The organism is Proteus sp. MB838, assembly GCF_054767435.1.
In genome coordinates this window covers 1-57,671 of the sequence record NZ_BAABMO010000023.1, presented here as the reverse complement: position 1 = coordinate 57,671, position 57,671 = coordinate 1, and the positions used below count along the sequence as shown (strand labels likewise).

At 38.1% G+C, this 57,671-nt stretch carries 55 protein-coding genes and 2 tRNA genes; 29 read left to right on the top strand and 28 right to left on the bottom strand.

Annotated features, from left to right (window positions below; translation table 11 throughout):
• Window positions 1-25 precede the first annotated feature (25 nt).
• Window positions 26-682: a riboflavin synthase gene (locus tag ACYUCW_RS11425; protein ID WP_004243145.1), complete on the bottom strand. Its 657-nt coding sequence runs from the start codon at window positions 680-682 to the stop codon at window positions 26-28.
• Window positions 683-985: 303 nt separating this feature from the next.
• On the opposite strand from ACYUCW_RS11425, the gene ACYUCW_RS11420 reads away from it, so the two are divergent.
• From ACYUCW_RS11420 to pykF, 4 genes are all read left to right on the top strand, one after another.
• The gene (locus ACYUCW_RS11420) at window positions 986-2,359 is read left to right on the top strand and encodes an MATE family efflux transporter (protein ID WP_460408625.1); all 1,374 of its coding nucleotides are present in this window, start codon (window positions 986-988) and stop codon (window positions 2,357-2,359) included.
• A 158-nt stretch (window positions 2,360-2,517) separates the two neighbouring features.
• Window positions 2,518-2,594, top strand: a tRNA-Val gene (locus ACYUCW_RS11415).
• Between the two features lie 28 nt (window positions 2,595-2,622).
• Window positions 2,623-2,699, top strand: a tRNA-Val gene (locus ACYUCW_RS11410).
• Window positions 2,700-3,164: 465 nt separating this feature from the next.
• Window positions 3,165-4,577, top strand: a complete 1,413-nt coding sequence (pykF, locus tag ACYUCW_RS11405) for a pyruvate kinase PykF (protein ID WP_004248168.1) — start codon at window positions 3,165-3,167, stop codon at window positions 4,575-4,577.
• Window positions 4,578-4,691: 114 nt separating this feature from the next.
• On the opposite strand, the gene gadC is transcribed toward pykF, so the two are convergent.
• Complete coding sequence (gene gadC / locus ACYUCW_RS11400) at window positions 4,692-6,245, bottom strand: glutamate:gamma-aminobutyrate antiporter (protein WP_460408623.1); 1,554 nt, start codon at window positions 6,243-6,245, stop codon at window positions 4,692-4,694.
• A gap of 104 nt (window positions 6,246-6,349) precedes the next feature.
• Window positions 6,350-7,741 (bottom strand): glutamate decarboxylase, encoded by a 1,392-nt coding sequence (locus tag ACYUCW_RS11395; RefSeq protein ID WP_049257228.1) that lies wholly within the window; start codon window positions 7,739-7,741, stop codon window positions 6,350-6,352.
• 403 nt (window positions 7,742-8,144) lie between these two features.
• Here ACYUCW_RS11395 and ACYUCW_RS11390 point away from each other — a divergent pair, with 403 nt between their 5' ends.
• Together ACYUCW_RS11390 and ACYUCW_RS11385 are read left to right on the top strand one after the other, a co-directional pair.
• Window positions 8,145-9,197, top strand: a complete 1,053-nt coding sequence (locus ACYUCW_RS11390) for a linear amide C-N hydrolase (protein WP_460408621.1) — start codon at window positions 8,145-8,147, stop codon at window positions 9,195-9,197.
• 275 nt (window positions 9,198-9,472) lie between these two features.
• On the top strand, window positions 9,473-9,712 hold the full coding sequence (locus tag ACYUCW_RS11385; RefSeq protein ID WP_004248171.1) for an Lpp/OprI family alanine-zipper lipoprotein: 240 nt from the start codon (window positions 9,473-9,475) through the stop codon (window positions 9,710-9,712).
• Between the two features lie 104 nt (window positions 9,713-9,816).
• Here the strand turns inward: ACYUCW_RS11385 and ACYUCW_RS11380 are convergent, their stop codons facing one another.
• From ACYUCW_RS11380 to ydiJ, 10 genes are all read right to left on the bottom strand, one after another.
• Complete coding sequence (locus tag ACYUCW_RS11380) at window positions 9,817-10,734, bottom strand: L,D-transpeptidase family protein (RefSeq protein ID WP_004243156.1); 918 nt, start codon at window positions 10,732-10,734, stop codon at window positions 9,817-9,819.
• Between the two features lie 117 nt (window positions 10,735-10,851).
• Window positions 10,852-11,280, bottom strand: a complete 429-nt coding sequence (sufE, locus tag ACYUCW_RS11375; protein WP_004243158.1) for a cysteine desulfuration protein SufE — start codon at window positions 11,278-11,280, stop codon at window positions 10,852-10,854.
• 21 nt (window positions 11,281-11,301) lie between these two features.
• Complete coding sequence (sufS, locus tag ACYUCW_RS11370; RefSeq protein WP_004248175.1) at window positions 11,302-12,543, bottom strand: cysteine desulfurase SufS; 1,242 nt, start codon at window positions 12,541-12,543, stop codon at window positions 11,302-11,304.
• A 6-nt stretch (window positions 12,544-12,549) separates the two neighbouring features.
• Window positions 12,550-13,857: a Fe-S cluster assembly protein SufD gene (sufD, locus tag ACYUCW_RS11365; RefSeq protein ID WP_004243162.1), complete on the bottom strand. Its 1,308-nt coding sequence runs from the start codon at window positions 13,855-13,857 to the stop codon at window positions 12,550-12,552.
• Window positions 13,832-14,578, bottom strand: coding sequence for a Fe-S cluster assembly ATPase SufC (gene sufC, locus ACYUCW_RS11360; RefSeq protein ID WP_460408619.1), 747 nt, complete (start codon window positions 14,576-14,578; stop codon window positions 13,832-13,834). Before sufC ends, sufD begins: the two co-directional genes overlap by 26 nt.
• A gap of 44 nt (window positions 14,579-14,622) precedes the next feature.
• Window positions 14,623-16,119: a Fe-S cluster assembly protein SufB gene (gene sufB / locus ACYUCW_RS11355; RefSeq protein WP_460408617.1), complete on the bottom strand. Its 1,497-nt coding sequence runs from the start codon at window positions 16,117-16,119 to the stop codon at window positions 14,623-14,625.
• A 17-nt stretch (window positions 16,120-16,136) separates the two neighbouring features.
• Window positions 16,137-16,505, bottom strand: coding sequence for a Fe-S cluster assembly scaffold SufA (sufA, locus tag ACYUCW_RS11350; RefSeq protein WP_004248176.1), 369 nt, complete (start codon window positions 16,503-16,505; stop codon window positions 16,137-16,139).
• Window positions 16,506-16,912: 407 nt separating this feature from the next.
• Entirely contained in the window at window positions 16,913-17,524 is a 612-nt protein-coding gene (locus ACYUCW_RS11345) for a hypothetical protein (RefSeq protein WP_004243168.1), read from the bottom strand.
• Between the two features lie 150 nt (window positions 17,525-17,674).
• Window positions 17,675-18,088 (bottom strand): hotdog fold thioesterase, encoded by a 414-nt coding sequence (locus ACYUCW_RS11340; RefSeq protein ID WP_004243169.1) that lies wholly within the window; start codon window positions 18,086-18,088, stop codon window positions 17,675-17,677.
• On the bottom strand, window positions 18,085-21,141 hold the full coding sequence (gene ydiJ, locus ACYUCW_RS11335) for a D-2-hydroxyglutarate dehydrogenase YdiJ (RefSeq protein WP_087726519.1): 3,057 nt from the start codon (window positions 21,139-21,141) through the stop codon (window positions 18,085-18,087). The genes ACYUCW_RS11340 and ydiJ overlap by 4 nt, the downstream gene beginning before the upstream one ends.
• 217 nt (window positions 21,142-21,358) lie before the next feature.
• Between ydiJ and ydiK the strand changes: the two genes are divergently transcribed.
• Window positions 21,359-22,471: an AI-2E family transporter YdiK gene (gene ydiK / locus ACYUCW_RS11330; protein ID WP_004243171.1), complete on the top strand. Its 1,113-nt coding sequence runs from the start codon at window positions 21,359-21,361 to the stop codon at window positions 22,469-22,471.
• 453 nt (window positions 22,472-22,924) lie between these two features.
• Here the strand turns inward: ydiK and ppsA are convergent, their stop codons facing one another.
• The gene (gene ppsA / locus ACYUCW_RS11325) at window positions 22,925-25,300 is read right to left on the bottom strand and encodes a phosphoenolpyruvate synthase (RefSeq protein WP_004243172.1); all 2,376 of its coding nucleotides are present in this window, start codon (window positions 25,298-25,300) and stop codon (window positions 22,925-22,927) included.
• Between the two features lie 218 nt (window positions 25,301-25,518).
• On the opposite strand from ppsA, the gene ppsR reads away from it, so the two are divergent.
• From ppsR to ACYUCW_RS11280, 9 genes are all read left to right on the top strand, one after another.
• Window positions 25,519-26,385 carry a posphoenolpyruvate synthetase regulatory kinase/phosphorylase PpsR gene (ppsR, locus tag ACYUCW_RS11320; RefSeq protein WP_460408614.1) on the top strand — a complete coding sequence of 289 codons (867 nt, stop codon included), beginning with the start codon at window positions 25,519-25,521 and terminating at the stop codon, window positions 26,383-26,385.
• A gap of 120 nt (window positions 26,386-26,505) precedes the next feature.
• The gene (locus ACYUCW_RS11315; RefSeq protein ID WP_004248179.1) at window positions 26,506-27,555 is read left to right on the top strand and encodes a 3-deoxy-7-phosphoheptulonate synthase; all 1,050 of its coding nucleotides are present in this window, start codon (window positions 26,506-26,508) and stop codon (window positions 27,553-27,555) included.
• 214 nt (window positions 27,556-27,769) lie between these two features.
• A complete protein-coding gene (gene hemP, locus ACYUCW_RS11310; RefSeq protein WP_004243175.1) occupies window positions 27,770-27,994 on the top strand; it encodes a hemin uptake protein HemP in 225 nt (74 codons plus the stop codon).
• Window positions 27,995-28,068: 74 nt separating this feature from the next.
• Complete coding sequence (locus tag ACYUCW_RS11305) at window positions 28,069-30,303, top strand: TonB-dependent receptor domain-containing protein (protein ID WP_163748463.1); 2,235 nt, start codon at window positions 28,069-28,071, stop codon at window positions 30,301-30,303.
• Between the two features lie 79 nt (window positions 30,304-30,382).
• Window positions 30,383-32,425 carry a TonB-dependent hemoglobin/transferrin/lactoferrin family receptor gene (locus ACYUCW_RS11300; RefSeq protein ID WP_163748461.1) on the top strand — a complete coding sequence of 681 codons (2,043 nt, stop codon included), beginning with the start codon at window positions 30,383-30,385 and terminating at the stop codon, window positions 32,423-32,425.
• A gap of 35 nt (window positions 32,426-32,460) precedes the next feature.
• A complete protein-coding gene (locus tag ACYUCW_RS11295; RefSeq protein ID WP_196549330.1) occupies window positions 32,461-33,510 on the top strand; it encodes a hemin-degrading factor in 1,050 nt (349 codons plus the stop codon).
• A 15-nt stretch (window positions 33,511-33,525) separates the two neighbouring features.
• On the top strand, window positions 33,526-34,341 hold the full coding sequence (locus tag ACYUCW_RS11290; RefSeq protein WP_004243179.1) for a heme/hemin ABC transporter substrate-binding protein: 816 nt from the start codon (window positions 33,526-33,528) through the stop codon (window positions 34,339-34,341).
• Window positions 34,341-35,345 carry a FecCD family ABC transporter permease gene (locus ACYUCW_RS11285; RefSeq protein WP_004248185.1) on the top strand — a complete coding sequence of 335 codons (1,005 nt, stop codon included), beginning with the start codon at window positions 34,341-34,343 and terminating at the stop codon, window positions 35,343-35,345. Before ACYUCW_RS11290 ends, ACYUCW_RS11285 begins: the two co-directional genes overlap by 1 nt.
• Entirely contained in the window at window positions 35,342-36,136 is a 795-nt protein-coding gene (locus ACYUCW_RS11280) for a heme ABC transporter ATP-binding protein (RefSeq protein ID WP_004243181.1), read from the top strand. Before ACYUCW_RS11285 ends, ACYUCW_RS11280 begins: the two co-directional genes overlap by 4 nt.
• Before the next feature lie 109 nt (window positions 36,137-36,245).
• On the opposite strand, the gene ACYUCW_RS11275 is transcribed toward ACYUCW_RS11280, so the two are convergent.
• Entirely contained in the window at window positions 36,246-36,713 is a 468-nt protein-coding gene (locus ACYUCW_RS11275; protein WP_004243182.1) for an Lrp/AsnC family transcriptional regulator, read from the bottom strand.
• A 160-nt stretch (window positions 36,714-36,873) separates the two neighbouring features.
• Here ACYUCW_RS11275 and ACYUCW_RS11270 point away from each other — a divergent pair, with 160 nt between their 5' ends.
• Window positions 36,874-37,485: a LysE family translocator gene (locus ACYUCW_RS11270; RefSeq protein ID WP_110144347.1), complete on the top strand. Its 612-nt coding sequence runs from the start codon at window positions 36,874-36,876 to the stop codon at window positions 37,483-37,485.
• Window positions 37,486-37,567: 82 nt separating this feature from the next.
• Here ACYUCW_RS11270 and ACYUCW_RS11265 read toward each other — a convergent pair whose 3' ends face one another.
• Complete coding sequence (locus ACYUCW_RS11265) at window positions 37,568-38,983, bottom strand: aminotransferase-like domain-containing protein (protein ID WP_460408610.1); 1,416 nt, start codon at window positions 38,981-38,983, stop codon at window positions 37,568-37,570.
• Between the two features lie 148 nt (window positions 38,984-39,131).
• Here ACYUCW_RS11265 and ACYUCW_RS11260 point away from each other — a divergent pair, with 148 nt between their 5' ends.
• From ACYUCW_RS11260 to ACYUCW_RS11240, 5 genes are all read left to right on the top strand, one after another.
• Window positions 39,132-40,466, top strand: a complete 1,335-nt coding sequence (locus tag ACYUCW_RS11260) for a cytochrome ubiquinol oxidase subunit I (RefSeq protein ID WP_049207938.1) — start codon at window positions 39,132-39,134, stop codon at window positions 40,464-40,466.
• Window positions 40,456-41,463 carry a cytochrome d ubiquinol oxidase subunit II gene (cydB, locus tag ACYUCW_RS11255; protein WP_012367993.1) on the top strand — a complete coding sequence of 336 codons (1,008 nt, stop codon included), beginning with the start codon at window positions 40,456-40,458 and terminating at the stop codon, window positions 41,461-41,463. The genes ACYUCW_RS11260 and cydB overlap by 11 nt, the downstream gene beginning before the upstream one ends.
• Window positions 41,444-41,605, top strand: coding sequence for a DUF2474 domain-containing protein (locus ACYUCW_RS11250; RefSeq protein ID WP_004243187.1), 162 nt, complete (start codon window positions 41,444-41,446; stop codon window positions 41,603-41,605). Before cydB ends, ACYUCW_RS11250 begins: the two co-directional genes overlap by 20 nt.
• A 287-nt stretch (window positions 41,606-41,892) precedes the next feature.
• Window positions 41,893-42,753 (top strand): siderophore-interacting protein, encoded by an 861-nt coding sequence (locus ACYUCW_RS11245; RefSeq protein WP_036973426.1) that lies wholly within the window; start codon window positions 41,893-41,895, stop codon window positions 42,751-42,753.
• A gap of 520 nt (window positions 42,754-43,273) precedes the next feature.
• The gene (locus ACYUCW_RS11240; protein ID WP_348854791.1) at window positions 43,274-43,657 is read left to right on the top strand and encodes a DUF805 domain-containing protein; all 384 of its coding nucleotides are present in this window, start codon (window positions 43,274-43,276) and stop codon (window positions 43,655-43,657) included.
• A gap of 271 nt (window positions 43,658-43,928) precedes the next feature.
• On the opposite strand, the gene phoH is transcribed toward ACYUCW_RS11240, so the two are convergent.
• A complete protein-coding gene (gene phoH / locus ACYUCW_RS11235) occupies window positions 43,929-44,714 on the bottom strand; it encodes a phosphate starvation-inducible protein PhoH (RefSeq protein ID WP_020945737.1) in 786 nt (261 codons plus the stop codon).
• A 346-nt stretch (window positions 44,715-45,060) separates the two neighbouring features.
• Here phoH and ACYUCW_RS11230 point away from each other — a divergent pair, with 346 nt between their 5' ends.
• Window positions 45,061-45,504: a methyltransferase family protein gene (locus tag ACYUCW_RS11230; protein WP_163748457.1), complete on the top strand. Its 444-nt coding sequence runs from the start codon at window positions 45,061-45,063 to the stop codon at window positions 45,502-45,504.
• A 10-nt stretch (window positions 45,505-45,514) separates the two neighbouring features.
• On the opposite strand, the gene ACYUCW_RS11225 is transcribed toward ACYUCW_RS11230, so the two are convergent.
• Window positions 45,515-46,492: an endonuclease gene (locus ACYUCW_RS11225; protein ID WP_004248194.1), complete on the bottom strand. Its 978-nt coding sequence runs from the start codon at window positions 46,490-46,492 to the stop codon at window positions 45,515-45,517.
• Between the two features lie 254 nt (window positions 46,493-46,746).
• On the opposite strand from ACYUCW_RS11225, the gene ACYUCW_RS11220 reads away from it, so the two are divergent.
• The gene (locus ACYUCW_RS11220; RefSeq protein ID WP_004248195.1) at window positions 46,747-46,929 is read left to right on the top strand and encodes a hypothetical protein; all 183 of its coding nucleotides are present in this window, start codon (window positions 46,747-46,749) and stop codon (window positions 46,927-46,929) included.
• Window positions 46,930-46,934: 5 nt separating this feature from the next.
• On the opposite strand, the gene ACYUCW_RS11215 is transcribed toward ACYUCW_RS11220, so the two are convergent.
• The 5 genes from ACYUCW_RS11215 to ACYUCW_RS11195 all read right to left on the bottom strand — a co-directional run bounded on the left by ACYUCW_RS11215 (window position 46,935) and on the right by ACYUCW_RS11195 (window position 50,901).
• Window positions 46,935-47,408, bottom strand: coding sequence for a threonine/serine exporter (locus ACYUCW_RS11215; RefSeq protein ID WP_049200898.1), 474 nt, complete (start codon window positions 47,406-47,408; stop codon window positions 46,935-46,937).
• Entirely contained in the window at window positions 47,399-48,202 is an 804-nt protein-coding gene (locus ACYUCW_RS11210) for a threonine/serine exporter family protein (protein ID WP_004243198.1), read from the bottom strand. The genes ACYUCW_RS11215 and ACYUCW_RS11210 overlap by 10 nt, the downstream gene beginning before the upstream one ends.
• 334 nt (window positions 48,203-48,536) lie before the next feature.
• Entirely contained in the window at window positions 48,537-49,220 is a 684-nt protein-coding gene (locus ACYUCW_RS11205; RefSeq protein ID WP_460408606.1) for a DUF4435 domain-containing protein, read from the bottom strand.
• Window positions 49,207-50,301: an AAA family ATPase gene (locus tag ACYUCW_RS11200; RefSeq protein WP_017826953.1), complete on the bottom strand. Its 1,095-nt coding sequence runs from the start codon at window positions 50,299-50,301 to the stop codon at window positions 49,207-49,209. The genes ACYUCW_RS11205 and ACYUCW_RS11200 overlap by 14 nt, the downstream gene beginning before the upstream one ends.
• Window positions 50,302-50,490: 189 nt before the next feature.
• Window positions 50,491-50,901, bottom strand: coding sequence for a hypothetical protein (locus ACYUCW_RS11195; RefSeq protein ID WP_460408605.1), 411 nt, complete (start codon window positions 50,899-50,901; stop codon window positions 50,491-50,493).
• Window positions 50,902-51,219: 318 nt separating this feature from the next.
• On the opposite strand from ACYUCW_RS11195, the gene ACYUCW_RS11190 reads away from it, so the two are divergent.
• A complete protein-coding gene (locus ACYUCW_RS11190; protein WP_017628069.1) occupies window positions 51,220-51,891 on the top strand; it encodes a YidX family protein in 672 nt (223 codons plus the stop codon).
• A gap of 127 nt (window positions 51,892-52,018) precedes the next feature.
• Here the strand turns inward: ACYUCW_RS11190 and ACYUCW_RS11185 are convergent, their stop codons facing one another.
• From ACYUCW_RS11185 to ACYUCW_RS11170, 4 genes are all read right to left on the bottom strand, one after another.
• On the bottom strand, window positions 52,019-52,456 hold the full coding sequence (locus ACYUCW_RS11185) for a universal stress protein (RefSeq protein WP_004243203.1): 438 nt from the start codon (window positions 52,454-52,456) through the stop codon (window positions 52,019-52,021).
• Between the two features lie 66 nt (window positions 52,457-52,522).
• Window positions 52,523-52,861, bottom strand: coding sequence for a hypothetical protein (locus tag ACYUCW_RS11180; protein WP_004243204.1), 339 nt, complete (start codon window positions 52,859-52,861; stop codon window positions 52,523-52,525).
• A gap of 115 nt (window positions 52,862-52,976) precedes the next feature.
• Window positions 52,977-53,405, bottom strand: a complete 429-nt coding sequence (locus ACYUCW_RS11175; RefSeq protein WP_004243205.1) for a universal stress protein — start codon at window positions 53,403-53,405, stop codon at window positions 52,977-52,979.
• Between the two features lie 146 nt (window positions 53,406-53,551).
• A complete protein-coding gene (locus ACYUCW_RS11170) occupies window positions 53,552-54,442 on the bottom strand; it encodes an NAD(P)H-hydrate dehydratase (RefSeq protein WP_004243206.1) in 891 nt (296 codons plus the stop codon).
• A 290-nt stretch (window positions 54,443-54,732) separates the two neighbouring features.
• Here ACYUCW_RS11170 and ACYUCW_RS11165 point away from each other — a divergent pair, with 290 nt between their 5' ends.
• From ACYUCW_RS11165 to ACYUCW_RS11150, 4 genes are all read left to right on the top strand, one after another.
• On the top strand, window positions 54,733-54,954 hold the full coding sequence (locus ACYUCW_RS11165; protein ID WP_012367999.1) for a DUF2594 family protein: 222 nt from the start codon (window positions 54,733-54,735) through the stop codon (window positions 54,952-54,954).
• Window positions 54,955-55,232: 278 nt separating this feature from the next.
• Window positions 55,233-55,595, top strand: a complete 363-nt coding sequence (locus tag ACYUCW_RS11160; RefSeq protein ID WP_004248202.1) for a hypothetical protein — start codon at window positions 55,233-55,235, stop codon at window positions 55,593-55,595.
• A 217-nt stretch (window positions 55,596-55,812) separates the two neighbouring features.
• Window positions 55,813-56,790 carry a porphobilinogen synthase gene (hemB, locus tag ACYUCW_RS11155; protein WP_004243210.1) on the top strand — a complete coding sequence of 326 codons (978 nt, stop codon included), beginning with the start codon at window positions 55,813-55,815 and terminating at the stop codon, window positions 56,788-56,790.
• A 154-nt stretch (window positions 56,791-56,944) separates the two neighbouring features.
• Window positions 56,945-57,409, top strand: a complete 465-nt coding sequence (locus ACYUCW_RS11150; RefSeq protein WP_036970736.1) for an HIT family protein — start codon at window positions 56,945-56,947, stop codon at window positions 57,407-57,409.
• A 146-nt stretch (window positions 57,410-57,555) separates the two neighbouring features.
• Here ACYUCW_RS11150 and ACYUCW_RS11145 read toward each other — a convergent pair.
• Window positions 57,556-57,671 (bottom strand): transposase (locus tag ACYUCW_RS11145; protein WP_185168463.1); only part of this gene is annotated, 116 nt, incomplete at its 5' end.

Below are 57,671 nucleotides of genomic sequence, written 5' to 3'. Positions count from 1 at the left end.
TCTAGTCGTCTGATAACAGACTATATTATTTTTCGTTTTCTTCTTCGTGTGTTGCTTGAAGCTTAACCGTTAATGCTTGTTGCGCCATAACACGCTCTACGGTATCAACAATCGCCTGAGTTTGTGGATCTAACTCAATATTAACTTTATCCCCCAAACGCTTACGACCTAACGTCGTTCTATCGCGAGTCTCAGGGATCAGATGGACACAGAAACGATTATTAACCACATCACCAATAGTTAAACTAATACCATCAATGCCAATAAAACCTTTATGCAAAATATACTTCATCAATGTCTGATCAAAAATACGAAACCAGATCTGTAAGTTATTTTCTGAAGTAATAATTTTCGCAATTTCAGCCGTAGTGACAATATGACCAGACATCACATGACCACCAATTTCATCGCCATATTTGGCCGCTCGTTCAATATTAACTTCTGAACCAACCGTTAACTCGCCCAAATTAGTTAAGCGCAGCGTCTCTTTCACTAAATCGAAACTAATTTTATTGCCATCGATTTTTGTGACGGTTAGGCAACAACCATTGTTAGCGATCGAAGCTCCTGTTTCTAAGTTATTGACTAACTCGGAAGGTAATTCAATGATATGGGTACGGAAATCACCTTTATCTTCAATGGCAATAACACGTCCTTTTCCCTGAACAATACCTGTAAACATCTCACATCTCCTTGGACTGATAAGCGAGTTTATCTTAATTAATTTAGTGTAATCAGGATAACATAAGTGATATTACACAAAGGGATCATTATTGCCTTCTCCCCTTATGATGTTTGCCATCAAATATAACGTAAAACCACTTATTTACTTATCAAAATTCTGTGGTTGAAAAACGTCATATCTTTCATTGATAATTAAACATTTATCATTAGAATATGTTTGCTTAAGGATTATTTTACGCCATATTAACATGTGACGTTCTTTCCTCCCTTCCGTCTTATTATAATGAATAAAGGTGTATGCGTGCAGAAGTATATAAAAGAAGCGCGTAGCTTACTTGCTCTTGGTATCCCTGTTATCATCGCTCAATTCTCCCAAACTGCTATGGGAGTAGTTGATACCGTGATGGCAGGTGCTGTCAATGCCACAGAAATGTCTGCGGTTGCTGTAGGTACGTCGATTTGGTTGCCAACGATTTTATTAGGTCAAGGTATATTAATGGCATTGACCCCCATCGTTGCACAATTAAATGGTTCAGGACAACGAAAGCATATTGCTAATCGTACACAGCAAGGTTTTTGGCTTGCCACTTTTTTATCCATCATGGTCATTGCCATTCTTTATAACAGCCATTTTATTATTGAAGCGCAACATGATATCGAGCCTGAGCTTGCAGAAAAAGCCATTGGATTTATTCATGCCATTATGTGGGGGGCTCCTGGTTGTCTCTATTATCAAGTGCTGAGAAGCCAATGTGAGGGATTATCAAAAACAAAACCAGGCATGATCATCGGCTTTATTGGATTATTAATTAACATTCCTGTCAACTACGCCTTTATTTACGGTAAATTTGGTGCCCCACAATTAGGTGGGATTGGTTGTGGTGTGGCAACCGCCTCTGTTTTTTGGGCGATGTTCTTAATGATGCGCTACTATGTGCGTCGAGCACCAACACAACGGGATGTTATGCCCAAAAAACGCCTAGTGTTACCTGAATTCCACACAATAAAGCGTATTACATTGTTAGGGTTACCTGTAGGGCTAGCACTATTTTTTGAAGTAACACTGTTTGCTGTTGTGGCATTATTAGTTTCACCATTAGGTGTAACGGCTGTTGCAAGTCACCAGATAGCCCTTAATTTTAGCTCATTAATGTTTATGCTCCCTCTTTCCTTGGGAATAGCTGCAACAATTCGTGTGGGTTATAACCTTGGGCAACGTTCTACAGAGCAAGCTCGTACTTCAGCCATTACAGCCCTTGCTGTCGGATTAATGCTGGCAAGTTGTACCGCTATTTTCTCTATTATTTTTAGAGAAAAAATTGCTTTAATGTATAACGATAATATTGAAGTGGTGACATTAGCCTCTCATCTTATGTTATTCGCCGCACTTTATCAGTTGTCAGATTCCGTACAGGTTATTGGTTCAGGGGTATTACGGGGTTATAAAGATACTCGCTCTATCTTTTTTATTACCTTTATCGCTTATTGGGTAATTGGTTTGCCTTCCGGATATCTCTTGGGACGAACGGATTATATTGTTGAAGCAATGGGGCCTGCGGGGTTCTGGATTGGTTTTATTTTAGGTTTAACCGCTTCTGCAATTATGATGGGAACACGTATTTGGTGGATCCAGCGTCAATCTGATGATGTTGTCTTATTACGCTCGGAGCGTTAATACTTCCATTAAAGCGTTATTTTTTGGCAAAGGAATGACACAAATATCAACAAATAGCTTTAAATACGAGCAGTTGAATACAAATTTGTGTTTTTCCTCTTGCCAGAAGCAAATCATCTCGCTAATATTCGTCTCCGTTGTCACCCAGAATAAAGAATGCGTCCATAGCTCAGTTGGTTAGAGCACCACCTTGACATGGTGGGGGTCGGTGGTTCGAGTCCACTTGGACGCACCATTTACTCTGAACAACATTTCAATACAGTGCGTCCATAGCTCAGTTGGTTAGAGCACCACCTTGACATGGTGGGGGTCGGTGGTTCGAGTCCACTTGGACGCACCATTTCTCTTTCTTAATTCTTGTTATATTTCGTGTTACCTCCCCTACACCACAACAAAATGATTACGCAAAATTTAATTGCGCAACAAAACGCTTAAAAAACAAGCAATCAGAGCCCTATTTTGATCACATCACTTAAATTTACCTTTTTTCGATTTTCTTCATGGAAATTAACCTCTATAATACAAAACATAATTTTGTTGAAAGGTTTCAGCGTATTGATTTACAGGCATCTTTAGAAAACAGAACAAATGAATCATGATAGACTATAATGTAAGATGTCTAGCAATCTTTTATACAAAATAGTGACAAAATTTTTATCATGTTGTTGGAGCCACTCACATGTTGCGCAACTTATTAGCTAGAAATGAATGCACTTATCGTGTTTCGCACTGTTAAGATGATTGATATAACCCAACAACATTAATCCTTATTCATCCATTACAATAGAATCATTAATAGACTGCCATGAAAAAGACAAAAATTGTTTGCACCATCGGGCCAAAAACCGAATCTGAAGAAAAACTGACTCAATTACTGGACGCAGGCATGAACGTAATGCGTCTAAACTTCTCTCACGGTGACTATGAAGAGCATGGCAACCGTATCAAAAACCTGCGTAATGTCTGCGCAAAAACAGGCAAAAAAGCAGCCATTTTATTAGATACTAAAGGACCTGAGATCCGCACCATTAAATTAGAAGGTGGTAACGATGTCTCTTTAGTTGCAGGTCAGACTTTTACCTTTACAACAGATACTTCTGTTGTTGGTAATAAAGATCGCGTTGCGGTCACTTATGACGGTTTCGCAAGAGACTTAACTGTCGGCAATACCGTATTAGTCGATGACGGCCTTATCGGTATGAAAGTCATTAAAGTCACTGATACTGAAGTGGTATGTGAAGTACTCAACAACGGTGATTTAGGCGAAAATAAAGGCGTTAACTTACCAGGTGTTTCTATCGGCTTACCGGCATTAGCAGAAAAAGATAAACAAGATCTTATCTTTGGTTGCGAACAAGGCGTTGACTTTGTTGCCGCTTCTTTTATTCGTAAACGTTCAGATGTTGAAGAGATGCGTGCTCACTTAAAAGCACACGGTGGCGAAAACATCATGATCATCTCTAAAATTGAAAACCAAGAAGGTTTAAATAACTTTGACGAAATTTTAGAAGCTTCTGACGGTATCATGGTTGCACGTGGTGACTTAGGTGTTGAGATCCCTGTTGAAGAAGTTATCTTTGCACAAAAAATGATGATCGAAAAATGTAACGCTGCGCGTAAAGTGGTTATCACTGCAACACAGATGTTAGATTCCATGATCAAAAATCCACGCCCTACTCGTGCAGAAGCAGGTGACGTTGCCAATGCTATTTTAGATGGTACTGATGCTGTTATGCTATCCGGTGAAAGTGCGAAAGGTAAATATCCAGTAGAAGCTGTGACTATTATGGCGACTATCTGTGATCGTACTGATCGCATCATGAAATCACGTTTAGAGTCTTACCAATTAGGTGCTAAATTACGTGTAACAGAAGCTGTTTGTCGTGGTGCTGTAGAAATGGCGGAGAAATTAGATGCTCCTCTTATCGTTGTAGCAACTTATGGCGGTAAATCAGCGCGCTCTATCCGTAAATATTTCCCAACAGCGCCTATCTTAGCATTAACAAATAATGAAGAGACCGCACGCCAATTACTGTTAGTAAAAGGTGTGACAACACAATTAGTTAATAAAATTGCTTCTACTGATGACTTCTACCGTATCGGTAAAGATGCAGCATTATCAAGTGGCTTAGCCCATGCAGGTGATCGTGTTGTTATGGTTACAGGTGCACTGGTTGATAGTGGAACGACAAATACTTCATCAGTACACGTTCTGTAATACTCGATTATAGCTAATTTGTAATTAAAAAATTTAAGCCATCCGTTTTAACGGATGGCTTTTTTATCGCTACTTTTTTATAAAAAACATCTCATTGAACTACTGCCAAAGAGATTATTTCTGTTGCTGACTATCATGATCTGTTTTATCTATTGGCACTAAATAATGCGTTGAACGAGCACGAGGATGGATAAAAAAGTGTCCTTTCGGTGCATTATGACTCTTAATGTGGATCATCGATACATTGGCTTTATTGCCTTTGCGAGAGCACGCATAAATAATAAAAGGTAAAGCAAAAATAATAACAAAACTTACCACTAGCAATGAAACATACGTTGTATCACTGCTGCCACCGGGTAAAGAGCTAGGTGGGAAGAATGAAACAACAAAAGCTAAAATAGACACAATCAGACCGACAACGGCCACTAATAATTTAACACCTTTACCACCGGGAATATTAAATGCACGTTTTTTATCAGCTTGCTTGCAAACCAAATGCATATAGCCAATAAACAGCATAAAGTAGCTACATAGATAAATCACCACCGTCAGCGCTAAAGCAATAAGAAATGACATATTGCCCCCACCACCGGTGTTAGTCAGCACCACTATAGCAATAGTAGTAATAATTAGCTGAGTGATCACTAAAGCTACCGGTACACCATTTTTATTTACTTTAGTCAGTGTTGGCGGAAGAATACCTTGTTGTGCAGCCACAAACATTCCCCGTGAAGGCCCAACGATCCACGACGCAATTTCAGCCAAGACGCCAAGCAATAATAGTGCAGCAATAATTTTAACCGCCCAAACTAATCCGCTACTAAAATAGCTGACTAAAACACTAAAGGTTTCAACCACCCCCGCAGATAAGTTGATTTCGTTATGAGGGATCACTGCAGCAACAGATAAACCACCAATAGAGCTTAAGCATATTGCCACAATCATTAATAAAAACATGGCAAGTGGATAATCACGGCCCGGATTTTTCATTTCGTTGACGTGAGTGGCTGAGGCTTCAACGCCCATATAGCTTAAAATAAAGGCCACAAAAACCACTAAAGTACCAATCTGAGTAAAATCAGGGAAAAAGGTTTTGCTGCTGATTTCTATTGCTAAAGGCGCACCACTGACCAGATAACTAATAGCTAAAAGCACTAAAATAATTGCTGGTAATAATATCCCCGCGAAGAAACCTAATTTAGCAATAGTAGCCGTGTATTTAGTTCCGCCAAATTGAGTTAAAGCTAATCCCCATAAAATCACTAATGCGGCAATCGTTTTGGTGAGCGGATCGGTATTTAACTCAGGCCAATCAAGAATATAAGATAATGCTCCTAATACGAAATAAAGCATTGGAATAAAACCAATCGCTATTTGTAAATAACCAAAAGAGATCGCCGCAAATCCCCAGCGCTCCCCTAGCGTATTAGATACCCAAGCAAATACGCCCCCTTCTTGCCATCCTTCAACGGTTGCCATTTCAGCTGCACATAATGCAACAGGAATAAACCACAACAAACCGCCTAGTAATAAGAAAAAGACTAGACTAAAGCCGGAAGTTGCAAAAGTTGGATACTCATAGACCGCCATCACCATGGATGCAGTTATGGCAAAAAAACCTAATAACGTGAGCTGTTTTGAGGCAGAACTTGTTGCAGATGTCGCCATGCTCATTCTCCTACGTGTATACAATGAAATAATGGTGTGCAGATAATCAAGGCTGGAGAAAAAGAGTCTAATTCTCCAACCTATTACCAAATAAAAGAGCCTGTTTAGCTGTGGTTAAAGCCACCGCCGTCTTCTTCAGATAAAGGTGTGCTCACAGGATGTTTTTCGAAATAATCGAGAGTACGTTTCATATCTTCTATCAGTAATGTCGCCAAATCTAAACTCACACCATGACGAACAAGAATACGTTGAATAACTAAATCTTGGCGATCAGCAGGCATAGAATAAGCGGGTACTTGCCAGCCACGGCTACGCAATTTATCAGCGATGTCATATAAGGAGTAGCTTACCTTAGCCTCTTTTTTCAGTTTCCACGCTAATGCAGGTATTCCTTTTTGACTATCACCACTGAAGATCATTTCAAAAGGCCCTAGCTTTTCAATTTCTCGAGCAAGGTATTGCGCGGTGTGATAACAGGCATTGTGGATCTTCGCATACCCTTCTCTGCCAAGACGCAAGAAATTATAGTATTGAGCAATAATTTGCCCACCGGGACGTGAGAAATTAAGCGCAAAGGTTGGCATATTACCGCCAAGGTAGTTCACATTAAAAATAAGCTCTTCCGGTAAGTCTTTGGCTTCACGCCATACTACCCAACCAGAGCCCAATGGCGCTAAACCAAACTTATGGCCTGATGAGTTAATGGATTTAACACGCGGTAAACGGAAATCCCATTCTAAATCAGGTGCACAGAAAGGCGCTAAAAAGCCACCACTCGCACCATCGACATGAATAGGAATATCAAGTCCGGTCTCTTTTTGTAGTTGGTCGAGTGCATCATGTACCGCTTTTACTGGCTCATAAGTACAGGTGAAGGTCACCCCTAATGTTGGCACTACACCGATAGTATTTTCATCAACACGTTTAATGACCTCTTCAGGACTCATCATCAAGCGATCACCTTCAAGCGGGATCTCTCTGAGTTCAACGTCAAAATAACGGGCAAATTTATGCCAACAGACTTGAACTGGCCCACAAATAAGATTAGGTTTATCTGTCGCTTTTCCAGCAGCAAGACGTTTTTTACGCCATTGCCATTTTAATGCAAGTCCCCCCAGCATTGCCGCTTCAGAGGAGCCAATGGTTGAACAACCTAGGGTATTGAGTGGATCGGGTGAGTGCCATAAATCAGCAAGCATATGAACACAACGGTTTTCAATTTCTGCCGTTTGTGGATATTCATCTTTATCTATCATGTTCTTATCGATAGATAAATTCATCAAATCACGGATCTCATCATCTACCCAGGTTTGACAAAATGTGGCCAGATTTTGTCTTGAATTGCCATCTAGCATCAGCTCATCCCTTACAGCATCAAAAACATGACGAGGATGGCTCTCTTGTTGCGGAAAATGTGTTTTCGGTAAGGATTGTGATAAATCAAACGATGCATAAACATCATCGAGTGAGCTATAACTTGGAGTTTTTTTATTCATCTTGAAATTACCCTTACTAATTATTATTACATTAGTGACTAAATGATTTTAAATACCTACTTTAAAAGATAGTCTAATAATTCCAGTAATGAAAAATTTTTTATATTTTATGAAAACAATGAGATTATATTTATCAAATCAGCTTTAACACTCTACAAGAAATAGCAACCTATTGATTTTAAATAATATTAATAATATTCCACTTGCTTTTATGTTAATTTATTTATGTACATTTAGAATAAAATATTTGTACTATAATAAAACTTGAATTATGAGAAATAACCTTTATAGCATTAAGTAATAACACTTAATTTAAAATATAAATGTAAATAAAATTTTAAATCTAAGTTTTAAAATTAATAATTATTTAATTTAGATTTGATTTAATAAGGAACAAAAAAAGATGATAGAAAATAACCGACACCCCTTCGCTTGCACAACACTTGCGATTACTGACAAGAAAAAACGTGTTTATCATGGTCGGACAATGGAGTTTTCTTCTGATGAGCCAACGTCTATCTTAGCTTATTATCCACAAGGTCATACTTTTCAGCAAAATGCCCCTGATGGAACCCCCGGATTAAAGTACAGCGTTAAATATCCTTTTATGGCTATTACCGCTCCTATTAACTTATCGGGTACCAAAGATGTACTTGAAGGTGTAAATAGTCAGGGACTCTCTTTTAGCTTAAATATGCTACCTAACTCTAAGTTAGATGATCTCGATCCCCAATATTACGCAAGCTCTGTTCCTATTGCTGCTATTGGTGAGTGGGCATTAGGACGATATGCGACGGTTAAAGAGTTAAAAGAGATTATCCCCCAAACCCATTTTTGGTCACAAAAGCTATTATTGTTACGTAACTTACCAAGCCCTTTCCATTACGCATTTTATGATAAAACCGGTGATTGTATTGTTGTCGAAGTCTCTGATGGTAAATTACATATTTATGATAATCCTACCTATTGCATGACCAATGGCCCTATTTTCCCGTGGCATTTAACTAATTTAAACAACTACACTCATCTTTCTAATATCAACGTTTCCAGTAGCACATTAGGTCGTATTAAAATCAACCAACCTGATAGTGGTATTGCATTAGCAACATTACCTAGCTCAGATACTTCTGTAGATAGATTTATTCGTGCAGTTTATTATTCAACCTATTACCACAAAGTTTCTGATCCTGATAAACAGCTTATTGAGCTTGCCCATATCATGAATCGCTTCGATCGCCCTAAAGATGCAACCATTGATCCACTATTAGGTAATGATACGCTAACTAAACTTCATACTAGTGAATTTTCTGTCTGGACGGCGCTAACTGATTTAGAACGGGGGATCTTTTTCTTCAGAGGCTACAACAACTTAAACTTTCAAAAGTTCACACTTGAGTCATTTAAAAATGAAAGTAGCGCGGTTTTTATTAAGGTCAATTTGGAAGAGGCATTGTAAAATGCTTTAGATAGAAACTAGATTAGTTTAGCACGGAGAAAAATTTTTTATATCAGACTTTTACGAATAAAAATCTTTTGTGAAATAACACGCATTTTTTATACTGGTTATTTGCTTGTTGTAGGTTATTTTTCATATTGTCATATAAAGAGTAAGTAGTTATAGCTAGTTATAAATAAATTCTGTATTTTCTTATAACTGTGCCATACTTACTAGTGGCTTCATACAAAATGCTACTTGTTCCTTTAAACAAACTAATAATAGAGGTTGTCACAATGAAAGCAAAAATTGTACTAGGTGCGGTAATTCTGGCTTCAGGCCTATTAGCAGGTTGTTCTTCTAGCAACAACGCACAATTAGACCAAATCTCTTCTGATGTAAACCGTTTAAATACGCAAGTTCAACAACTAAGTAGTGATGTTCAATCAGCTAACGCTCAAGCAAAAGCCGCTTATGATGAAGCAGCGCGTGCTAATCAGCGTCTAGATAACCAAGTAACTACTTATAAAAAATAATTTGACTGACTAGTAAGCTGAAAAACGTTAAGTCAGCTTTAATTAATAATAAAAAGCAGATACCTATGAAGTATCTGCTTTTTTTCATTACTGAATATCAATCATCAATATGCGGTTACATCGACCGGTATACCTGAACGACGAATAATTTCTGCATCCACTTTTGCTTTATCCACTTTGCCACTTTCATACCAAGCCGTAAATTGTTTAGTAAACGTTAGGGGCATCGTCTGGGGATCGTCATCTTCATTTTGTGAGAGTGGTTGGTGCACTTCAATAAATTGCTTACCATCTGCAGTCTCAGTAAATTTAATCGGTTTATTGATCACTTGAACCCGACTGCCTTTGGGTACCACATTAAACAGTGTTTCAATATCATCAGGACGTAATCTAATACAGCCAGAACTCACTCTTAAGCCAATACCAAAATCGGCATTAGTACCATGAATAAGATACTCACCACGACTGTGCGCTAATCTTAACGCATATGCACCCATTGGATTATCTGGCCCTGCTGGTACCACTGCCGGTAATGTGATCCCCTTAGCCGCATAATTTTTACGAATATTGGCTGTCGGCGTCCAAGTCGGATCTTTAATCAATTGAGAAACAGATGTCACCATTTCAGGCGTTTCCCGCCCTAATTGGCCAATACCGATAGGATAGACATCAACGGTTCCCCCTTCTTTGGGATAGTAATAAAGGCGCAATTCTGCCAGATTAATGACAATACCTTTACGCACGGTATCAGGTAAGATCATCTGTAAGGGAATTTGTAGTGTTTTGCCCGCTTCGGGTAATAGAGGATCAATACCTGGGTTGGCTTCCATCATATTTAGCAAACCCACTTGATATTGTGCAGCGATCGTTTCTAAAGAACGTTTATCATCAGGAACGGTGTAAGAAACATTTTCCCCAATGATACGTGAACCATCCGTAGGTAGCAGGTATTCATGTGCATAAGTTAAGTGACTGCTCATCCCTAACAGCGATGCACCCAATAAGGTTAACCATTTCTTCATTGTTGATCCCGTGTGTTAGCAATAAAATAAACTGACTATTATCATGATAACATTCTCATCGTTATGATTATCATATAATAAGTCAGTTTAGAACATTAATATGGGATCGGGTAACATTTATGCTACAGTGTATTCCGAAAAGCGTTTCATTAACCGTGTTACCATAGCGTGTAGCCCTTGAGTACGAGATGGCGTCAAATGACTTTCCAGTGCTAATGTCGAGAAATAGTGGTTAACATCAGTGGCGAGAGCTTGCTCTACCGTTTTACCTTGAAAAAGAATAATCACTAATGCCACTAATCCTTTTACAATACCTGCATCGCTATCACCGGCTAAGATCAGCTGTTTATGCTCATCTAATTCAACCGCTATCCAGACTTGGCTCTGACAACCTTCAATAAAATTAGCCGCCGTTCTTTGTTCATCTGTTAATGGTGGTAAGCGTTCTCCTAGCTCCATCATATAGAGATAGCGTTGCTCCCAATCCTGACAACGAGAAAAATTGCGTAATAATTTTGCTTCATCAGGCAAAGCCGCAATTGCCATGAATAACCTCTTTTTTAATTGTTAGCCTAATAGTTTTTCAATGCGTAACAACGCATTAACCAGTGCATCAATATCCGCTTTATTATTGTACAATCCCAACGAAGCGCGACACATGGCAGGAACCTGATAATAGTCCATAATTGGCATCGCACAGTGATGACCCGTACGAATAGCAATACCATAGTTATCAAGAAAAGTTCCCACATCATAAGCGTGATGCTTACCTAAATTAAATGCTATCACACCTTGACGCGCTTCATTACCATAAAGCGTTAATGATTTTACTTTGGTTAATTGTTGTTGTGCATATTGCATTAAGCTATTTTCATATGCAGCAATCTTATCCATACCAAATTGAGCAAGATATTCCAAAGCTGCCCCTAAGCCAATGATACCGATAATATTAGGCGTTCCAGCTTCAAATCGCCACGGCGCATCTGCGTAGGTAATATCACCATTGATATGCACATGTTTTATCATAGCGCCACCCCCTTCCCATGGAGGTAATTCATCAAGTAGCGCTTTTTTGCCATATAGCAAGCCAATCCCTGTCGGACCATAAAGTTTATGGCCACTACATACAAAAAAATCACAATCTAACGCACTAACATTGATAGCTTGATGCATCGCACTTTGTGCCCCATCAACTAAAATATGTAACTCACCCCCTTGCTGAGCCGAATACTCTCTAGCTTGGCAAATAATTTCAGCAATAGGATTGACGGTTCCCAGTACATTAGACTGATGAGTGATCGCCAGTAACTTAGTTCTGTTATCAATTAATTGGGGTAATTGCGCTAAATCGAGTTGCCCATTAGCAAGCAGAGGAATAACACGGACATGAAAACCATACTGTTTTGCTAACATATACCACGGCACTATATTCGCGTGGTGTTCCATTTCAGTAATGATAATGTTATCACCATCATTTAGGAAACGATGGCTATAACTGTAAGCGACTAAATTGATCCCTTCTGTCGTTCCTTTTACAAAAACGATTTCTTCTTCACTCTTTGCACCTAAGAAATGTGCTGCTTGCTTACGAACATTCTCCACTAAGGTGGTGGCGTTTGCACTTAATGTGTGAATGCCGCGGTGAACCGCGGCATATTGTGTTAAGGCAAACTGTTTTTCACGCTCCATGACACAAGCGGGTTTTTGCGCACTTGCGGCACTGTCGAGATAGACTAAAGATTTTTCTTTCACCTGTTGGGAGAGAATAGGAAAGTCATCCCGCGCTTTTTCAATGGAATGTGTCATCATGCCTTTTTATACCTCTGATAAGCGTTGATTTATTCTCTCTAGAACATGAGTTTTGATCACACTATTTTCTAATGATTCTGTTAATTCGGCAGCAAATGCATGAATGATCATTTTGCGAGCTTCACTTAACGCAATACCTCGTGAACGTAGATAAAATAGTTGCTCATCATCAATACGCCCAACCGTTGCACCATGACTACATTTCACATCATCAGCATAGATCTCAAGTTGTGGCTTAGTATCAATTTGTGCTTTATCACCTAATAACAAGTTGTTATTGGTCATTTGACCATCTGTTTTCAGCGCTTGAGGGGTGACTGTGATCATGCCATTAAATACGGCTTTCCCTGCATCCATTGCAATACTTTTATGTAATTGACGGCTTAGGCAATTTTTCTCACCATGCACGAGCCAAGTACGAGTATCGGCAATTTCGTTCGCTTTGGGTAATACCACACTATTCATTGATAGCTCACTGTTCTCACCCGTCAGTGCAGCGCTAGTATGATGACGACTCAGTTTATTCCCCAACAAGAATGCATAACTATTAACACGAGCATCTCGTCCAATGCTTAAATCGTTATGGGCAAAATGTTGGCTAATGCCATTTTCAAAACCAAGTTTAATATGGTTGAACGAGGCATTATCACCAATAGTGGCGGTTAATCTCGCCCCGGTAAAATGACGGTTTTCACCATCACTACTAATATAGTGTTCAATCACTTGCATCTGAGCATTAGCGCCAACATCAAGATGGAAACGATAGTTAGCACTGTTAACTTCTTGCCCTGCATGACCTTGTGTAATATTAAGGATATAAAGCGGTTTATCAGCCACTACGCCTTTTTTCAAGGTAATGAATAGCGGCTGTTGCGCTAAACTTTCAACTAAATGCAAGAACACTTCACCATTAATGGCTTGCGGTAATTCACTTTGGTTATCCAGTAATGTCACTTGGTATGGACCAAAATCTTGACTACTTTCAGCCGGTGAAAATGCACCATTAACCATCACGATACGGTAGCAATCAAATGAGAGTGCCCGTTGCTCAATTAAATCTTGTACCTCAAAAGGTGGCAACATTTGATATTGCTGACTGAGCGTCTCATCTAATGGCGTATAATGCCAATCTTCGTGTCGATAAGCTGGAAAACCCACTTTTTCCACTTGTAGCCAGTGATTACGTGCATTTAAATTATCTTCCCCTTTACGCTGTTGATATAGCGCAGAGAATTGTTTTAATGCCTGTTGATTACGCTGTTCTACTTGATGCTGTTTTTCACGTTTCTCATTGAGGGTCAATAAGCCAGCCATAACCTTGTTCCTCCAATTTTTGTGCTAATGAAAAATCACCTGATTTAATGATTTTTCCTTGGTAAAGCACATGCACATAATCAGGTTTAATATAATCAAGGATACGTTGATAGTGAGTCACCACGATAAAGGCGCGTTTACCATCACGTAATCTATTGACACCATTAGCGACAATTTTTAGCGCATCGATATCGAGTCCTGAGTCGGTTTCATCTAAGATACACAGTTCAGGTTCAAGGGCAGCCATTTGCAAAATATCGTTACGTTTTTTCTCACCACCGGAAAAACCTACGTTAACAGAACGAGTTAACAAATCTTGAGGCATATCCAATAGTTTGATTTTATCTTCAATAAAATCTTCAAAATCAAAGCGATCTAACGGCTCTTGGCCTCGATATTCTCTTACCGCATTGACTGAGGATTGTAAGAAAAACTGGTTACTGACACCGGGGATCTCTACTGGGTATTGAAATGCCATAAAGATACCTTCACCCGCTCGCTCTTCAGGCTCTAATTCCAGTAGATCTTTGTTTTTAAAAGTCACACTACCTTCATCAACTTCATACTCTTCGCGACCTGCTAAGGTTGCGGATAATGTACTTTTACCTGAACCGTTTGGCCCCATGATAGCGTGCACTTCGCCGGCACGTACTTGCAAATCTAATCCTTTAAGAATTTCATTGCCTTCAACACTGACATGTAAATTTTTAATATCTAACATAATATATGCCTTCGGTATTTTTATACCCAGAATTTGGTTAATGGTTAACCAACGCTATGTTCTAAGCTGATTGCTAATAATTTTTGTGCTTCTACAGCAAATTCCAGCGGTAATTCTGAGAACACGTCCTTACAAAATCCATTGACAATCATTGAGATTGCATCGTCTTCACTTAATCCACGTTGACGGCAGTAAAATAACTGATCTTCACCAATACGTGACGTTGTCGCTTCATGCTCTAATTGTGCTGAGTTATTCATGACTTCAACATAAGGGAAGGTGTGAGCACCACACTCTGTGCCAATTAACATTGAGTCACATTGTGTGTAGTTACGTGCATTCTGCGCACCAGGTAACACTTTCACCAAACCGCGATAACTATTTTGACTTTTACCCGCAGAAATACCCTTAGAAATAATAGTTGATTTGGTATTTTTACCGATGTGGATCATCTTGGTTCCCGTGTCAGCTTGTTGGTTACCATTGGTCAGTGCCACTGAGAAAAATTCAGCCGTTGAATTATCTCCTTTTAAGATAACACTTGGGTATTTCCAAGTGATCGCTGAACCTGTTTCAGATTGAGTCCACGACATTTTAGCGTTCTCACCTTCACAAAGGGCACGCTTAGTGACGAAGTTAAGAATTCCGCCTTCGCTATCACCGCCAGAGAACCAGTTTTGTACCGTGGAATATTTCACTTCGGCATCTTTATGAATGATAACTTCAACAACGGCAGCATGCAGCTGATAGCTATCACGTACAGGTGCTGAACACCCTTCGATGTAACTGACGTAACTTCCTTCATCCGCAATTAAAATCGTACGTTCAAATTGGCCTGTTTGTGCCGCATTAATACGAAAATAGGTGGATAATTCCATAGGGCAGCGAACACCTTTAGGAATATAAACAAAGGTACCATCAGAAGCGACCGCCGCATTAAGTGCCGCAAAATAGTTATCGTGGCTAGAAACAACTGTACCTAAATATTGGCGTACTAATTCGGGATATTCTTGAATCGCTTCACCGAAGGAGCAGAAAATAACACCATGTTTAGCTAGCTCTTCACGATAAGTGGTAGAAACCGATACTGAGTCAAAAATAGCATCTACAGCCACTGACTGCCCTTCTCTTACTGGCACGCCTAACTGATTAAATGCGTCTTCAACTTCTTTAGTTAAATAATCTTGGGTTTCTTGTGTTGAGACAGCTTCATTGTTACCACTAGCACAACTGCCATTGGCACAACAAGCACCGCAAGATGGCGCTGAATAATAACTATAATCTTGATAATTCAGCGATGGATAATCTGCTTTTAGCCAATGAGGCTCTTCCATCTCTAGCCAATGACGATAAGCATCAAGACGAAACTCTAGCATCCACTCTGGCTCATTTCTTTTAGCTGAAATAGCTCGCACAACCGCTTCATTCAACCCTTTATCTAACGTATCGGTTGAGATATCGGTATAGAACCCTTCTTTATAGTGATAATCACTGAGCCAGCCTTGAACTTCATCACCAATTTCAACATTGCTCTGAGACATAATCTGACTTCACTATGTTATACCCCAAAGCTCTCACCACATCCGCAGACGTTCTGAGCTTTAGGATTATTAAATTTAAACATCTGATTAAGTCCTTCACGGACATAATCAACAACTAAACCATCAATGAATGGCATGGCTTTTAATGCAACGAATAACTTGGCACCATTATGTTCATAGACAAGATCGTCCTCTGAGGGGCCTGCAGCAAGCTCAATAACATAACCATAGCCCGTACAACCTGATGGCTTAATACTTAAGGAAAGTCCCTGACTTTCAGGGTTTTTCTCCACTAATTGGCAAATATGTTTCGCTGCACTATCAGTCAGCACAATGCCTTGCCAAGCAGTATCATTTAGAGAAAAAGTTTCAACATTGTTTGTCATTACTGACCTCATTTCGAAAGGAGATTAATATCTTTCCTGACTCTAATGGTAATGATAACCCTTATCACTTCAACCCTGTCTTTTGAAAGGATATTATAAAATCGTTTAAAAATTGCTCTTTTTTTGCTTTTTAATTGTTAAATATAGCGCTTAATAAATTGAAATGTAACAATTTTTATCTTTTTTCATTACAAAAATAAAACTTTTTTAAATTCCTTTATTTCGCACAATACGCATAAAAGTTGCAAAGCAAATACATTTTATACCTTTGTCACTGAAATGTAGAGAAAAAGCATAAAAAATCAACAATTGATAATCGCAAAATATTTTCTTTTTATGCTTATACTGATAGGTAAGATAGCACCACTTTTGTGATAACTTCTTATTGTATTGTGTGCTTTTATGACTTATTGATTGATACTAATTGAGTTCACATACCTATTAGTGCAATCAATAACTTCTTGATTATTATTACTTTTATTTTCAGCAATAAATTGTAATTGCCATACACGATTTGTGTTAGTATCCGCAATTAATACCCCTTCATAGCTCACTTTCTGATTAGACAACTTTCCTTCAAAGAAAATTTGTCGAGCTGGCATTTCTGACACTGTGAAAGGCTTTATTGTTGTTGAAGTTTCTTTCATGCCATCAATAGTGGAAATATTATCAACGATACCCTGTGCTCCTGAATCAATATCATAGCTCATCATATCGTCAAGTTTAAAATAAACTAAACGAACTTCTGATAACTGGCATACTGGTTTGGCTTGATAAACTAACATCTGTGATGTGACATCTTGGACATGATCAGGTAATAATTGAAAATAGTGTTCTGTATCATCTCTATTTAATGAGAATGAAGTTGGATACGCGATATTAAACCCCGACATAGTACGTACAGGATAATTTATTATCTCTTCACTCTTATTGTGAGTTGATTCGTTATCACATGCTGTAAGTAATAAACTACCGATTAAAATAAAAACGCTTTTATAATTTAGAATGGTTGATGTCATTTTTTCTTACTATTAATAATAATGAAGATAATAATTATCATTAAAATTTAAACTTAAATAAAGATAATTTTTTCACATGACCTCATTTCAATAAATAAAAAACGCCTAAAGTGAAATAATAACCTTAGGCGTTTATTATTGATTAACGAATTAAACAATAACCGCAGTTGTTAAACGTGAAATACAGACTTTACGGTCAGCGTCATCAAAAATTTCTATTGACCATACTTGATGTGTACGACCTAAATGAATAGGTTTACAGACACCTTTTACAACCCCTTCTTTTACTGCTCGCATATGGTTGGCATTGATTTCTAAACCCACCACTTTTTGTTCACCTTCTGTGCATAAATAGCCAGCAATTGACCCTAAGGTTTCAGCTAATACCACAGAGGCGCCACCATGTAATAAACCAAAAGGCTGTTTAGTACGCTGATCTACTGGCATGGTGCCTTCAAGATAGTCCTCACCCAGTGCGGTGAGTTCTATACCAAGGTGCCCCACCATATTATTTGGGCTAATATGATTAAGTTGTCCTAATGTTGTTTTTCGTTTCCATATCATTGCATAATCTCCAAAAGCGCCTGTAGTGGATGTTTTAACTCAATATTATCAATACGTTTTACTTGGCTACGACAAGAATATCCGGTACTCAAGCAACGTGCTGTAGGGAGTGTTTTCAATGCATTTCCCCATGACAGTTGATAAATTCCCAATGAATTTTTATAGTTATTCACTTCATGCCCATAAGTGCCCGCCATACCACAGCACCCCGTAGTTACCACTTCAAGTGGTTGACCATAACGTTGGAATATCGCTTGCCACTGTTGCATACTTTGCGGTAATGCCGTTGACTCAGTACAATGACTAAAAAGATACCATTTTTCAGCATCTTCGCAGATCTCAATCGGCTCACTGACTAACTGATTTAGCCACTCATGAACCAGTTGAACCTTAAAGTTACCGCGTTTATCCCCTAATATCTCCCGATATTCATCGCGGTAGCAAAGGACTAAAGCGGGGTCGACTCCTACCATCGGAATGGACAACTGTGCAACTCGATTAAGCATCGTTGCTGTTTTTTGTGCAGTTTTACTAAATTGCTGTAAAAAGCCCTTAATATGCTGTGCTTTTCCGTTAGGTGAAAAAGGTAATAGCACAGGTTTAAAACCAATTTTTTCAATCAACTTAATAAAGTCAGCAACCACTTTGGCATCGTAATAACTGGTAAATGGATCTTGTACCACGATAACATAATGGCTTCGTTGCTTTTCTGATAACTGCTCTAACTCTTCCAAGGTCATCGCTAATGCGCTATGTCCAGCTAACTGCTGCTTTAATGTCGGAGATGACAATAGAGGCAGATCTACCATACCAATAGTACGTTTACTCAACGATTGCACCAATGGTTGCTTAATAAAGAAATTAAACAGACTTGGTATTTTTGCCATTAACGGTGTGGTGAGTTCGACATTTGCCACAATATGATCTTTTAGCGGACGTAGATAGCGTTGATGATATAACTGAGTAAATTTGGCTCTAAATGATGGCACGTCAATTTTAATCGGGCATTGTGTAGAGCACGCTTTACAAGCTAAACAACCATTCATTGCTATTTTTACCTCATGAGAGAAATCATATTCTCCACGTTTAGCTTTCCATGTATTGCGTGTTTTTTCAATCAATCCCCGTAAGCTAGGTTTGTTATTTGTAAGACTTGTTTCTAACTGCTGAGGGCTTACTCCTTGCTCTGTAAGTAGACGTAACCACTCTCTGACTAATGTCGCTCTGCCTTTAGGTGAATGAATACGTTGTCCAGTTATTTTCATAGAAGGACACATTGGACTTTTAACATCAAAGTTGAAACATAATCCATTACCATTACACTCTAATGCACCGCGAAAATCTTCGCGAACCGATACAGGAATGGTGCGATCAAATGTGCCACGTTTAATAGCATCGACCTGTTTCATTGGCGCCTCAACCTCGAGAGGAGGACATATTTTCCCTGGGTTAAGTCTATTTCGAGGATCGAACACCGTTTTTATTTGACGTAATTCGTGATAAAGGGTTTCGCCAAAGAATTCTGGACTATATTGCGCTCTAAAGCCTTTTCCATGCTCCCCCCATAGTAAGCCACCATATTTCGCCGTTAATGCAACAATCTCATCAGAAATGGTTTTCATGAGTTGTTCTTGTTGCGGATCACACATATCTAAAGCAGGTCTCACATGCAATACGCCAGCATCAACATGACCAAACATACCGTAATTGAGCTGATAACTATCAAGTAATGCCCTAAATTCAGTAATATAATCCGCTAAATGCTCTGGTGGCACACAGGTATCTTCAACAAAAGGAATGGGTTTAGCATGCCCTTTAGCATTACCTAATAGCCCTACTGCTTTTTTACGCATGGCATAAATACGGTTAATATCGGCGAGGTTATCACAAACCTGATAACCGATAACGCCCCCTTCGCCATTATTCATCAGCTTATCTAAGCGCTGACATAAATCTTCCACTTGTGAGGCAATCAGTGTTTTATCATCGCCGGCAAACTCAACAATATTTAGCCCTTGCATATCTTTATCGGGCACATCCGTAATCAATGCATTAACGGAATGCCAGACAATATCTTCTCGAGCAAGGTTTAATACTTTGGAGTCAACAGTTTCAACAGAAAGCGCCTTTGCTTTTACTAAAAACGGCGCGTTACGCAATGCGGAATCAAATGAGTCATACTTCACATTCACTAAACTGCGCTGCTTTGGAATGGGGGTAATATCGAGTGTTGCCTCGGTAATAAAGGCCAAAGTCCCTTCTGAGCCGGTTAGAATACGCGTAAGATCAAAATGCTTCATGTCATCGCTAAACACATGGCGTAAATCATAGCCCGTTAAAAAGCGATTCAGTTTAGGGAATTTTTCGAGAATAAGCTGACGTTGTGCTTTGCAACGGGATAATACCGTTTGATATATCCGACCAACAGCAGAATCTTCTTTCGCAATAGTTTCAGCTAAAGCGCTGTCCATCGCGCGAGTTTCAAGCAATTCTCCGCCTAGCAAAACGGCTCTGACGCCTAATACATGATCGGAGGTTTTGCCATATACCATAGAGCCTTGCCCTGAAGCATCGGTATTGATCATTCCCCCTAATGTCGCACGATTACTGGTAGACAGTTCTGGCGCAAAAAAGAAACCATAGGGTTTTAAAAACAGATTAAGTTCATCTTTTATCACACCGGCTTCTACCTTTACCCATCGCTGTTCTGGGTTTATCTCAATAATACGTTTCATATAACGAGATAAATCCACCACGATACCCTCGGTTAACGCTTGACCATTAGTGCCGGTTCCGCCACCTCTTGGTGTCAAAGAGAGGGAATGAAAACGAGGCTCATCCACTAAACGTGCTACAATAGTCACATCCGCTGTAGAACGAGGAAAAATAACCGCCTGTGGTAGCAACTGATAAATACTGTTATCTGTTGCCATAGTGAGTCTATCGGCATAAGTGCTCGATATATCACCTGTAAAACCATTTTGTCGGAGTGTATTTAAAAATTCGGTTGTGAGTTCACTGACTTGCGGTGCTTGCGATATACGTGGGATCATTTGTTATAGCTCTTTAATCTAATTTATCCACATTGCTTTATTAAAACTATCTCAATGTATGCCAAGAGGTGCAATAATTTGAATTTGCACTTTCAGACCGATACCTGTTCACCTTATCATACAATTCTGGCAAATTGCGTAGTGACATAAACAACATGATATTTGCCATGTTTATTCATCTGCTTTTAGCATTTTATTCGTGTAGGGATTTAAAATCATGGAAAAACCGCAGATCCATACAGATATACCCAAAATTTTATTCACCGTTCTTTTTATTTCTTTTTTTATTATCGGTAGTTTTTGGATCCTGAATCCTTTTATCGTTGGTTTTATTTGGGCTGGCATGATAGTGGTTGCCACTTGGCCTTTACTCATTATTTTAGAAAAACGAGTAAAATATCGCTGGCTATCAACCATGATCATGATGATTTTAATATTACTGATTTTCGTCATTCCGATTATTTTGTTAATTAGTAGTGTTATTGACAACAGTGCTCCATTGATTGAACTAGCAAAATCACCTTCAGATATTCAACCACCACAACTGCTATGGTTGAAAGAGATCCCCATGGTTGGTAATACGCTCTATGAAACTTGGCACTCTATTCTCGTTTCTGGTGGTAATGCCTTAATGGCGAAGATCCAACCCTATATTGGACAAGCAGCAAATTGGTTCTTTGCACAAGCCTTAAATATTGGCCGTTTTGCGCTTCACTTAGTTGTCATGTTACTTTTTTCAGGATTACTCTTTTTACAAGGTGAAAATGTTGTTGCTTGGTTACGCCATTTTGCTGTGCGTCTTGCCGGACAACGGGGTGATGCAGCCATTTTATTAGCCTCCATGTCAATTCGCGCAGTGGCGCTGGGTGTGGTGTTAACTGCGCTGATCCAAGCCGTTATTGGTGGTATTGGCTTAGGTATTTCGGGTGTGCCTTATGCCACAGTGTTAACGGTATTGATGTTTATTTGCTGCCTTGCGCAATTAGGACCTTTGTTCGTTCTGGTTCCTTCTATTTTATGGCTATTTTGGACCGGTGATACTACATGGGGTATCGTCATGATCATTTGGGGTGGGATTGTGGCGACGATGGATGGTGTACTACGTCCATTCCTCATCAAAATGGGAGCTGACCTACCTATGGTACTGATTTTGACCGGTGTTATCGGTGGTATTTTAACACTCGGTATGATTGGTCTGTTTATTGGCCCTGTTGTATTAGCCGTAGCACACAGTTTATTGAATGCGTGGATCAATGAAGTTCCTAAACCCGATCCAGATTTAACAGAAACTGTAGAATTTATGAATAAAAACTTTATAGAAAAAGAGTAAATAATATAAAAGCATGTAAGTATCAACACTTACATGCTTTATAAGTATTACTTAAAACTTTAATAAAGATTATCAATTTATGAGTATTTTATTATTTTTATATCTTGAAATTTACAATTTGAAACAATTCTTATTTTTTTAAACCTGTTTGCTACCAGCGAGTTATATTCACTTCTTAATATCCTAATATTTTTTTGATTGAGATAATTCTTAGAGAATAATTAACTCATTTCTCTTAATATAAATCTCATCGAAACGAATGTTTCATTTAATTAATGGTTTTGCCTATTTTATTAATAGATTAAAAGGCGAGACCAAAGTATATAAAATATTGCTGTGTGTAGTCTTTGCCTGTCAGCCCATGATAGGCTTTTTTTTTATCTATTATTTATAAATAGTATAAAAAAAGCTCACATTATTTTGTGAGCTTTTAATTATTCAATAATAATATAATTATTGTTGTGCTAATTTCACCCAGGTTTTAATAACGGTATCTGGGTTTAAAGATAAGCTATCAATACCCTCTTCCATTAACCATTGTGCAAAATCTTCATGGTCAGAAGGGCCCTGTCCGCAGATCCCGACATATTTACCTTGACGTTTCGCTGATTGAATTGCCATAGATAATAGCGCTTTTACCGCATCATTACGTTCATCAAACAGTGATGAGACGACACCAGAATCACGATCTAAGCCCAATGTTAACTGAGTCATATCATTAGAGCCGATAGAGAAACCATCAAAATGAGCCAAGAATTGATCGGCTAATAAAGCATTGGATGGAATTTCACACATCATAATCACTTTTAAGCCATTCTCACCACGTTTTAAACCATTACGTGCTAACTCATCTATCACTTCTTCTGCTTGGCGCACCGTACGTACAAATGGGATCATCACTTCCACGTTAGTTAATCCCATCTCATTACGCACACGTTTCACTGCTTCACACTCGAGTGCAAAACAACGACGGAAATCATCCGATACGTAACGACCCGCACCACGGAAACCTAACATAGGGTTTTCTTCATCAGGCTCATAGCGATCGCCACCGACTAAGTTTGCATACTCATTTGATTTAAAATCAGACAAGCGAACAATGACACGTTTTGGCCAGAATGCTGCAGCGAGTGTTGCGATACCTTCGGTTAATTTACCAATATAATATTCAACAGGTGATGCATAACCCGCCATCATTTCATCAATTTCAGCTTTTAGTGCATCTGTTTGATCTTCGTATTCGAGTAAAGCGCGAGGATGCACACCAATCATACGGTTGATAATAAACTCTAAACGCGCAAGGCCTACCCCATCATTTGGTAACCCAGCAAAGTCAAAGGCGCGATCAGGATTACCGACGTTCATCATGATTTTTAAGCCAAGTTCTGGCATGTTATCGATTGCGGAGCTTTGAATAGAAAAATCGAGTTTCCCATCATAAACAAATCCGGTATCCCCTTCAGCACAAGAGACGGTGACCACTTGCCCTTCGCTAATACACTCCGTCGCATCGCCACAACCTACCACTGCTGGAATACCTAATTCACGAGCAATAATTGCCGCATGACATGTTCTTCCACCACGATTAGTCACAATCGCAGAGGCTTTTTTCATGATAGGCTCCCAATCAGGATCTGTCATATCGGTGACCAACACATCACCCGCCTCTATTCTATCCATCTCACTTAAGTTATGGATAACCTTAACCGTACCACTACCAATACGATGACCAATTGCACGACCTTCTACAATCACAGTGCCTGTTTCATTTAACTGATAGCGTTCCATAACTTGTTGGTTAGAACGAACTGTTTCTGGACGCGCTTGAACAATATATAGACGACCATTATGACCATCTTTAGCCCACTCGATATCCATTGGACGTCCATAATGTTGTTCAATCAATACCGCTTGTTTTGCTAGCTCTTGCACTTCATCATCAGTTAAAGAGAAACGATTGCGCAATGCTTCTGGCGTATCTTCAATACGGACTTGTTTACCATGCTCAATGCTATCGGCATAAACCATTTGGATCTTTTTAGAGCCTAGGTTACGGCGCACAATTGCCGGTAAACCTTTCGCCAAAGTTGGTTTATGAACATAGAATTCATCTGGGTTAACCGCCCCCTGAACCACCATTTCCCCTAAACCATAAGCAGAGGTAATAAAGACTACTTGATCAAAGCCTGATTCAGTATCAATAGTAAACATCACCCCTGATGAAGCTAAATCAGAGCGAACCATACGTTGGACACCTGCAGATAAAGCAACACCGCGGTGATCGTAGCCTTGGTGAACACGATAAGAGATTGCGCGATCATTAAACAGTGAAGCAAACACATGTTTAATCGCAACTAAAATTGCATCGATACCTTGAACGTTTAAAAATGTCTCTTGTTGGCCGGCAAAAGAAGCATCAGGCATATCTTCAGCGGTTGCTGATGATCGTACTGCAAATGAGGCTTCAGATTCACCTTCACTTAAGGTCTGATAAGCATCACGAATATCTTTCTCAAACTGAGGGGTAAAAGGTGTATCAATCACCCATTGGCGAATTTGGTTACCCGCTTGTGCTAATTGATTAACATCATCAACATCAATACTATCGAGTAGCTCATAAATACGCTGATTAATACCACTTTGTTCCAGAAAATCATTAAACGCTTGCGCTGTGGTGGCAAATCCATTAGGAACAGACACACCCAGTTCCGCAAGATTAGTGATCATTTCACCGAGGGAAGCATTTTTCCCACCAACACGATCAACGTCATTCATACCCAATTGGTTATACCAAAGTACATTGCACGGGGTGAGGCTATTGCTGGACATTGAGAACAATCCTTTTTTAAACAAATGAGAGAGAGAAAAAAAAGAAAAACCCGCTGTCAAAACGACAACATAAATAAGCCTATCACAATGTTATGGAGAATATAGAAAGGTGAATCGATCAACCAGAAAACTTTATTTTTTTATCCTTTATAATCACTAAAAATACTATAGATAATATTGTCTGAATTGCTAATTCAGCTAAAAAAAAGGTGAGAGGAATGATATTAAGTTTGAATTCAATTAACTGTGATAATAATGAACTTGTTGATAGAACTGTTTTTTTTATCTCTGACGGCACCGCTATTACCGCAGAAGTCTTAGGCCATGCGGTACTCTCACAATTCCCATTAAAAATGAAAAGCTATACCTTACCTTTTGTATCTTCTGTAGAAAGAGCGGAAGAAATAAAAAATAAGATTAATGAAATTTATAAAAAAAGTGGCGCCAAGCCTCTGGTTTTCTACTCTATTATTAGTCCTGACGTAAAACGAATAATAAATAGTAGTGAAGGATTCTGTCAGGATATTGTGCAGTCATTAGTTCTCCCCTTAGAAAAAGAAATTGGCGTTCAAGCGCTACCTCAATTAAATAAAACGCACGGTTTAACAGAAAAAAATCTCAGCAAATATGATGCTCGAATTGCTGCTATTGAATACACTTTATCTCATGATGATGGGATCTCTTTACGCAATCTCGACCAAGCGCAAGTGATCTTAATCGGTGTCTCACGCTGCGGTAAAACCCCTACCAGTTTATATTTAGCGATGCAATTTGGCATTCAAGCGGCTAATTACCCTTTTACTGCTGATGATATGGATTTTTTAAAATTGCCTCCTGAATTAAAAGAGTATCAACATAAATTGTTTGGCTTAACCATTGCCCCAGAACGCCTTGCCGCTATCCGTAGCGAACGTCGTGAAAACAGTCGTTATGCATCTATTCGTCAATGTCGTATTGAATTAGCGGAAGTTGAAGCGCTATTTAGGAAAAATAACATTCCTTACCTAAATACGACAAACTACTCTGTTGAAGAAATTTCCACTAAGGTAATTGATTCTATGGGATTAGCCAGAAGAATGCTCTAGAGACAGTAAGTCATTTTTTATTTATTTTTCACCAATAACAGTGTTGAAATTAGCTGAATTTCGTTTATTGTGATCTTAATCACTGGGTAGGCTTACCCTGTATTTTTATTGAGATAAATTATGTTAAAAACAGACGAATTACGGACAAAGGCTTTAGCCAGCCTAGTAACGCCGGAAACGTTAGCTAATGAGTTACCCATCTCACAAGAGATTATCAGTAATATCACTTCTGCCCGTCAACGCATTGAAGCTATTCTCACTGGTGAAGATAAACGACTATTAGTTATTATTGGCCCTTGCTCTATACATGATCCCAAGGCGGCTAAAGAGTACGCAACAAAACTAAATCAACAAAAAGCGCGTTTTCATGACCGTCTAGAAATCGTGATGAGAACCTATTTTGAAAAACCGCGTACCGTTATTGGTTGGAAAGGCCTTATTTCTGATCCTTTCCTTGATAACTCTTGTAATGTTAATGAAGGCATTCGTATCGCAAGGAAACTGCTAATTGAGATCAACGCATTAGGACTCCCCACAGCCACTGAATTTCTTGATATGGTCACGGGGCAATATATTGCAGATTTAATCAGTTGGGGGGCTATCGGGGCAAGAACAACAGAGAGTCAAGTTCACCGTGAAATGGCCTCCGCCCTCTCTTGCCCTGTAGGATTTAAAAATGGCACTGACGGTAATATACGCATTGCGATAGATGCCATTCGTGCCGCTCGTGCTAGTCACACCTTTTTATCACCTGATAAAACGGGACGTATGACAATTTACCAAACCAGCGGGAATCCCTACGGTCATATTATTATGCGTGGCGGTAAAAAGCCTAATTATCATGCCAGTGATGTAGCAGATGCTGTTGATGCACTGAAACAACTTGATTTACCTGAACACTTGGTCATCGATTTTAGCCATGGTAATTGTGAAAAAATTCATCGTCGCCAACTTGAAGTTGCACGCAATGTCGCTCAACAAATTACGGATGGTTCACAAGCTATTGTCGGTGTTATGGCAGAAAGCTTTTTACAAGAGGGATCACAGAAAGTCACAGCAGATAAGGGGCTGACCTATGGACAATCTATCACTGATCCTTGTCTCAGTTGGGAAGATACCGAACAATTACTGGAATTATTAGCTCAAGCGGTTGAAAGTCGATTTAAATAATATCGCCAAAAAGGAGAGTGTTACCTCTCCTTTTTAACTTACACAAAAAGTCGTTATCCATCTTCATTAAGATTAAGCTTTATCTTCTCCCACGCTAATCAACTGTATGATTTTTATTCTAACACCCTATTTTTGTTGTTCTTTTGTTACTAATCATCTTAAATTTAGACGTTTACGTTAAAAAAAGCTTGTCTAAAATATTCTGATAACGATAATGATTATCATAATCATAACCTCTATCAGTATTGCTATTGAAATGAATAAAAATGTTCATAATTTAAACGATTCATCGATAACACGTGAAACAAGCTCCCCAGTCATTCAATCTATAAATAGCATAGAATTACTGGGTAAATCGGGCGTGGTTTATATTCAACATAACGGAGAGTTGTATCAGTTACGCCAAACAAAAACAGGAAAACTTATCCTAACAAAATAATTATTTAATCCCTTTTCGCAAGCCACCTATTTTGCTAGGCAGCCAGCTAATTCACTCCATATACAAGGACTTTTATGGATATTAATGGTATGTCTATGCTGAAAAGAAATTTCAAATACTCCACATTAGCTACAGCAATTTGTCTGTTATACGCGCCGACTACTTTTGCTCATATTGAAAAAGTAGAGACAGATACATTGACTGTTATTGGGCAACAAGACAATCAAATAACGGATTTTCAATCTGTCGTCGATACCCGTTCAGCACAAGCTCAAACCGCATCTACCACGGGGCAATTGTTAAAACAAGTCCCGGGGATCACCGTATCAGGAACGGGGATCGCCAATGGTGGCAATATTATGATGCGTGGTTACGATCAAAGAGGTGTCAAAATCTTTGTGGATGGTATTCATCAACCTATTGATAATACTATGAACAAGCTTGGTGGCCTTTTTATTGAACCCTCTCTTATTTCGCGCGTTAAAGTCAAACATGGTGGCTCTTCGGTTAAACATGGAAGTGGCGCGCTAGGTGGCGTTGTTTCGTTCTCAACTCTCCATCCAAATGAATTATTAGACGCCAATAAAAACCTTGGTGCTAAATTATTTAGCTCATTCTCTTCTGCGGATAAACATTTTTCTTATGGTGGTGTGATCGCAGGTAGACATCAGTTAGTGGAAGGGTTATTGGCTTATAGCCAAAGAGAGCGTGGCCCGATACGTATTGCTGATGACTCAATATTAAATAACCACGAACGTATCAAAAATTATTTTGCAAAAGCCTATGTTTACCCTACAGAGGAACAAACCGTTATTTTTTCTGCCCGTCAATATAATAATGCAGGAGAGCAAAGAGAAGTTTTAAATCGAATGGGAGGGTTTGGAAAAAGAGACAGTAATAATATGTATCGAGCCACCAAACAAAATGATATCTCACTCACCTATCATTTAAATCCAAATAATTATGATTGGCTCGATCTGAGCACTCAACTTTATTATTCTCAGTTTAAAATTGCGCATACGTTTCTGACGGATACACGCAAAGAAATATATCCAGACATAGAAAGTGTGCTAGGTAATTCTGAAAAACGTACCCAATATACCTATGGTATGAAAGTAGAAAACGCCTTTAATTTAAATTACTTTCAAGATAGGTTGACTCAATCTGTGATTATCGGCATTGATGCTGAAAAACAGAAGATGGTATCGAATAATAAGGCTAAAAATTTCCCTTTATCACATATGGATAATGCCTCAGGTTGGGTTCATAGCACGTTCAATACCCCTCTATTACCCATTACTTTAATTGCGGGTCTTCGTTACAACTATTATCAAAATGTCCCTGATAACAGTAAAACTTTAGATTACTACAAAGACTTAAATAAAAAAGGAGACATGACCTCCGCCGACAAATATCAAGAAACATATCAAAATATTTCTAAAAATATTGCGTTACGTCTCACACTGACCAAATGGTTACAGATCTATTCTTCTTATTCTGTTGCCTTTAGGGCGCCGACTTTAAGCGAAATGTATAATGACTCAGTACATTTCACTATAATTTCCCCTTTTAATAAGAAAAGCTATGATGCTCGTTGGGTTCCAAATTCCACATTAGAACCAGAGACGAATAGAACATGGGAACATGGTATCAATTTACAAAAAAATGCGTTGCTTTTTACCAATGACCAGATAAACATTAAAGCTTCATATTACAGCACTGAATCAATTGACCACATTACTTATCAACAGTGGTATCATAGTCGTAAGCCTATCCAATTAAAAAATAGTCATATTGCGTTATCTCCCATTAAAGATGCTCGTGAACCTTTATTATTTCAATCAGTTAACTTGCCTAAAGCGCTTATTCACGGCTTTGATTTAAGATTGCTATATTCTCATCCATACATCGCTATGGGGGTAAATTACAATCAAACTAAAACCTTGGAACTGTCGTCTCTAGAGACTATTTCAATGGTGCGCCCTGAAACATTAACCGCTTTTATAAATGTACCCATTATCAAAACACCATTTTCTGTTGCTTGGTCAGGAAAGTTTGCCGGTCCAACGGCCAAAAAAGGCACACATAAATACCCTGGTTCAGAGGAAGTGACTACTCGATTAAAAGAAGATCTTCAGCAATACCCTGGCTATGGTGTGCATAGTTTTGCAGTCAACTATCAATCCAATAATAAAGATATACAAGCCTCATTGGTACTCGATAATGCATTCAACAAAGTGTATTACTCAACGGTAGGTGTGCCTCAAGAAGCTAGAAATATCAAAATGTCTGTCAGTTATCGCTGGTAAACAATAAAAAGAGCAATGATTTTTATCATAACGGGCTGTTGAGTTTAGCAGCCCATTTTAATAACGGAGATCGACCTGTATGTCTCAATCATCGCGATGCATAAAGGTGAGTGTTTTAGTTGTTGCAACAGCGATTAGCAGTGCATTCGCTGAAAATAAAAATCAAATCTATGGAGAAAAAAATAGCGGGGAGAGAAACACACAAATAATAACGGTTTATGCAACAGGTAACGAGCGAGATAGCTTTACATTACCAATGATGTCGACCGTCATAAAAAATAACAGTGCTTTGACAGAAACGGCTGGAAGTGCCACGGAGTTGTTGCGTCATATACCGGGCATTTCAATATCAGGAGCTGGCCGCACAAACGGTGAAACTATTAGTATGCGTGGCTACAGTAGTAACGGTGTTTTGACACTAGTAGATGGCATACGCCAAGGTACTGATACAGGTCATATTGACAGTATTTTTGTCGATCCTCTACTCATTAAACAAGTTGAAGTGGTTCGTGGCCCTTCAGCACTTTTATATGGAAGCGGCGCCCTCGGTGGGGTTGTGGCATATGATACCGTTGATGCCAGCGACTTGCTTGCAAAAAATGAACATGGTGGTGTGCGTGTTACCGCCCTTGGTAATACGGCACAACAGAGTCAAGGATTTGGCATTACCGCTTTTGGTCAACAAGACAATTTCGATGGATTACTCGCCCTCTCCGCTCGTGATAAAGGTACAACTCGCTATGGAGGCGGTTATCGTGCGCAAAACGATGAAACAATCATTAACTTATTATCTAAAGGACGTTGGTTTATTGATGATAGCAATACGTTAAGTGGCCAATTACGCTATTATCATAACAACGCACAACAGCCTAAGGATCCACAACTCGCCAATAACCCAACACCGGCTAATGTAGCGACAAATCGTACTACAACACAAAAAGATGCACAGTTAACCTATCAATATCATCCTAGTGATATGTCATGGATTAACCTAAAAACACAAGCCTATTACAGCGAGGTAGATATTAATGCGAAAACACAACAAAAAGGATTTGAAGGTAGAGAGCAAAAAACCTATGGCATTAAACTTGAAAATCGCACTCAATTAGCCACCTACCCCTTTGCTGCTCACGCTTTAACTTATGGCGGTGAGATCTATAAGCAAAAGCAATCACCCAGTGCAAATGCCGAAAGCTTCCCTAAAGCAGATATTCGTTTTATGTCAGGCTGGTTACAAGATGAAATGACTTTACGTGATGTACCCATTTCATTCATCATCGGTACAAGGTTTGATAAATATAGCAGTCAAAATGATCGTTATGATGACATCAGCGCTGATAAATGGTCATCAAAAGGAGCCGTTAGTATTACACCCACAGATTGGTTAATGCTTTATACCTCTTATGCTCAAGCTTTTAGAGCACCAACAATTGGCGAGATGTATAACGATGCTAAACATTTTGATGCCCCATTCCCCGGAGCACCAACCAATTACTGGCGCCCTAACCCTAATTTAAAGCCCGAAACCAATTCAACAACTGAATACGGGTTCGGTTTTCAATTCGACGACTTATTATCTAATAATGATAATCTGAAAATTAAAGCTGCCCATTTCAATACGCGTGCAAAAGATTATATTGATACAGATGTCGCTATTTTTCAGGGATATACACAATCGACGAATATTCCAAGAGCAACTATTTGGGGTTGGGATATCGAGATGAATTATCAATCGAAGTTCTTTAGTTGGGATTTGGCTTATAACCATACAAAAGGAAAAGATAATGCCAGTAATGCCTCTATTGCCTCTATTGAGCCAGATACATTAACCAGTCGCCTCGATATTCCCGTACCCAATAGTGATTTTTCCGTAGGTTGGGTGGGACAATTTACTAAAAAAACAGATTTTACAAAACATGATCGCTTTAATCGCCCGACCAATCGCCAACAAGCGGGTTATGGTGTCAATGATTTCTACCTCCGTTATGAAGGTAGTGCTTCATTAACAGGGCTAACAACCTCACTGGTACTGGGTAATGCATTTGATAAAAAATACTACTCTTCTGCGGGTATTCCTCAAGAGGGGCGCAATGCAAAAGTACTGGTGAGTTATCAATGGTAATTAACAATAAAATAAACGAAACAATAGGAGTTTCCGTGACTAAACCTCTTTATGAGAGCTACCTGCAAGCAAAAAATGAAAAAAAAGCATCTTATGCGCGTGATTTAGCAACTTACCTTAATGTAAGTGAAGCTGAGCTTACTCACGCGCGTGTTGGGCACGATGCTAAACGCTTACATGGTGATGTTCGTGATATTTTAACCGCTCTCGCAACCGTAGGCGAAGTGAAAGCCATTACTCGTAATGAAATTGCGGTTCATGAACATCTTGGTGAATATACCAATGCTCGTTTTAACGATCATGCAGGATTGATCTTAAACCCTCGAGCCCTCGATTTACGCTTTTTCTTCTCTCATTGGGCAAGTATCTTTGCATTAACCGAAGAGACGGCTCGTGGCATTCGTCATAGTATTCAATTCTTTGATCTTCATGGTGATTCTCTCCATAAAGTGTATACCACTGATAATACTAATATGGATGCATGGAATACCTTAATCGATACTTATTTATCACCAGAAAATCCCGTATTAGAGATTACCCCCGCTAAATCTTTTACTGATGCACCGGTAACAACGGCATTAGCACAACAGTTAGAACAGCAATGGCGCTCGATGACTGACGTTCATCAATTCTTTAAAATCCTGCAAGAAAATAATCTCAGTCGCCAGCAAGCGTTCAAAGCGGTCAGTGATGATTTAGCTTATCAAGTAGATAATAGTGCCTTAAAAACATTATTAGCACTGGCGAAAGAAGTACAAAATGAAATTATGATTTTCGTGGGTAATCGAGGCTGTGTACAGATCTTTACCGGTAAAATTGATCGTTTAGTACCTCATCAATTTGAAAATAGTGAACAAGCATGGATTAACATTTTTAATCCTGCATTTACACTGCATTTAATTGAGAGCGAAATTGTGGAAAGCTGGATCACTCGTAAGCCAACCCAAGATGGTTTTGTCACAAGTCTTGAACTATTTGATAGCAAAGGTCAACAGATTGCTCAGCTCTATGGACAACGCACTGAGGGAACAAAAGAACAACAACAATGGCGTGAGCAACTCAACGCTCTTGCTAAAATAGCTTAATAGAAGGATAGCTCAATGAAAAAATGGCTTCTTTTGATCCTGTGTAGTTTGATGACATTCACCAGCCTCGCTAAACAACGTATTGTCACTATTGGTGGTGATATTACTGAAATTGTTTTTGCATTAGGTGCAGGTGATCAGGTCATTGCTAGAGATAGTACGAGTTTAGTACCAGAGCAAGTTAAATCATTACCCGATGTGGGTTATATGCGCATGCTCAATCCTGAAGGTATTCTTTCGGTTAAACCGACGCTGATTATTGCTAGCGAATTAGCTCGCCCTTCTTTTGCATTACGTCGTATCGAAAAAGCAGGTGTACCTGTTGAAACTATTACGGGTACACGTTCATTAGAAGCCATTAATGAAAAAATCGATGCCATTGCAACCCTCTTACAAAAAGAAACAGAGAGTCAGCAATTAAAAGAAAAGCTCACTCAATCTATTAATCAAATTGCCACGACGCCTATTGATAAAAAAATTATTTATATCATGAGCCATGGTGGTGTTGCCCCTATGGCTGCCGGTCAAAATACTGCTGCGGATACTATTATCACACTGGTAGGCGGAAAAAATGCTATGCAAGGTTTTAGTAGTTACCGCTTACTGTCACAAGAAGGGGTTATTGCCAGCCAGCCTGATATTTTGTTGGTCACTAAAGAGGGAATAAAAGGTATTGGAGGTATCGAAAAACTGTGGGACTTGCCCGGCATAAAGTACACCCCCGCAGGTAAAAATAAGCGCTATATCGTTGTTGATGATATGGGTTTATTAGGCTTTACCTTATCAACCCCTAAAGTTATGCAACAAATTCGTCAAGCATTGGAGCAATAATGTCTCGTTTTCGCTCACCGTGGATGAGTATTGCCATTTTACTCATCTTATTTACCATCATTACGCTTATTTCTGTTAATAGTGGCCCGCTAGCACTCTCATTTAGTACTTTATGGGATCGCTCTTTTGATGATATAGAGTGGCAAATTTGGCTTGATATTCGTTTACCTCGAGTACTATTAGCTATTCTCGTCGGTGGCGCTTTAGCCATATCAGGCACCATCATGCAAGGACTATTTAGAAACTCACTTGCCGATCCTGGATTACTGGGTATTAGCAGTGGTGCTGCGCTAATGGTCGCTATTGTGATTATTTTACCCTTCTCTTTTTTATCCGTATTTTCTTTCTACAGTCATATTATTGCCGCCTTTATTGGCGGCTTAATAGTGGCAATGATTATTTTTTCATTGCATCAATTAAGTGATGGTAACTTGGCAAGATTGCTCCTAGCGGGAATTGCCATTAATGCACTTTGTATGTCTTTTATTGGTGTATTGAGCTATATCAGCACAGATCAGCAACTGCGCCAATTTTCACTATGGATGATGGGCTCTTTAAGTAAAATAGACTGGAACACCTTGGCGATTGCAACTCTCGTGATTATTCCCATTAGTGCATTAGCCTGTTGGCAAGGTCATAAACTTAACCTATTACAACTCGGTGATGAAGAAGCACATTATTTAGGGTTAAATGTAAGAAAAACAAAATTTATTTTACTATTACTCAGTGCCATTTTAATCGGTTGTGCCGTTGCATTAAGTGGTGTTATTGGGTTTGTTGGTCTTGTGGTGCCCCACCTTATTCGTATGCGATTAGGCAGTAACCATATTTGGTTATTACCGGCCACCCTATTAGGGGGAGCAATACTCTTATTAGCCGCAGATACCCTGTCAAGAACCTTGGTATCCCCTGCGGAAATTCCTGTAGGACTTATTACCGGACTTCTTGGTGGACCTTATTTTCTTTGGCTTATTTTACGACAACCAGCAGGACGCATGTCATGATGGAAAATCAACACACTCCATTATTATATGGCAATAACTTGAGCTATAAAATCGGCAATAAAACTATTCTTGAGGATGTTTCTATTGCACTTAATACCGGTGAGCTTGTCACAATCATTGGTCCGAATGGTGCTGGGAAATCATCATTATTACGTTTATTGACCGGCTATACTCCCCCGACACAAGGAGAATGTTTTTTTAAAGGGAAAACTTACTCACAGTGGAATAGTCAATTATTAGCGCAAAACCGTGCTGTTATGCGACAAAACAGCCAGCTATCATTCTCTTTTTCTGTAGAAGAAGTCGTCGCTATGGGAAGAGCACCACATGGGCAAAAACATAAACAAATCGCAATAGAAACCGCGCTATTACAAACCAATTGTTTAAAGCTTAAAACAAGAGATTACCGTCAATTATCAGGTGGAGAGCAACAAAGAGTGCAACTTGCTAGAGTGCTTGCTCAACTTTGGCAACCGACACCTGAGAATGTTGCGCTATTTCTTGATGAACCCACATCGGCACTTGACCTCTACCACCAGCAACAAAGTTTGCGTTTATTAAAACAACTGGTCAAAACGCAAAATTTGATGGTGTGTTGTGTTCTGCACGATCTCAACCTCGCCTCCCTTTATGCTGATCGTATTTTATTACTGCATCAGGGAAAATTAGTTTGCGAAGGTACACCTCAAGATGTACTCACCGCTGAGAATATTGAAAAATGGTATGGCGCCGAGGTCAGTGTTAATACTCATCCTGAGTTATCTCAACCTCAAGTTTTTTTACGCCCATAAATAATAAAAGAGAAAGGACTGAGCCCTGTTGAATACAGAGCTCAGTCCTTAAAAGACGCTTAATAACATAATTTCTATTGGATGATTATTACCTTCACCAAATAGAGTATTACTGCAATGGTAAAGCAAAACTCACTTTTACCGTCTCCATGGGTACTTCTGTTTTTATGCTTTGAATGCTAGGAATTTGTGTTAAATAATCAGCGTGAAAACGGCGATAAGTGGCGAGATCTTTTGTCACAATGCGAATAAGTGCATCACATTCTCCCGCCATTAGATGGCATTCAACCACTTCGGGTAATACTTTTATCGCCTTTACAAATTCTTCAATAGTTTCAGCATCTTGTGCTCTGAACCAAATTCGCGCAAATAAAGATAATCCTGCATCAACTTTACTACCATCTAATACGGCAACATAACGCGTGATCACACCTGACTCTTCAAGTAAACGTACACGACGTAAACAAGGAGATGGTGAGAGTCCCACTTCTTTTGCCAGTTCGATGTTTTGAATTTTGCCATCGCGCTGTAACACTTGCAAAATATGCTTGTCTATCTTATCCAATTTTATTGACATCAAAGATTAACCTTAGTTCTATTTGTGGAATTTTATTGCCAATTAATTATTTTTGTTAGCAACAAAGCAACCCGATTTTTACGAAAATATCATATAATTTTTCAGCTAAATTGCACAGCAAAAACGATATTTTCTTCAATTGCTCAATCAGGTGAAAAAGATGGAATTTAACACTTTGTTATTCTTTGCCCTTACAGTACTGCCTTTAATTTGCACACCTGGCCCCGATATTCTTTTTATCTCCTCACAAGGATTAGCGGGAGGAATAAAATCAGCGTGGTTTGCCAATATCGGTGTCATTTCAGGTTATATCACACATGCTATTCTTAGTGCTTTGGGTCTTGCAACGATAATGGCAACCTATCCCATTTTCTTTTATCTACTAAAGTGGCTAGGTGTGATTTATATTACCTACTTAGCAATCAAAATGCTGATATCTGCATGCCAAAAAGGCCAACTCGCACTAAATGCAGATAAAAAAACACATCTCTTTCGCAAGGGCTTTTTAACGAGTTTTCTTAATCCGAAAGGCTTACTCGTCTATCTGGCTATTTTACCAAATTTTATCAATAACCAGAATGATATCGCTATGCAATCTCTGCTTTTATCTGGGATATTTATCACTATTTGTCTATTTATCTATGGCTTTTTAGGTACGATTTTCGCTTATATTGGTTTAAAAGGCGGATTAAGTGATAAAGGACGCCGTTATAATGATGGCATTGCCGGCAGTTTACTTACCTTTGCAGCCGTTAATTTAGCCCTTAATTAGAGGGCTAGCATCACTTTATAGTGATATTTGCTCAATGCCGTGCAATATGACCATTTAACTGATGAATACGTACGCTAATGTGCTATTTACGACGTAATTTTCGACACCCTTCACCAATAATTTGCATTCCTTTTTCAGTCTGACCATTCCATTGAAAAGAAGAGTTTAAACGAAAAGCATGATTAAACTGTGAACTGGTCGAAAACATAGCACCTGGTGCAATACTCACCCCTCTTTCGAGAGCAAAATGGTACAATGTATTAGCATCAAAAGTTGGCTCGAATTCTAACCATAGGAAATAGCCTCCGACAGGAATATTCACTTTAACATCTTTAGGCAAATGCGTTTGTATGGCCTGTAACATACGATAACGTCTCTGCTCTAATAATAATCTTAAGCGACGTAGGTGCCCGTCATACCCCCCTTGTGATAAATAGTCAGCGATAGCTTGTTGTGTTGGCATACTCGCTGATACAGTACTCATCATTTGTAACTGCTGTATTTTAGTCGCATGTTTTCCGGCTGCGACCCACCCGACTCGAAATCCTGGCGCTAAACATTTAGAAAAAGAAGCGCAGTGCAATACGCTATTGGATTTATCAAAGCCTTTCACAGGCATTGGCGCTTTTGGACTATTATACAGTTCACCATAGACATCATCTTCAATTAAGGTTATCTGTTTTGCCGCTAAAATTTCCACTAGTCTGATTTTATTTTCATCAGGCATAGTGCCACCTAATGGATTTTGGCAATGACTCATCAACCAACACGCTTTAATGTCGTATTGTTCTACCACCTTTTCTAACTCATCTAAACAAATGCCTGTCACCGGATCGGTTTTGATGGCAATCGCTTTTAATCGTAAACGCTTTATCGCCTGTAATGCGCCATAAAAAGCAGGAGATTCTATGACAACCCAATCTCCTGGCTCAGTAACAGCTTGTAAACTAAAACTTAATGATTCCATCGCACCTGCGGTGATCACAATATCGTCAGGCGATACATGAATACCTTGCAGTGCATAGCGTTGGGCTATATTACGACGTAGTTTTTCATTACCAGGAGGTAAATTAATCACTGAACTTTGAGGGGCTAAATGTCTAGCGGCAGAGGCTAATGCTCGGCTTAATTTAGGTTGAATGAATAAACTGGGATCTGGAAAGGCGGAACCGAACGGAATGATATTGGGATCTTTACAGGCTTGAAGAACATTGAATATAGAGGCGCTTATCTCAACATTTTCACTCATATGTAGCCCTTTGCTGGCAGTTACTTGAGCAAAACCTGTATTGCGATGTGCAACATAATAACCTGATTGCGGACGAGCGGTGATCCACCCTTGACTTTCTAACAGTTGATAAGATTGTAAAACGGTCATTAAACTTAAACCTGATTGTTTAACCGTATCCCGTAATGAGGGTAAACGATCGCCTGATTGCCAAATATTATCTTCAATTTGTTGGCGTATCTGTGCCGCAAGCTGCTCATATCGAGTCATATTTACCTATTCACCCTCAAACTGTTATAGTCGTTTTTAAACTTATTGTCACTATTATAGTTTACTGTCATATGGTCTACTTATCCACACGATTTACCTGCTATTTACAGATCAGCGCGATTTGTATATCAAAATAATGAGGTTGTTTATGTTTGGGTTAAGTGCCTTTGATTTGGCGCGTATCCAATTTGCGTTTACCGTTTCTTTCCATATTATCTTCCCCGCAATTACTATAGGGCTAGCCAGCTTCTTAGCTGTCTTGGAAGGCTTATGGCTAAAAACTCGCAATAAGGATTATTTAGCGCTATTCCATTTTTGGTCAAAAATATTCGCTGTTAACTTTGCTATGGGCGTCGTCTCTGGTCTCGTTATGGCATATCAGTTCGGTACTAATTGGAGCTTTTTCTCCGATTTTGCCGGCTCTATCACCGGCCCTTTATTGACTTATGAAGTACTTACAGCATTCTTCTTAGAAGCTGGATTTCTAGGTGTGATGTTATTTGGCTGGAACAAAGTAGGTGAAAAATTACACTTTTTCGCCACTTGCATGGTGGCATTGGGTACATTAATGTCAACATTTTGGATTTTAGCCTCCAACAGTTGGATGCAAACACCACAGGGATTCGAAATCGTCAACAATCAAGTAGTTCCCGTTGATTGGCTAGCGGTTATTTTTAATCCTTCCTTCCCTTATCGTCTTGCTCATATGGGCGTTGCTGCATTTCTTGCTTCGGCATTCTTTATTGCCGCCTCGGCTTCATGGCATTTATTAAAAGGCAACAAGACATCTGCAATGAAGAAGATGCTCTCGATGTCTATATGGATTATCTTAATCTTAGCGCCTATTCAAGCACTTATTGGTGATATGCATGGTTTAAATACGTTAAAACATCAACCCGCCAAAATTGCCGCGATTGAAGGGCATTGGCAAAATAATCCTGGTGAGGCTACACCGTTAATTCTATTTGGTATACCGGATATGGATGAAGAAAAAACCAAATATGCCCTTCAAATTCCTTATTTAGGTAGCCTGATATTAACTCATAGTTTAGATAAACAAGTACCAGCACTAAAAGAATTTCCTAAAGATGATAGGCCAAATTCACTGATTGTTTTTTGGTCATTTCGTATTATGGTCGGCCTTGGCATGCTGATGATTTTAGTGGGTGTATGGGGCACATGGTTACGTTATAAGAAAAAATTATATCAATCTAACCTCTTCTTGCGATTCACTTTTCTAATGGCACCTTCAGGATTAATTGCCATTTTAGCGGGTTGGTTTACTACAGAAGTAGGTCGACAACCTTGGGTTGTGTATGGGATACAACGAACACGAGATGCGGTATCTGCTCATGGTGAAATGCATATGAGCATTAGCCTACTGATTTTCTTAATCGTTTATGGATCTGTATTCGGAATTGGATATGCCTATATGTTAAAACTTATCCGCAAAGGTGCGCCGGAGGTTCAAGATGGGAATTGATTTACCCGTTATTTGGTTCATCATCATCGTATTTAGCACATTAATGTATATTGTGATGGATGGTTTCGATCTCGGCATTGGCATGCTCTATCCTTTTATAAAAGAGAGAGAAGATCGCGATTTAATGATGAATACTGTCGCCCCGGTATGGGACGGCAATGAAACATGGCTAGTTTTAGGTGGTGCGGCGCTATTTGGTGCGTTTCCTTTAGCGTATTCAGTGATCCTTGATGCTTTAGCCATGCCTTTAACTATCATGCTAGTTGCGCTTATTTTCAGGGGCGTTGCTTTTGAATTTCGCTTTAAAGCCGATGACACTCATAAAGTTTTTTGGGATAACGCCTTTATTGTCGGCTCTCTATTAACCACCTTTATGCAAGGTATAGTCGTCGGTAGTATTGTTCAAGGTTTACCCATTATTGACCGTACTTTTGCAGGAAGCTATTTTGATTGGCTATCACCCTTTGCCCTGTTTTGTGGCTTTGGTCTAGTCATTGCCTACTCACTGTTAGGGTGTGGCTGGCTCATTATGAAAACTCAAGGCCATTTACAACAGAGTTTGTATAAAGTGATCTTGCCATTAACGTTCGTTATGCTAGCAGTGATAGCCATAGTCAGTTTATGGACACCATTAGCACAACCGGCGATTGCTGAACGTTGGTTTTCACTACCCAATATTTTCTTTTTCTTACCTGTACCACTGCTAGTGTTATATAGCGCTTGGTTGATTATTCGCGCAGTAAAGAAAAAAGGTCATTACTTACCTTTCTTTGCTTCTCTAGCGATTATATTTCTTGGTTTTACTGGGCTAGGGATTAGTATCTGGCCAAATATTATACCGCCGGCAATTAGTTTTATCGATGCATCAGCACCACCGGAAAGCCAAGGTTTTATGCTCGTTGGTGCGCTATTTATCATTCCCATTATTCTCGTTTATACATTCTGGAGTTATTACGTATTCAGAGGAAAAACCAATTATGAAGAAGGCTATCACTGATCCGAACCCTGAAACAAAACCCTCATTACTGAAAAAATGGGGTTGGTTAATTACCATTTGGTTTTGTAGTGTTTTAGCGCTATTTGCCGTTTCTTCGCTATTTCGTTTTTTAATGACGGCAGCGGGAATGAAAGTAAAGTAAAAAATCAATCAGGTAATATAAAAATAAAGCGGGATAAATTCCCGCTTTATTTTAGTTAAAAAAATTCCTCTTTTTAACTCGCGTTACTGTTAGTGACTCTCCCCTCATAAAAATACAATCGCTTTAATTTGTTGATTTTTATTTTCTTTATTTACATCTTATTTGAACTACATCACGCTTCGACAAGTCAATCTTATTCATGGCTTTACTAAATTAGTGTTAATAGTGATAATGACTATCATTATTGATTGTAAATGATAATATATAACAAGTAATAAATAGCTTAGATGGGTTGGATAAACGTGAGTAATCAAGACAGCACACAACAAAAGAATATTTATCGTCCTGCACCGCCTCGTTTGGTGCAAGTAAAACGTATAGTAGATATCACGCCGGGCATGCGCTCTATTACCTTTACTAGCGATGACTTGGACAATTATCCAAGTCACACAGGTGGTGCCCATTTAAAAATATTTTTACCTGTAGAAGGCCAAACTAAACCAACAATTCCAACACTCACTGACAAAGGCCCTAGTTGGCCCGAAAACCAACCAAGAGCGATAGTACGAACTTACAGTGTGCGAGCTATTCGTCCTGAATTAAAAGAGCTTGATATTGAATTTGCGGTTCATGACGATGCAGGGCCGGCCATTAATTTTGCTTTAAATGCCAAGGTAGGTGATTATATTGGCATTACTAATCCTGGAGGCCCTGATCCCCTATTGGCTCCCGCCTCTCATTACTATATGGCAGCCGATCCCAGCTCATTACCCGCTTTAATGGCATTAATTGAAACAATGTCACCCGATGTACAGGGTAAAGCGGTGATCCGCATAGAAAATGAATCAGATCGCCAAATCATTGATGCTCCTCAGGGGCTAGAAATTGTTTGGCTAGTCGGCTCTGTTGAAACACAAACTCAACCTCTGATTGATGAATTTATCTCTTGGTCGTTACCAAAGGAAGATGTGGCATTTTGGATCGCCGGAGAAGATAAAATTATCCGTGCACTAAGACGTTATATTCGTCGTGATAAAGGCTATGAGCGCGGACAGATTTATGCTATCCCTTATTGGCGTTTTGGCTTTAATGAAGAAGGTTATCATGCAGAGCGTCATCATGTTATGGATAATGAAGATGTAAGCTAAGCGTATTTTAGATAAAACGAGTTGGCTGTACCGGCAGCATATTAAGACCCTCATTTAATATGCTGCCTTTTTATAGGAATGGTAATAGCGAAGAAATCTTTAATATTTAACTTATATAAACAATAATTCACCTAACACAACTCCTGACAAAACAAACAAAAAAACTATCAACTCATCAAAATTAAATAAATAACAGAAATAAAACCCAATTTACACAGTCAATTTAAACAAAAAAATATAAACCATTAAGCCAATCAAAATCTTTCACTAAAATAATATTTAATTATTATTGAAACAGAACAGTAATTTAATTATTATACCGCCGCTTGACGTTACTCTTTATTAGCTAGATATAACATATTGAACTTAATTTATTTATATTTTTAGAGTGAAAAATTCAAAAACAATAGCAAATAATAATTTTATTATCTTCAATTGATTATTAGAATTTGACTGAGTCAAAAAACAATAGAGATTAACCTAAATCTATGTATTTTTACTATTGAATTAAGGATGAAAAATGAATTGGTACTTAGAGGTTATTAAAAATAATTACGCTAATTTTTCAGGTCGTGCGCGTCGAAAAGAATATTGGATGTTTATAGTGGTAAATACCATTATTTTAGCTGTGTTATATGGGATCATGTTCTCTTCTATCGACAGTTATACTGGTGAAATGAGTGGCACAGGCTTTGCTGCTTTGATTATTATCGGTATCTACTCTTTAGCAACTATTATTCCTAATATTGCGGTCACAGTGCGCCGTTTTCATGACCAAGATAGATCTGGTTGGATGGTCTTATTATCATTTATTCCTTTCGTTGGCGGATTGATCCTGTTTATTTTTATGTGCTTATATGGTACTAGAGGTGAAAATAGATTTGGTCTTGATCCTAAAGCCTAATAGCTAATTAATTTCTATCTTAATACAGTGAGTAAACTATTTATATAATTTACTTACTGTGTTGATTCTCCTTTCTCTTACAGTCGCTTCTCTTACCCCCCCTATTAACATAGGATTTTATACCTGATTATTTTAAGTAATATTATCCACATACTATTATGCTCATGTATGCCATATAGTAATTTAAATAACATGAATGTTTTTTATCGGCAGCATATTAATACTCTTATTTAATATGCTGCCTTTTTTATTGCTATGCTAAAGAAATATTTTAATCACTATATGCTGCTAATACATGCTGACATAGACTAGAACGCACACAATCTTCTTCATTAAATTTAATGACACCAACACGATCATTAGCTTGAAAACGACTTAGTGCATCAGCTAATCCTGAGTTTACATTGGCAGGTAAATCGCATTGCGTAATATCACCGTTAACAATCACTGTCACATTTTCTCCCATTCGCGTTAAAAATAATTTCATTTGATTAATGGTGACATTTTGCGCTTCATCCAATATGACAAATGCATTTTCAAAAGTACGTCCTCGCATATAGGCAAATGGGGCTATTTCAACTTTGCCGATTTCAGGCCGTAAACAATATTGTAAAAAAGAGGCACCTAAACGTTTAACTAATACATCATAGACAGGACGAAAATAAGGCGCGAATTTTTCTGCTATATCGCCAGGAAGAAAACCTAAATCTTCATCAGCTTGTAATACAGGCCGAGTAACAATAATTCGCTCTATCTCTTTATTAATAAGGGCATCAGCAGCCATTGCTGCACTTAAAAACGTTTTACCACACCCCGCTTCCCCTGTTGCAAAAACCAAATTTTGATGTTTAATAGCGTTCATATATTGGCGCTGTACTTCATTACGAGGAGAGAGTGTTCGTTGATCACGTTTCTCTCTCGCCATACCAATTGTTTCTAGATCCCCAAATCCTGGTAAAACCATAACATTATCTCGATGGGCGGCATTACGTTGCTCTTTACGTAATGTACGTTTATTTTCTCTACGTAAACGTGTTGCTGCTTTTTGTCTACTCATAATGGTATTTACCTTTGTTAGTCTCAAAAAGTCATCAGAACAATCATTGTTTGACTAGAAAATAAGGTGAGCCTCCCTCAGACTCTATTGCGCTGTAGAAAACAAAAAAGCCGGTCACAAACTTGAGCATTAAACATCAATGCACAGTTGCTACCAGCTTTGTCTTGGTGATTTAAAATTTTGATTGCTTCTGTCATTCATATTCCCCATCATGGAGTTAGAGTGAAAATTAACGAAGCTTTATGACAGTATAATGACAGAACAAAAATTTTTTCAATATTTAAGTCATTAATAACGCGATTAAGTTAACATTTTGCTAACAAAGAGCGCTATTGAGGGGAATAAAATGCGTTTTTTAAAATTACCTTTTATTTATTGGCTGCTACTCAATTGCATCCCATTTATTGGCTTTGAACTACACTCAGGCAATATAAAACCCGGTGTTTTTTTCTATTTAGGTGCCCTAACGATCATCACTTCAGGGATTTGGCTATTTTTCTGCCTTTACTTTTTTATCAAACATAATACATCCCCTAACCCTCACCAGACACCGCGCCAGTTAGTCACCACAGGTCCATATAAAATAAGTAGAAATCCTATGTATCTTGGCTTTCTCGATATTAGTATTGGGCTGTTTTTTATTTTTGGTAACTGGGGATTTTTAGGGGCTGCGCTTGCCTTCTACTTTATTACCGATCGCTATACTATTGTGCAAGAAGAGAAAATATTAAGTGAGCGGTTTCCACAAACGTGGCGACAATATTGCCGCCACGTTCGACGCTGGATATAACAGATCTAGACTAAAGCGCTTTACAGTTATTCGCTAATCGGTAACCCGCTTTAGTTGCTTCATTTTCGGTTTTAAAATATACCGCATTTTTATCTGACATGGTTCTATAACCAGTACAGTGTGAAAAATGATAAATTTTACTATTTAGATTACCTTTGATCTGCCCATCTTGGGAGACTGTGGGCGCTTTAGGCATTTCTATTTTGTCAGTTGTAGGACGATATGTTGCAGTTAATCCTGCACCACTATTTTTATGTCCTAACTGCCACTTCATTTGTCCCGTAACAAAGGGATTATGATGCCCAACAATGTTAGCAATTCGATTATCTCGCTCTCTTTCCCACGGTGTTGGTGGGTAAGCTTTATCCCATGCCATAAAAAGCTGTTGTTGTTGACGTGACATTGAGAGGTTATAACGATCATGTAAGTAGAAATAGACACGTGCAACTTGGCCTTTCACCTCATTACGAGGCTCAAAGGTGCGAGAAGCAAAATCGACCCGACTGCGACACTGGCCATATTGATAAGGCGCTTGAGATGATAATTGACCAAAGCTAAAATTACTGCGATCACCATTCACCTCTCCAATCGAAGGCGCTAGATTATGTAAATCAGCCTCAATTTTGCCAAAAATAGGATCGTTTTTAACACAGTTAGCTCGCCCACCATTTTGCCAGCATTGACGTTGATGACCAAAAACCCAAGCAGGGACGATATGTTCCCATTCAATGCGTGAAGCTCGGGTGGCTTGTGCCCTCACTTGATAACCACAACTGGCTAAATTAACACGTCCCCCCGATTTTCCTACCCACTCCCAATGACAACCACAATACAGCGTACCTTGGTTGTTTTGATTTTGATCATAATAAATGTGTTCTCTGGCTAGCTGTTTTGCTTTAGTGAAATTTTCCGGTGCCTGTGCAGATACATTTAGCGTAATAATAAATAAACCTAACGCTAAAACAATATAGTGTAATATTTTTCTCAAAGTGCTATCTACCTTATACTCTCTTTTATTAAACCTAATAAGATTTATTATTAAATAACCAACTAATAATCTTATTTTTATTTGCGCTTACCATACCTTTTTTATTTATTTGAAGATATCTTTTTAATTCATTTTTTGATGGATTTACTAAAACAATACAAATGAAAAGTGCTAGAAAAAGGCGCTATTCATGTCATTGTGTAAAAACATCTTTGCTATGGTTTAAAGATTGGTATTTTAATGGAATAGATAAAATGAATGAGAATATGCTGAATTTAATGAATGAGCTCGTCGAAATAACCAAAAAGCATGCGAACAATGAAGATGTTAAAGCGCATGCTAATTTAGAATCAGAAAATAAATTAAGAATTCAAATTATTATTTCTGGTAAAAATGAACTGGATATTACATTAAATTCGCTACAACATGCGGTATAAAGCATTTATACACTAGGGCGTTTACGATATAACCACAATCCAGGTAAAGATAGTCCAATAGAAAGAGCACCCACAATAAATGAAGCTTTAAGAAAATTAGTCACTAAAGCTTCAAAAATTTCTTCGCTATAGCCTATTTGAGTTAACTTCACCACTGAGATCATCGCAACATAAGCATTGATCCCAGGAAACATAGGAATAATTGCTGCAACAGTGAAAACTTTTGGATGAGCTAACCACCAGCGTGACCATTGAATACCTATACAACCGACTAGAATAGCGGCACAAAAGCTTGCCCACTCAATATTCATACCACTTATCATTAATACCGTACGAGAGCCATGCCCTATTGCACCTAACAACGCACAATATTTTAATGCACGTAACGGTACATTAAATACCATTGCAAACCCCACCGCAGGTATTGCCGCTAAAATCATATCTTCAATTAGCGTTATAATAATGTTGATTATGCCCAATCTCTTAACTCCCATACTGCCATCGCTAAAATAACTCCTAAGCAGGTAGCAAGTGTTAACATCGTCGCCATCGCCCAGCGTGCGAGTCCTGTATTAACATGACCTTTAAACATATCAGCAACAGCATTAATTAAAGGAAATCCAGGAACTAATAATAGAACGCTCGCGGCCATTGATATAGTGGCAGTAACTTGAAAATAAGGGAGTTTTAGCAATAAACCTGATACTGATGTCGCAACAAATGCCGTAATACAAAAGTTGATTAAAGGATTTACTTGACGATGAGTGAGGAGCTGACGAACCCACATTCCCATTCCTCCCCCCAAAGCAGAGACTAAAAAGCCATCCCAATCACCGCCATTCAATTTGGAAAAACATCCACAAGAAAGTGCAACCATAACAATAATTATCCAACGTGGATAACGTAGTGGTTTGATATGTTCAAAACGTTTCCTTGCTTCATCAATATCCGCGAGATGATGCTCAACTAAAATAACAATGTGCTGAACTTCGGTAACAACATGCATATTGATACCACGATCAACAATTTTTCGTGTTGAGGTTTGGCAATGACCATTAACTATTGTCGTTAATACCACCGCATTGGCTGAAATAGCCGTTTCAACTTGATGAACGCCTAAAGCCAGCCCAAGTCGCGTTGAGAGCTGTTCAACCAACATACTTTCAGCACCATGTTGTAACAACAATAGCGCCGTTTGAATACATAATTTCGTAATTTCACGCTGTTTATCTTGTGAAATGGCATATTCTTCAGCCATTATCTGATTATCCATACTACGCCTTAGTATTTATCAAAAAACGCGCCATAACCAATTGAAAGCTTATCAGTATAGTTCAATCATGACGCTATCGTCTTTCTATACTATTATGAATAATTAAAATATTTAAGGCTGAAAGTAGATCAAAGTTTTCTCTTACTATCATATGATTGTAATAAATATAAAATATAGTGATTATATTTCTCAAATAGTATTGATATTAGTCATCATATGTTGCCAAAGGAAATCAAGATCTTCCGGAATAGGTTGTGAATTAAATAACTGTTTTTTAAGTTCTTTTTCTTTTATATTACCAATATGAGAAATAAGCACAGGATAAACTACATTTTTAAAAAAAATGTTTCCCGTGTATATATTGTTTTAATTGTTGATCTACTGTGCATGCATTTATTTCTTGCTTTTTATCCTTGAGTTTTTCTAATAATTGAGAAGGCTCAAGATATTGATGCCACTTTTGTAAAAATTGTTCAATTTTTACTGTATCATTGCTTGTATTAAGTTCTAATAACGATTCTTTAAATCCCAAACTTCTTAATCCTTCCCATAAAGGATTAATGATTGCCCATACCGCAGCATGATTTCGCCAATTTTCAAGCTGAGTCTCGATATCTTTCCTTAATGTTTCACATCCATTTTCTATGCTATTTTTCTTATTTTCAGGTAATGCAGACCAAATTTCATCAGGAAGAACAAGATAGTTCTCAATACAAAAACGAGGAAGAATGAATAAATTGGGTAATTGTTCTTGTTTTTCCTCAATTTTAGCATTATCCCATTCATCTCTATCGACAATACCAAGCCAATCTTGTTCTTGGGCTAAAATATCCAACACATTTTGTTTCTTGCCCGTGCTAGCAATAACCCAATACTGTTCCCAACTAGGAAACTTTTTTCTTAAAAAAGCGCCAAAAGCTAACTCATCATCACTGCCTTCAACTAATAATACTTTTTTAGTTGAGCTACCTACTTGTTGATCTTTTATTCGATTAATTGTTCCATCAATTTTCGACATTCACCGATCCTTTTAGCAAAGTAAGATCAATACGTGAACCAAATTTTTCATAGCGTTGCCAAACTTCTGTTGAGTGTGACGTTAAAATTAACTGCCCTTTCTTATTAGTCACAATATTTTCGATAGCCGCTAAGAGAGGTGCGATAACAGAAGGATGTAGATGTAGATCAGGTTCATCTATTAATACAATTCCTCCTGGTTTTAGCCAACGTTGGATTGTAAATAACATAATAAGTATTTGATGTTCGCCAGAACTTAACTCATCAAACGTATGTTGCCTTCCATTTGATAAAATAATCTGTTGACGTGTACCTGGAAGAATTTCACTATCAATTCTTTTATCTGAAAAAAAGTAATTTAAACTCTTTATCATGTTAGGATATTCATTAGGCAGTGTCGCTTTTAAATTAAACAGTGAAGTTTCTATTTGCCCATTCCAATCATTAGTCACCGTATAAGTCGCGAGCCATGCTTGGTTAAGATCGTCTGGGTATAATGATTTTCTCGTTGCTGTTGGATTTACCCATTTACGCGCTTCTGCATCTAAATAGACAATATTAGGAATAGATAATTCTGGATCCAATTCATTATAAAGTGATTGAATACGTCTTTTCCCTAAATATTTATAGGTCTCAATCAGATTATCATTATGTTTATTTTCACTAGATGGAAAATATAATTTATTTTTCTTTTTATTATTTGAAATTTCACCTATCCACATTACATCTAAATAGTTTGTTACTACTTGGGAAAAAAAATCATCTGAACCATAAAAAAGTCCAATTTTAATCTTATCATCAGAAGAAAGATTAAAATCTTCAAAAATAATAGCGATCCCTCCCCAACGTTCTAACCATTTTCGTGTATTGCTCGCTGGAGCTAACGGTTGTTCAGTACTTAGCCAAATACCTAATGCTTCCCATAAAATAGCTATGCCCCGTAATAAAGTCGATTTACCACAACCATTATTACCGGTAAATAAAACTTGAGCTTCAATCTCATTAGACCAATCATCTTCTAACTTAATAACACCATCAGCTAATGGTCCTACAGATTGTGTATAAATTGAACTAATTCTCATTGGAATGCCCTGAAATGTTTACTTTAATAGCTAAAATACCATCTCTTTATTCTCGCGTCTTTACCTCTTTCACACAACGATAAAATATTCTCTTTCTATTGTTAACTTACATCATCAATATGACTATTACGCTTTCAAATTAGTATAAAAGCACCTTAGGATGCTTTTATACCTAACTTAAATTATTCATTATTTATTACCCAGAAGTTTATTAGCTTGAGCATAAGCCCCATCAAGGGTTTCTTCAACAAAGATAGGTACACCGTACACCGCAGAAACAACGGGAGATAACTGCATCAGTTGCTCTTTATCATTTATTTGTTGATTGACGGTCATGATCATTCCAGCACAATATTGACTTAATGGCATTTTCCCTGTTTTCAGCCAGCGTCTAACGGCTTTCATGCCCTCCATATCCTCTTGTTCATTTTTCTTGTTGATAGATGGGTAAACCAATACAAAGTTTTGTTTTTGAGCAAGCACTAAGTCCATTTCAGCAATCCAGTTATTAGCATGCTCTAACGTTTCTGGGAAAACCTGCATGGTAATAATGGGAAATTGGTCAACAGACATTATTGTAAAATTGTTATTATTCAACATATTGTTATCTCTCAGTCATTATCTTCACTTTAGATTAGAATAATTATCATTTACATTCAATAAAAAGGCTCTTTATTAGTGCACTGATCGCATTAATAGACAATTTTTGTCAGCAATAAATTTCTATCGACTTATATTATATTTATTCTTTTAATATATAAAACACTATAATTATTTTATATATTCTTTATAATTATTTTATTTTTAATAAATAAGCTATTCATAAAATGACCACTTTATAAATTTGAAAATATATTTAAAGTCATTTAAAGATTATCATGACAGAATTCATTAATTTATAACTAAGAGAAAATTAATATGGTAAGTTTTTTGAGAACAAAGTCCGCTGTCTTATTATCAATAGTTATTTTTCCTATTTTCTTTTTATTATCAGGCTGTTTTTCATTCGGGTTAATGTTATCAACTAAAAATGATAATGGTTATCATCGTTCTCATTGGAAAGGCGATTCAATTACCGCACTCTCTCTAGCAAAAGATAGTAACGGTACTAGCGGATGGGTATTTATTGGTGATCATTTTGATTATTTATTAATAAGAGGTGGAGATAACGCAGTAAATATTTTAAGAGATCCTCTTATCCACCATGATAAATTGAGCGTAGAAAATCCAGTTGAATTTATTATTGATAATCAAAAGAAGCAATTTAATGGGAAAATTAAAATAAATTATAACTGGGTAACTCAAACCGATAAAGAAGCAGCACTAACTTACGGTTTTATATGTAAAAAAGATATAAACACCTGTTCACTAAAAATAGATAATTTACTTGGAACAGTTCATCAAAAAAATAAAGAACAAAAAAATGAGTATTTACTACCTTTTAACCATCCCTTTAATGTTGAATTCTACCAATACAAAGAAAATCTTATTGGTGCCAGCACACCAAGAATATTATTACCCGTTACTTTGGCGCTAGATATAGTCACATCTCCTTTACAATTGCTGATGATCCCAATACTAAGCAAGTAGTATCGATAAAATAATTTATTATCAAACACTAAATATTCTAGTTTGATTAATAAGGAGATAGCGTTATCTCTATCTCCTTTTATACCATATTATACTATGATGTTAGCCTATTTCATCGCTTATAGGATTAACGCACAACCAACACAGATTGTTTGGCGTAAGCCACAATTCCTGATGCATTAGAGCCTAATAAATGAGTTGAAATGCTAGGACGACGAGAGCCAACGACAATTAAATCCGCTTTAATTTTTTCTGCCAGCTCTAACACTTTATCTCTTGCTGAGCCAAATGCGGCAGAGAAATCAACTTGCTCTTTAGGTAAATCTACAGAATTAGCTAATTCTTGCAGTTGTTCTTGAACTCGTTCAATCGCTTTATTAGCAAAAGAGCTTAACATATCATAATGGTAGCTATAACTAATTGAAAAACGTGAAACATCAGGAATAGCATGAAACAAATGGATCTTAGCCCCTTCAAGCTTTGCAATATAAACAGCGTGTTGTAAAGCCTTTTCGGTTAATTCATCTTCTGAAATATCCACGGGCACTAGAATTGTCTTATACATAGCAACTCCTCATTATTAATTATCGTCTGTTTGTTATTTTGATTTTTTCAACCAACAGTATGATTGCTAATCCTCTTCAAGATGCCATTTATGTAATTGTCGATGAATAAAAGGGGTCACCACTAATCCAATCGATAAAATAAAAACACACTGAAGAAACAAACCATAAATCGCAATAAAAAAACGCCCTGTTGGTGTTGCAGGCGCAGGCTCTACCGGTTGACCACTTAACATTGATATTGCGTTTAATGAGGACTCCATAAAAGTATGTCCTTCAATAAAATAGAACCCTAGCACGCCCGGTAATAATCCTAAAAAAAAGAATACAGTACCTATTATATAGTAGCGTAGAATACGTAGAATAAAATGGTCGAGCCTTAAAAGTTCTTGTGTAAATTTTTCCATCCCATTGACTCTATTAATGCGCAACCCAATGAAAATAATTTAATAATGGTAAAATAGATAATTTAAAAGAGAAAAAATAGGTTATGAAACCTCATAACCTATTAGCATGTGTCAATTAACGAACCACTAACACAGAAATATCTGCATAACGAACAACGCCTGCGGCCGTAGAGCCTAATAAATGTGTGCTAATGTTGGGTCTGCGAGAGCCGATAACAATTAAATCTGCTTGAATATCTTTTGCTGTCGTTAAAATTTCATCACGGGGAGAGCCAAAAGTGACAGTGTAAGCCACTTTTTCAGCAGGCAGATCCACCGAATCCACCAGCATTTGCATATCATTTTCGGCTTTTACTGTCGCTTTGTCTTTAATTTCGGGATAACCCAGTGAATAAGCATTAATAATGGCTGAAGAGATAGGAAGCACATGGATAAGATGTAAATTAGCTCCTGTTTCTTTGGCTAAATAAACCGCATGGCGTACTGCTTTACTGGTTAACTCTTCTTCTACAATATCGATAGGCACTAAAATTGTTTTATACATAATAACTCCTCTCAACTCTCCATTTGCCTTAATAGTATCGCAATAACCTCAAGATTACTGTGAGTCAATTAACTAAAACCAACCTAATATCAATTATCAATCGGCTTTAAGTATTAATGAGTTACTACAAAAAATAAACTACTCAGTTAAAATAAATCAGTGCTGTGCTGTTGGTGGGTTGCCCACATTTGGTTGCGAACCGCACGGATGGTATCAATAAGCTCTGATGCGGTTAATCCTATTGGCCCTATTCCTTGTTTTATTAATTGGTCTGCGGCTATACCATGTATCCATACGGCACTCGGCACAGCCTCTGCGATTGGCATACCTTGTGCTAAAAAACTTGCCATGACACCGGTTAATACATCACCGCTCCCTGCTGTCGATAATCCACTGTTCCCTGTTGTATTTACTGTGATATCTCCTTGAGGTGAAGCAATCACCGTTCCTTGTCCTTTCACTATGGCCCAGCAATGATATTGGCGTGTAATTTCTATTGCAGCTTGTTGACGGTTATTTTGAATATCAGCAACATCACAATGAAGTAAAGTTGCGGCCTCTTTCGGATGGGGTGTTAATACACAATTAGCGGTTAACTTAGTGTTAATATGCGATAAGTTTAATTGAGCCAATAACACCAGCGCATCGGCATCAAAAACATAAGGTATTTTCTCGTTACGTTGTGCTAGTACTGTAGTCAGCAATTGTTCCGAATCAGAGGAGAGCCCTAAACCGCAGCCAATCGCCCATGCTGATATTTGTGGTTGCTCTAATAATGTTATGGCTGTTTGTAGCATCAGTTCGGGTGCACTATCAATAAAAGGCAGTGGCAATTGTGGTTGTGCAAAGCCCAAAAAGACTTTACCACACCCTGCTTTAAGCGCACTTTTTCCCGCCAAAACAATCGCACCACTCATGCCTTCTGAGCTGCCGATAATGGCTAATGTACCAAAAGTGCCTTTATGTGTATTTCCCATATTTCGCTGAGCGAGTGCAGGATAGTGAGATATTGCTTGTAATAGTTGCTCTCTGTTCATCTATTATTCCTCATATTCCTCACCTTTTATTGCTGAGTGTTTATTTTTATATCAAACCGCATTAAACGGTAATGGCTAATTTAAAGTATAGCGTGATATCGATGACATAATCATAATAAGAGTGTACTAGCGGAAATGATTCCTTATCTACTATTTGTTTATTCGTTTTATTCATTTATTTCTTTTATGGGCGATAAGAAAAGCTATTCATACCAGATGAATACAATGTTATTCTGTTACTAGGCATTATTTTTAGGTTAATAAACAAACGATATAAAGGGAAATTCACCATGAATGAGAAGTTTAAAACACAAGCAGATGTTGAAACATTAGCGCAAGAAGTTGCATGCCTAAAAACGCTTGTGACTTATATGTTAAAAGCATTAGGTCAAGCAGATGCTGGACGCGTTATCTTAAATATTGAGCGAGCTATTTCCGAAGTTGCTGATGAACAACAAGCAGAAACCTTCCGCAACACATTAAACCAAATTAAAACAGCTTATCGTCAATAATGATATTGACGTCATCAAAGTGCAATTGCGCATGATTTTAATTTATTGTCGCTTCTTTTTGTGCTGCACAAATAAGCAAAAAGTAAATCTGAAAAGTCTATATACTTAATTCCGAAATAAACCATTCTTTATTCATTTAACTGCCCCTCTATTGTTATAGAGGGGATTTTTTTATCTGTAATAAATAACTAATGTTAATCCTATTCTGATTTAACGCTATATGGGTTTATATGTTACACTTACAGTGTACGCACCAAAAATAAACCATGAGGCTTATAATGAAACCACTTCTGTTATCCCTGCTTTTACTTCCTGCTGTTGCATTTGCTAACCCAAGTAAAATGGCTGAAGATTATTGCAATACATTCAAAGATATCTCAGTAAAAGCTTATGATACTAATGAAGCACCTGAGAAAATCGCCAAAGACGCATTAGCAACATTGAAATCTCAAAACTTTGATTTTGCAAAACTAGATGCAACGGAAGCTGATTTTTCTAATGGCACCGTTGAAGTTGTTAAATCTTTACGTGATGCAAAAGCAGAAATTGGTTCACGTGAAGAGTTCCAAGAAGGCTTAACACAAATTGTTGCGGCATGTAAAATTCAAATGGATTCTGTTTTACAAGAGCAGAAAAAATAATCCATTGACTGCCTTAAATGATTAAGCGCAGAGTCCAAGGAGCAGAAATAATCCTGCTCTTTTTTTATTAAAACTCCCCTATTTCATTTCTTACGTTTAACCCTGCTAACTTTTCCCTGCCGCTATTTATTGTGCATGATAGTATCCATCTATTGCGATTAAGGTTTATAATACTTTAGTAAATAATCATTAGAACTGGCCATAACAAGGAGATATTGTGAGCAACGAACAATCCATCCAGCGATTAAGAAGACTACGCCAGTCAGAGAACCTGCGCGCGCTGTTTCAAGAAACGACACTCAGCAAAAATGATCTAGCCCTACCTATTTTCGTTGAAGAAGGCTTAGAGGATTATCAGCCGATCAAAAGTATGCCAGGTGTGGTACGTATTCCTGAAAAACGCCTTGCTTATGAAATTGAGCGTATCGCTAAAGCGGGTATCAAAACGGTCATGACCTTTGGTGTCTCACACCATCTTGATGAAACAGGTAGCGATGCTTGGAAAAGCGACGGTCTAGTTTCTCGCATGTCTCGTATTTGTAAAGATGCTGTACCAGAAATGATTGTTATGTCAGATACTTGTTTCTGTGAATATACTTCACACGGACACTGTGGCGTTTTACATGGTGAACATGTCGATAATGATGAAACTATCCATAATTTAGGTCTACAGGCGGTTGCCGCCGCACAAGCTGGTGCTGATTTTATTGCTCCCTCTGCCGCAATGGATGGTCAAGTTGCCGCTATTCGTGCTGCCTTAGATAAAGCAGGATTTACCGATACCGGTATTGTTTCCTACTCAACTAAATTTGCCTCTGCATTATATGGTCCATTCCGTGATGCTGCTGGCTCTCGCTTAATTGGTGATCGTAAAACATATCAAATGAATCCGATGAATCGTCGGGAAGCTATCCGCGAATCATTGATTGATGAGCAAGAAGGTGCGGATATGTTAATGGTTAAGCCTGCTGGTGCTTATTTAGATATTATTCGTGATGTTCGTGAACGTACACTATTACCGTTAGCAGCCTACCAAATTAGTGGGGAGTATGCGCAAATCAAATTTGCTGCATTAGCGGGTGCTATCGATGAAGATCGCGTGGTAATGGAAACACTAGGCTCCATTAAACGCGCAGGTGCTGATTTAATTCTCTCTTACTTTGCGCTTGATTTAGCAGAAAGAAATCTACTTTAATCACCCTTGTATCTAGATGACAAGTGAATAGATCACTAGGAATCTTCAGTATATGACTAACCCCACCACTAAAAACATGGCGGTTAGATACGCTAAATACTTCAAGTTATAACGATAATTTGAAGTATTTTTCACCCTATATTATGAGGCGACTATGGATAACTGTATTTTCTGTCAAATTGTAGCGGGAAAAGCACCTTGCCATAAAATTTGGGAGGACGAACATCATCTTGCGTTTCTTTCAATCTTCCCTAATACCAAGGGTTTTACGGTTGTTATTCCGAAAAAACACTATCCAAGTTATGCTTTTGATTTAAGCGATGAAGCCTTAGCGTTATTGATCATCGCCACTAAAAAAGTGGCAAAAATCCTAGATAAAACATTCCCAGATGTGTCACGCACGGGGATGTTTTTTGAAGGTTTTGGCGTTGATCATGTTCATAGCAAACTCAGCCCAATGCACGGTACGGGTGATATGTCAAAATGGGCGCCCATTGAAAACAAACAAAAGGTTTTCTTTGATAACTACCCCGGCTATCTTTCATCTCATGATTTTGAGCGCGCAAATGATGAGGAATTAGCGCAATTAGCTGCGCTTATTCGCCAAAATAGTCAGTAATTGATCCAGCCATAATAAACTAATAGCAATAACGGATAAGCATTTATTACTTATCCGTTATTAGTTAATATTGCACAATTATTCTTTATCCAAAGCACCGTAAAACCCCGTCCTTCAGGTCGGGGATATAAGGCGCGGTTTTTTAACTAACTAGGTGTTTCCTGTTGCTCTATGTACTGGCGGATAATGGATATTGGTGCGCCACCACAACTCCCCGCGAAATAACTCGGCGACCAAAGAACCCCCTTGTAGTAATCACGTT

Bases quoted from the DNA above. Each gene is read 5' to 3' on its own strand.
- ACYUCW_RS11425 (WP_004243145.1), bottom strand. From the start codon at position 682: ATGTTTACAGGTATTGTTCAGGGAAAAGGACGTGTTATTGCCATTGAA.
- pykF (WP_004248168.1), top strand. From the start codon at position 3,165: ATGAAAAAGACAAAAATTGTTTGCACCATCGGGCCAAAAACCGAATCT.
- gadC (WP_460408623.1), bottom strand. From the start codon at position 6,245: ATGGCGACATCTGCAACAAGTTCTGCCTCAAAACAGCTCACGTTATTA.
- ACYUCW_RS11395 (WP_049257228.1), bottom strand. From the start codon at position 7,741: ATGAATAAAAAAACTCCAAGTTATAGCTCACTCGATGATGTTTATGCA.
- ACYUCW_RS11390 (WP_460408621.1), top strand. From the start codon at position 8,145: ATGATAGAAAATAACCGACACCCCTTCGCTTGCACAACACTTGCGATT.
- ACYUCW_RS11385 (WP_004248171.1), top strand. From the start codon at position 9,473: ATGAAAGCAAAAATTGTACTAGGTGCGGTAATTCTGGCTTCAGGCCTA.
- ACYUCW_RS11380 (WP_004243156.1), bottom strand. From the start codon at position 10,734: ATGAAGAAATGGTTAACCTTATTGGGTGCATCGCTGTTAGGGATGAGC.
- sufE (WP_004243158.1), bottom strand. From the start codon at position 11,280: ATGGCAATTGCGGCTTTGCCTGATGAAGCAAAATTATTACGCAATTTT.
- sufS (WP_004248175.1), bottom strand. From the start codon at position 12,543: ATGATGACACATTCCATTGAAAAAGCGCGGGATGACTTTCCTATTCTC.
- sufD (WP_004243162.1), bottom strand. From the start codon at position 13,857: ATGGCTGGCTTATTGACCCTCAATGAGAAACGTGAAAAACAGCATCAA.
- sufC (WP_460408619.1), bottom strand. From the start codon at position 14,578: ATGTTAGATATTAAAAATTTACATGTCAGTGTTGAAGGCAATGAAATT.
- sufB (WP_460408617.1), bottom strand. From the start codon at position 16,119: ATGTCTCAGAGCAATGTTGAAATTGGTGATGAAGTTCAAGGCTGGCTC.
- sufA (WP_004248176.1), bottom strand. From the start codon at position 16,505: ATGACAAACAATGTTGAAACTTTTTCTCTAAATGATACTGCTTGGCAA.
- ACYUCW_RS11345 (WP_004243168.1), bottom strand. From the start codon at position 17,524: ATGACATCAACCATTCTAAATTATAAAAGCGTTTTTATTTTAATCGGT.
- ACYUCW_RS11340 (WP_004243169.1), bottom strand. From the start codon at position 18,088: ATGATATGGAAACGAAAAACAACATTAGGACAACTTAATCATATTAGC.
- ydiJ (WP_087726519.1), bottom strand. From the start codon at position 21,141: ATGATCCCACGTATATCGCAAGCACCGCAAGTCAGTGAACTCACAACC.
- ydiK (WP_004243171.1), top strand. From the start codon at position 21,359: ATGGAAAAACCGCAGATCCATACAGATATACCCAAAATTTTATTCACC.
- ppsA (WP_004243172.1), bottom strand. From the start codon at position 25,300: ATGTCCAGCAATAGCCTCACCCCGTGCAATGTACTTTGGTATAACCAA.
- ppsR (WP_460408614.1), top strand. From the start codon at position 25,519: ATGATATTAAGTTTGAATTCAATTAACTGTGATAATAATGAACTTGTT.
- ACYUCW_RS11315 (WP_004248179.1), top strand. From the start codon at position 26,506: ATGTTAAAAACAGACGAATTACGGACAAAGGCTTTAGCCAGCCTAGTA.
- hemP (WP_004243175.1), top strand. From the start codon at position 27,770: ATGATTATCATAATCATAACCTCTATCAGTATTGCTATTGAAATGAAT.
- ACYUCW_RS11305 (WP_163748463.1), top strand. From the start codon at position 28,069: ATGGATATTAATGGTATGTCTATGCTGAAAAGAAATTTCAAATACTCC.
- ACYUCW_RS11300 (WP_163748461.1), top strand. From the start codon at position 30,383: ATGTCTCAATCATCGCGATGCATAAAGGTGAGTGTTTTAGTTGTTGCA.
- ACYUCW_RS11290 (WP_004243179.1), top strand. From the start codon at position 33,526: ATGAAAAAATGGCTTCTTTTGATCCTGTGTAGTTTGATGACATTCACC.
- ACYUCW_RS11285 (WP_004248185.1), top strand. From the start codon at position 34,341: ATGTCTCGTTTTCGCTCACCGTGGATGAGTATTGCCATTTTACTCATC.
- ACYUCW_RS11280 (WP_004243181.1), top strand. From the start codon at position 35,342: ATGATGGAAAATCAACACACTCCATTATTATATGGCAATAACTTGAGC.
- ACYUCW_RS11275 (WP_004243182.1), bottom strand. From the start codon at position 36,713: ATGTCAATAAAATTGGATAAGATAGACAAGCATATTTTGCAAGTGTTA.
- ACYUCW_RS11270 (WP_110144347.1), top strand. From the start codon at position 36,874: ATGGAATTTAACACTTTGTTATTCTTTGCCCTTACAGTACTGCCTTTA.
- ACYUCW_RS11265 (WP_460408610.1), bottom strand. From the start codon at position 38,983: ATGACTCGATATGAGCAGCTTGCGGCACAGATACGCCAACAAATTGAA.
- ACYUCW_RS11260 (WP_049207938.1), top strand. From the start codon at position 39,132: ATGTTTGGGTTAAGTGCCTTTGATTTGGCGCGTATCCAATTTGCGTTT.
- cydB (WP_012367993.1), top strand. From the start codon at position 40,456: ATGGGAATTGATTTACCCGTTATTTGGTTCATCATCATCGTATTTAGC.
- ACYUCW_RS11250 (WP_004243187.1), top strand. From the start codon at position 41,444: ATGAAGAAGGCTATCACTGATCCGAACCCTGAAACAAAACCCTCATTA.
- ACYUCW_RS11245 (WP_036973426.1), top strand. From the start codon at position 41,893: ATGGGTTGGATAAACGTGAGTAATCAAGACAGCACACAACAAAAGAAT.
- ACYUCW_RS11240 (WP_348854791.1), top strand. From the start codon at position 43,274: ATGAATTGGTACTTAGAGGTTATTAAAAATAATTACGCTAATTTTTCA.
- phoH (WP_020945737.1), bottom strand. From the start codon at position 44,714: ATGAGTAGACAAAAAGCAGCAACACGTTTACGTAGAGAAAATAAACGT.
- ACYUCW_RS11230 (WP_163748457.1), top strand. From the start codon at position 45,061: ATGCGTTTTTTAAAATTACCTTTTATTTATTGGCTGCTACTCAATTGC.
- ACYUCW_RS11220 (WP_004248195.1), top strand. From the start codon at position 46,747: ATGAATGAGAATATGCTGAATTTAATGAATGAGCTCGTCGAAATAACC.
- ACYUCW_RS11210 (WP_004243198.1), bottom strand. From the start codon at position 48,202: ATGGATAATCAGATAATGGCTGAAGAATATGCCATTTCACAAGATAAA.
- ACYUCW_RS11205 (WP_460408606.1), bottom strand. From the start codon at position 49,220: ATGTCGAAAATTGATGGAACAATTAATCGAATAAAAGATCAACAAGTA.
- ACYUCW_RS11200 (WP_017826953.1), bottom strand. From the start codon at position 50,301: ATGAGAATTAGTTCAATTTATACACAATCTGTAGGACCATTAGCTGAT.
- ACYUCW_RS11195 (WP_460408605.1), bottom strand. From the start codon at position 50,901: ATGTTGAATAATAACAATTTTACAATAATGTCTGTTGACCAATTTCCC.
- ACYUCW_RS11190 (WP_017628069.1), top strand. From the start codon at position 51,220: ATGGTAAGTTTTTTGAGAACAAAGTCCGCTGTCTTATTATCAATAGTT.
- ACYUCW_RS11185 (WP_004243203.1), bottom strand. From the start codon at position 52,456: ATGTATAAGACAATTCTAGTGCCCGTGGATATTTCAGAAGATGAATTA.
- ACYUCW_RS11180 (WP_004243204.1), bottom strand. From the start codon at position 52,861: ATGGAAAAATTTACACAAGAACTTTTAAGGCTCGACCATTTTATTCTA.
- ACYUCW_RS11175 (WP_004243205.1), bottom strand. From the start codon at position 53,405: ATGTATAAAACAATTTTAGTGCCTATCGATATTGTAGAAGAAGAGTTA.
- ACYUCW_RS11170 (WP_004243206.1), bottom strand. From the start codon at position 54,442: ATGAACAGAGAGCAACTATTACAAGCAATATCTCACTATCCTGCACTC.
- ACYUCW_RS11165 (WP_012367999.1), top strand. From the start codon at position 54,733: ATGAATGAGAAGTTTAAAACACAAGCAGATGTTGAAACATTAGCGCAA.
- ACYUCW_RS11160 (WP_004248202.1), top strand. From the start codon at position 55,233: ATGAAACCACTTCTGTTATCCCTGCTTTTACTTCCTGCTGTTGCATTT.
- ACYUCW_RS11150 (WP_036970736.1), top strand. From the start codon at position 56,945: ATGGATAACTGTATTTTCTGTCAAATTGTAGCGGGAAAAGCACCTTGC.